A 57,671-nucleotide genomic window follows, 5' to 3' on the forward strand; every position below is an offset into this window, starting at 1 on the left:
CGATAGGGTGGTTAGCATGCTGCTCCATTGACGCAGCGACAGCCAAACACGTATCTACGTCAAGTTGACCATGAATTTTTACGTCTGTAATCGCGATATTGCCCTCGGTCAACGTGCCGGTTTTGTCGATAACGAGGTGGTTTACCTTGCATAAGGTCTCAAATACATGACCTTTACGTAGTAATATACCGAGATTTCCAAGTCTCGAAGTCGCACATGTGATCGCGGTCGGCGTTGCCAGAGATAAAGCACATGGGCACGTAGCAACTAATACTGCGAGCATTATCCAAAACGCATCTTCTGGTTTAGATTGATGCCAATAGAACCAGGTTCCAGCGGCGATTATCAGGATTACAGCGACGAAGTAGCGAGCAACAACATCTGCGATTTCGGCAATTTTTGGCTTAGACATTTGAGCTTCATCTTGCAAACGCACAATGTGAGAAATCATGGAGTCGGCTTTTTTTGTCGTTACTTCCAATTCAAACGATTCATCACCATTAAGTGTGCCAGCAAATACGCTATCGCCTTGTTGCTTAACAACAGGAACGGATTCACCAGTAAGCATGGCTTCGTTAATGTGTATTCGACCTTTTAATACCATGCCATCAGCCGGAATGTGGTCTCCTGGTAATACTCGGATTTGATCGCCGACGATAAGCGATTTTACTGGTGTTTGACTGCCATCCAGTTTCGTTGCGATAGCAGGAACGAGCTTAAGGAGATTGGCGCTCGCTGCTGCTGCTTGTCTTCTTGCTCGCATTTCGAGAAAACGCCCCAAAAGCAAAAAGAAAGTGAACATTGAGATCGACTCAAAGAATACTTCGCCATTTTCCGTGACAGTTGCCACTAGGCTGGCTGCGTAAGCAAAAATTAGTGCTACCGAAACCGGAACATCCATCCCCAAAGTTCGGCCTTTAAGGCTCCGCCATGCGTTTAAGTAAAAAGGAAGCGCTGAATAGAGCAATACAGGAGTGGCGAAAATAAGGCTGACAACACGAAAATACTGTTTAAATTGGGGATCAAGGTCTCCAAACACTTCTAAATACAAAGCGACGGCAAGCATCATCACTTGCATCGTCGCTATGCCCGCAATACCGAGACGGTAGAGGTATTGCTTCATTTGGCGGTGGTAAGCAGCTTCTTGATTATCGGCTTCGAAAGGGGCAGCTTTATAACCTAACTGGTGTATTGCCGCTAGCAGTTCACTCAATTTGGCTTCTGATTTAGACCAACTCAATAATGCACGATTGGTAGTCGTGTTGACGCGAATGGAAACAACGCCTTTATGATGAACAAGTTGTTTCTCGATTAACCAAGCACATGCAGCGCACGATACCCCCTCAAGAGATAAGGTAACTTCTGAATACTCGTCTGTTTGTCGAACAAACTCGCCTTGAACTTCTTCATTGTCGTAATGAATCAAGTTTCGGAGTTGTTCGGGAACAAGATCGGCCTTTTCAGCTGGGGCTGTTCGGTACTGATAATAAGAGACTAAGCCGCTCTCAACGATTGTTTTTGCTACCGACTCGCAACCAGGGCAACACATGTCTCGGTCTTGCCCCAATATTTCGACGATAAAATCGGTGTTTGCTGGGACTTCTTCACCACAGTGATAACACGCTTTATCCATGATCTATTTCATTAATGCTGTTGGAGATTCAGAAGGGAATTCGACCTTTCCTTGTATTAGCCATTGCTGGTTATGAGGTTCAAGCTCAACAAACCAAGGGCCCGAGATCTCTTTTGGTAACGAGAATTGGTAGTTTCCTTGGCCATCAGCAGATAGCGTTTTCTGAAAATCACGGTCAGGTAACGTACGGTGAGTAAAATAAACGATCAAAGCAGGGAAGTGTGGTAGCTCGCCTTTGTCGAATTGGACAATAACGGAGTTTTGTTTCGAAAGCACCATCGCACCAAGATCTAGCTCTTTGGCTGCATTGATTTTGGAAAGATCAATATTGATGCCTTTACCTTTTTTATAATAATCCTCTGCGACAAGTGAAACCGCATTTTTAGAAAACAAACCAAGCGTAACAAAACTGCCAATGACGACAGATGCTGGTAATGCGATTAGGAACCACGGCCAAAACTGTTTATACCAAGGGGTTATCATAAAAAAAATCTCAACTACAAAACATAGATTTAACTTAAAGAAAAGACAGCCCCTTGAACAGGGGCTGTAGTGAAATGTTACGATTTATTTGTTACTTAGGCTCCAAACATAGGCCGATACGAGCTGAACTTTGTCTTCACCCATAATATCTTTCCATGCCGGCATCACGCCTTGACGTCCGTAAGCCACAGTTTGAGTGATGGCTTCACGAGTGTCGCCAAATAACCAGTCTTGGTCTGTTAGGTCAGGAGCACCAAATGCTGGGTTTCCTTTACCATCCGTACCATGACAAGCAGCACACGCAGCAAAACGAGCTTTACCGGCTTCGGCTTCACGCGCATTGACTTTACGACCTGCTAGGCTAAGAGTGTAGGTAACCACCTCTTTCACGCCTTGCTCACCAAACGCATCACCCCATGCTGGCATTGCGCCAATACGACCATGCAGGACAGTATTCACGATTGCCTGAGGTTCACCGCCATATAGCCAAGCGTCATCAGTCAAGTTAGGGAAACCAATTTGACCACGAGCATCAGAGCCGTGACACTGCGAACAGTTTTGCAAGAACAGACGTTGACCCACTTTAAGCGCTTCTTCATCACCCGCTATCTCAGGGATAGGGCGTAACTCACCAGTACTTGTGAAAGCCAGCTTTTTATATGCTTCACCAAAGTTGGTTTGGGCATCATCTAGCTCCATCGCGTACTGATCAATACGTTTCTCACTGTGAGAACGTGCAACCGATGCGCGAGACTCTTCTAGGCTACGTACTTCTTGGTCGGAACTTGTCCAACCTAATACGCCTGCAAAGTTACCAAGTCCTGGGTACAGAACCAAATAAACTGCAGAGAAGATGAACGTGCTGATGAACAAATAAGTCCACCATTTTGGAAGCGGGTTATTTAGCTCACGAATACCATCGTATTCATGACCCATGTCTTCGCCTTCCTCAACGCCCATTTTGTCTTTTACACACCAATAAAGCAGTGCTGCACAGCCAACAAGAGTGCCGATGGTAATTACGCTTATCCAGATACTCCAGAATGTACTCATTACTTAGTCACTCCCTTATCTGCTTCTTGGGCTTCTTGGGCTTCTTTGTTTTGCGGTTCGTCTGCAAAAACTAAGTTAGCGGCTTCATCAAAGCGAGATTTACGGCTTTTACCATATGCCCACCATACGACTCCTACGAAGCTAATGAAAAGCAATAGAGTCCATATACTATGAATAGTACCGATATCCATATCTGCTCCTTATTTCATCGCGTGGCCAAGAGACTGAAGGTAAGCGATGATGGCGTCCATCTCGGTTTTACCTGCAACATCTTGTTTCGCGTTGGCTATTTGTTCATCCGTGTAAGGGACACCAAACTGGTTTCGGAATACTTCCAGCTTACGTTGTGTCAACTCACCGTCTAAGACGTTTTCTTCTAACCAAGGGAAACCTGGCATATTCGATTCAGGAACCAATTGGCGAGGGTTGATTAGGTGAACACGATGCCACTCATCAGAGTAACGTTCGCCAACACGAGCCAAATCAGGACCTGTACGCTTAGAACCCCACAAGAATGGGTGTTCCCATACACTTTCGCCCGCTACAGAGTAGTGGCCGTAGCGCTCGGTTTCTGAACGGAAAGGGCGGATCATTTGGCTGTGACATACGTTACAACCTTCACGAATGTAAATATCGCGACCTTCCATTTCCAATGCAGTATAAGCACGTAGGTTTTCTACAGGTTCTGTGGTTTGCTTTTGAAAAATCAGCGGTGTGATTTCTACTAAAGCACCAAAACTAATAGCCACAACAATCAGTATCGCAAGTAACCCAACGTTCTTTTCGACTATTTCATGGCGATTTTTTGAATTAGAACTCATCTCGTCATCTCCTTAAGCCGAATGAACGACAGCTTTTAGGCTATCTTTAGGTGCGCTCACGGTCTTATAAGTGTTATAAGCCATTAGGAACATGCCAGATAGGAAGATGAAACCTCCTACAAAGCGTACGAAGTAGAACGGGTAAGACGCTTGTACTGATTCTACAAAGCTATATGTTAACGTACCGTCAGCATTTACTGCGCGCCACATCAGACCTTGCATTACTCCTGAGATCCACATTGCTACGATGTAGAGAACGGTACCGATAGTTGCTAACCAGAAGTGTACATTGATTAGGCTAACAGAATACATACGTTCTTGACCGAACAAGCGTGGTACTAGGTGGTAAACAGAACCGATAGAAACCATTGCAACCCAGCCTAATGCACCAGAGTGAACGTGTCCGATAGTCCAGTCAGTGTAGTGAGACAATGCGTTAACCGTCTTAATTGCCATCATCGGGCCTTCAAAGGTAGACATACCATAGAAAGACAATGAAACAACCAGGAAGCGCAAGATAGGATCATGACGAAGTTTATGCCATGCGCCAGATAGCGTCATAATACCGTTAATCATGCCACCCCAAGAAGGAGCGAATAGAACTAACGACATAACCATACCTAGAGACTGAGTCCAATCTGGTAATGCTGTGTAATGAAGGTGGTGAGGACCAGCCCAAATATACAACGAAACCAAGGCCCAAAAGTGAACGATAGACAAACGGTAAGAGTAAACTGGTCGTTCAGCTTGTTTAGGTACAAAGTAGTACATCATTCCGAGGAAGCCAGCAGTCAGTAGGAAGCCTACTGCGTTGTGACCATACCACCACTGAACCATGGCATCGACCGCACCAGAGTAAATCGAATATGATTTACCTAATGAAACCGGAACAGCCAAACTGTTCACTATATGCAAGACGGCTACGGTGATGATGAAGGCACCAAAGAACCAGTTTGCCACATAGATGTGTGAAGTATTCCTCTTTATTAATGTTCCGAAGAACACTACCGCATACGCCACCCAAACGAGTGTGATAGCGATATCAATCGGCCATTCTAATTCTGCGTACTCTTTACCAGACGTAAGTCCTAACGGTAAAGTGATTGCAGCGGATAAAATTATGGCTTGCCAACCCCAAAAGGTGAAGGCGACCAAAGGACCACCAAATAGACGTGTTTGACAAGTACGCTGAACAACATAATAAGATGTTGCAAACAGTGCACTGGTACCAAACGCAAAAATTACCGCATTAGTATGCAGAGGACGTAAGCGACTATACGTCAACCACGGCGTATCAAAGTTGAGCTGTGGCCAGACTAATTGAGCGGCGATTAAAACACCAACTGCCATCCCGACAATTCCCCAAAGTACGGTGACTAAGGTAAATTGACGTACTACGGTATAGTTGTAGTTGTGTTCCAGCTGCTTTTCTTGGCTCATTTGCATGCTTCCAATTTTTAATTAACTACACTTTTACTTTCAATTCGACATAATGTCGTAATGCTACCCAATCCAAACTAGGAATTTTCGATTTATCATAATGTTAATTCCGTTTACGATTTAAAAAATAAAGCGGCATTTTCGCTTAACACTATACTTGAATTAACATATCAATGACAGGGCGTTAACCTCACATATACTTGGGTTATAGCAACTTATTGCTAAAAGTTTGAAGCTTGTTACAAAGGAGAATAGAGATAATGGCTGCAGAGAAGTTGACGAGGGCTAGGCTTGCTCAAATTATCGTCATGTTGTTGATTTTAGTCGCAGCTTTTACATGGCGAACATTTCGGCACAAGGTGTATACATTTAGTAAATGCAATGTAAACAAATGTGAGTTTTTGTTTAATGCGGAAAAGATCAGCATTATCGAAATTGATGGAGGCTATTTATTAAAAGGCCAACTGGAAGACGTAGATATAAAATTATCAAGTACAGATGGAATGGTGAGTAATTCTTCCAATAGATGGCAAGTACAAACAGATGATAACAACATAAACATATTATTAACAAATCAAGATAACTCTGAAATAGTACGGCTTAATCTACAAAAATAACAATAATGCTTGTTATATATCTCAAACGAAATGGAATAGTTTTGACTTTTATCTCTCGAGTGTATAATTCGCAATGTAAACGTGTAGATTATAAATAATAAGAACATAATGAAATTAGTATCAGCGTACTCACATAGTGTGTCAGTAAACACAGCTATCGACGACATGAGACGACAGATACCACAAGATATCCAGCCGTCTCTCATTTTATGTTATTACACCGAGGAGTACTGCCCTCAAGAGCTATCACTTAAACTGACGAGTCAGTTTCCCCAGTCTGTCACTATGGGAGCTTCTTCATGCAGAGGTATTATGACGGACAAAGGGTTTCATCAAGGCCCTGTCGTAGGGATTTTGGCAATAACAGATAATACGTCCAGTGCTTATGCCAGTGCCATCACTTCTTTGGATGAATGCTCTGATGTAGGCTTAGCTACGCAAAGAGCTCTTAATGCGGCTCTAGCCAAATGCAAGCGGACTGGAGAGCAACCGGAACTCATCATTTTGCATACCAGCACGGGTGCAGAAGAACTTGCTATAGATCAGATAAATAGTGAGTTTGGCGGGTATGTTCCCTTACTAGGAGGAACAGCCGCAGATCACAAAATGACAGGCGAATGGAGTTTATTCAGCCAATCAGATGCACATAAATCTGCAGTGTCCATTACGGTTCTTTTTCCGTCTCAGCCTGTTACAGCTGGCTTCCAAGCTGGCTATTCCGCGACAGAATACTTTGGTACTGTGACTAAAGTTAAAGGTAGAGAACTTATCGAGATTGACCATAAACCGTCTCTTAATGTTTATCGGGACTGGATAGATATGAGTGACAATGTCACACTGCAAGATAATCAAACATTATTTGAAAATACCAATTCATTTCCTCTTGGGCGTGTAAGTTACGGAGTCGATGGCCAACCATTATATAATTTGGCTCACCCTACACAAATAGGGCCTAATGGCGGTATCGAGACCTTTACCTCTATTCAAGAGGGGGAAACAATCCACCTGATGTTGGGATCTAAACAACGCCTAATTTCTCGAGCAGAGAGAGTGATCGAGACTGCAAAGCAATCGCATTTAGTCGATTCATCTTCTATTGGTAGTATCAGTATTTTTTGTGCTGGTTCGATGCTTAATATAGAGACAGCAATGGATCAGGTGAGTAAACAAATTCACAACGCATTAGACAAGAAATCATATATATGTCCGTTTACTTTCGGAGAGCAAGGTGGGTTCAATACGGGCGTTAACTCTCATGGAAATCTTATGATTTCTTCTGCAGTGTTTCATACATAAAGAATTACGGATGAATACGTTAGAAAAAGAGCAACTTGAAGAGGCCAAATTAGCATTACAAACAAGTAAGGCTAATGAACAGCGTCTTATGAATGAAAATCGGGCGATTCTGGATGCGTTATCATCCATGAGTGGAACCCACAGTAAGCAGCAAACATTCAACGTATTACTTCCGGTCTTAAAGCAGTACATCAACTTTGAAGATGCTGTAATACTATCGCGTTCGGAAGCCGAAGAATCTTTTAATACTTTACTATCCACTAATCAGGCATTGGCATCCGATTCATGGGTCTATGACGAAAAATTCGAGCGTGGATTAGAAGGTGACTGCATTGTTTTATATAAGCCAAATGTACTGACGCAGTTTGATAAGTTTAACTCAATAGTGAAAGATCAAATTGGCTCTGTTTTACTTACTGGGGTAAAAACTGAAGCTAATCAGTATATTATTCTTTTTCTCGGTAAGCATCGTTCTCAATTTGGTTCTGAAAGTAAAGCGGCACTGATGCGTTTTTTACCGCTTATTGAAAGGGCACTCGTCGACATAACCTATAAAGAAAAGCTGCAATCGATCGTTATGTCTCGCACCGCTCAGTTAAGGCGAAGTAGGGAACGTTTCCACGATTTTGCCAATAGCGTAGGTGATTGGCTGTGGGAAACCGATAAACGGCTTAACTTCACCTATATATCGGAGTTGAATTCGTTAAGCTTCGACCTGTCGAACAAAGATCTCTTAAGCCAGATAAATAATGTAAATTTAGCGGATCAAATTCGAGATTCGTTCGATAAGAGACAGCCCTTTAAAAAACTTGAATGGTGCAATAATGAATCTAAAGGTGAATGGCTCAGCGTGAGTGGGGCACCTTACTATGATCAACACGGTAACTTTCTTGGCTATAGAGGCATAGTTAAAGATGTAACGTTGAGACGAAGACGTTTTCTTGAGGTTAAAAAAGCTCGGTTGGAAGCTGAAAAAGCGAACCGAGCCAAATCTGAATTTCTAGCAATGATGAGCCATGAAATAAGAACGCCTCTAAATGCTATATTAGGCTTAATTGACGTTTTGTTGGGATCTACGCCACGCGAAAAAGACCAAGACAGACTAGAGCTAATGGCATCATCCGCAGAGCTACTGCTTGCTATTATTTCAGATGTATTGGATTTGTCTAAAGTAGAATCTGCAAGCTTTAAGCTTGAAAAACAAGTCGTTAACCTACGAGACACTGTAACTAATAGCTTGACTCAATACCATCCAATTGCTGAGTCAAAGGGCTTATCTTTCATTACTTCACTTGACGAAGAACTACCGATTTACATCAACACCGATCCGACCAGGCTATCTCAAATCCTATTTAATTTGGTAGGAAATGCGATCAAGTTTACGTCGGTCGGATGCATAAAAATCTCAATTTCATTAAGCGAGAACAAGTATTTAAATTTAGAAGTTGAAGATACCGGGATTGGCATGGAGCAAAATGCGATTGATAAATTGTTCAGTCCTTTCGTTCAGGCAGACAGTTCGATCACTCGCAAATTTGGAGGAACAGGTTTAGGGCTAACGATCACAAAACATCTCGTTCATTCGTTCAATGGCTCAATCTGTGTTACCAGTGATATTGGCCAGGGAAGCCGGTTTCTAGTTTCGATACCTGTTACCACGTCACACGTCAGAAACGATGACTTCAACAATACGACGACGTCCGGCAATAACGAAGAAGTAATTATAAAGCGTCAGTCTCTGAATATTCTCGTAGCGGAAGATAGCCCCGCGAACCAGATGGTTATCCAGTTATTACTCAATAATTTGGGGCACAATGTCACGATTGCCAATAATGGTTTGGAAGCAATAGAGATTGCCAAAGAAAACGAAAACAACTTAGATTTAATCTTCATGGACATCTCTATGCCAGAGATGGACGGCATCACAGCGACACGTGAGCTAAGGAAGCTAAACATCTCTTTGCCAATTCTAGCGCTTACTGCACACGCGATGCCGGATGACAAAGCTCAATGCCTAAGCTCGGGAATGGATGATTTCATTACCAAACCGGTAAGAAGTAAGGATCTACAACGAGCACTTAGCCGTTTTCTCTAAAGCTATCAGCTAATAGTCAGGACTTAATCTTTGATTAAAGTAATGATTATTAGCTATTTTATGGTAAATACCGGTTATGGTTAAATAGCCTCACGTAAGTAGCTTGTTGGGTTATAGGGGGATAGTGATTGGGGGTCCAGTCGATTACTACAATACCTTATTTAACATAAGATATATAATGCGCACTGAGATTGTAGGCATTAAGTTCTAATTATCATTAGTAAACGGCACTAAAAAACCTCGCCACTGTATATATAAACAGCCACCAATAAATCTGTCACTTTATTCTTGTACGACCTGAATTCGGATAAACTTTTCCGGCTTTTTATAGCGAAATCTCATTCCTTTTTTAATGGATCTTTTACCAAGCTTACAAAGTTTATGATCTCCGCTGGTTCGTGTGCTTTTTACGTAGGTAAATTTGCCTTTGTGTTCCATTTCAATCGTAAAATCACAATAGCCAGATAATGGTTTCTTGTACTTATTAACAGCTCGTTCAATTTTCGTTTTGAGTTTCTTAGCCACTGGATTAATTTGTGCATCGTCAGCTATCGACAACGTGCTGACAGATATAAGACCAATGAACATCATTCGTAAGATTCTGGCACCCATGAATGCTCCTGTTTAAATACCGTTGTTTAGGCATAAAAAAACCGTCACTTGAAACCGTGACGGCTTTAGGTATCACCAATGTAATCAAACTCACGCTGTATCTATACAATGCGATGACACGAATTCGAGCTATCCGTTAATAATATATGTCAGCGAGTGGTTGTTGCATCGTTTGCGTTGGATGACTTGGCTAAATCACGCACTTTTCTTGCTACTGTCGCTTTTGAAGCCTTGGTGAGGAAAAACGTTTCGAATACGCTGTTGGATTTTATTTGGGATAGTTTTAGAGAACGTCAACTTTGCGCCACTTCGAGTACTGTAAACCTTAATAACACCAGAAAATGGCTGACGATGAGCGATATCTAAGCAATTGTGCTTAAAAGTTGCAGGTAAGTGCCCTTTTACTTTCAGCAACTCTCCATCCTTGAACTCCATTTTTAGTCGAGGTCTATCGACGCCAACAAGCCAAAAAATCAAGACTGCGGCCACAACCAATACCCATAACATAGACTAGCTCCTCAGTCTGATAGTAACTTACTCAAATCTTCTTTTAGGCTGTCGACTTTCTGGCTTGCTTTTTCACTACGCGAAGCCTCGCCCAATAAATACTCAATAGCATCGGAAAGTGTGCAGCCTAACTCACCCGCTCGATTAGAGAGCTTTTCCCAAACGCGGTAATCAAGATCAATCGATTTTTTCTTGGTGTGAATCTGTTCTGCATTAAAATGGCGCTTTCTTTTTGCCCTGATGGCTTGCTTCATTTTATTATCAAGCTCAGGCGACATATGTTGGCTTATCCATTCCAACACTTTGGTAGGTTCATGCTCTAATCGTTTGAGTTGCTCAACCGCAGCGGTATCTTCACTAGTATCGATATAGTGCGTAACAGTTTCTCCGTCTTTCCATTTTTTGACGAGATATTGCCATTTCCAACCACATTCCAGATTTTCTAGCTGCTGATATTTCATGAACCTGTTCCATTACTATTTATGTGTGACAGCGTAACCCAAAGTAACATCAAAATCAAATTGATCAGGATTACTGATTGCTTCATCCAATTGCAAGATAACACTATAACGTATCACTAATTTTCTATATACTTTGGCTCTTTTAACATGAGACATAGCGCCTAAGATGCTAGAAAATTGGCAATCAGTAACACCTCAGTACGATTCATTTACGCAAGTGATTTCGCAATATCACGAGCTAGTACCCTTAACGTTTTTGGATGTTCAGCCGCGCCTTGCATCAGCCATATCTCGATTCGACCGTCTCAATAGTTTAACTCGAGTTTTATTAGTTAACGCACCAGACAATGCTATCTATCGCCAAATAATTGTTGATGGCTTTAAGCAGCTTCAAGAAGCAGGCGTGATTTCAACAGGCAAACCGGTCGTTCGTATAGAATCTTTGGATTCAGATGCCCTATTCGGTTTGTATCAAGCAAAAGACGGTGAAATTGTTGAGCATACTAAGGGCTACCTAGAACAAGCTGATGGTGGCTATCTGATGGTTTCTGCCAATCTGATTTTGGCTAACCCTGTGATGTGGACTAAACTCAAATCCGCTCTGCTCGGAGATGCGATTTCTCCGATTAATGCAGACAGCAAAAATCTAGCGCACACAGTACCGTCATCAAATTTTGATATTAAGCTCGTTGTCATTGGTGATAGAAACCAAATGGGCGATCTTGATTTCTTCGATACCGACATACAAACAGGCCTTTGTATGTTTAGTGAAGTAGAATTAGAAATAAGACTCAATGAAGAGTCACTATCTTTATACCTTGGCTACGTGAAAGGGCTACTTAACAGATTCCAACTGCCAGGTATCAACAGTGATTCGGTCACCGCCTTGCTAACTGCTGGCGCTAGACAATGTGAAGACCAAGACTTCGCTCCTTTAAGCCCAGTCTGGCACAACGCATTGTTATCTGAAGCGGCACTGGAATCAAAAGGTGACACTGTCGCGTTTTCAGATATTAAGGCGGCCATCGAACACAAGTATTATCGAGAGTCCTATCTAACCCTTCGCGCCGTAGACGATATTCTCGGCGGTCAAGTGATTATTGAAACCGAAGGTGATCAGGTTGGCCAAGTTAATGGCTTAACTGTGGTCGAAATACCGGGTCATCCGATTTCTTATGGCGAGCCCGCTCGTATTTCTTGTGTCGTACATTTTGGTGACGGCGACATCAACGATGTTGAACGAAAAGCTGAGCTTGGTGGTAACCTCCATGCTAAAGGCATGATGATCATGCAGGCGTTTGTCAGCAGTGCTCTCAATTTAGACGAACCATTGCCTTACTCTGCCTCAGTTGTATTTGAGCAATCTTATTGTGAGGTTGACGGCGACAGTGCTTCTTTAGCCGAACTGTGTTCATTGGTCAGTGCCCTATCAGAACAACCGATCAATCAACAAATAGCGATAACAGGTGCGGTTGATCAGTTCGGTCGAGTACAAGCAGTTGGCGGTTTAAACGAAAAAATAGAAGGCTTTTTTCACATCTGCCAGCATAAAGGTTTAACCGGTGGTCAAGGTGTCATTCTTCCTAAGACAAACCTCAAACATTTAGCATTACACGACGATGTCATTGATGCCATAAAGAACGAGCAGTTCCATATTTGGTCAGTAGAATCGGTAGATGAAGCGGTTCCGTTGCTAACTGGAAAAGCGCTTCGTGGTGATGATGAAGACACAATTTTAAATAAAATAGCACAACGGATTGATGATTTTGAACGGCACATCCCGGCTAATGGTTTGATTACGAGACTTAAACAGTGGTTTGACCATAACTGATCCGACTTGTTTAGCGTACAGCTGTTCACTAACATGCCCAATAAGTATTTTTGGAGTAATAAAATAATGCAAAATAAACGTGATTCATATACTCGTGAAGACCTTTTAGCTTCTAGCCAAGGCGAATTATTCGGTCCTACTGGCCCACAGTTACCAGCACCAAATATGCTGATGATGGATCGAATTACAAAGATGTCTGAAACTGAAGGCGATTTCGGTAAAGGTTTGATCTTGGCTGAACTGGATATTACTCCTGATCTTTGGTTCTTTGACTGTCACTTCCCTGGCGACCCTGTAATGCCTGGTTGCCTAGGCCTCGATGCAATGTGGCAACTAGTTGGTTTCTACCTTGGCTGGGTTGGCGGTGAAGGCAAAGGTCGTGCTCTAGGTGTGGGTGAAGTGAAATTTACTGGTCAAATCCTGCCAACAGCGAAAAAAGTGACTTACGAAATTCACATGAAACGTGTTGTGAATCGTCGCCTTGTTATGGGCCTTGCTGATGGCCGAGTTTTAGTTGATGGTAAAGAGATTTACGTCGCGAAAGATTTGAAAGTTGGTTTGTTCCAAGACACATCTAACTTCTAAGCTAATTTAGGCAGCTGAAAAAGCTGTCTTTTTTGTTATCAATTATTTAGTTATAGTGCGTTATGTGGACATCTAAACTCATGAACACATAACGCAAAAGGCCCCATATTAAGGGGCCTTTTCCTATTCTGAAGGTTGTAAGTTATTTATAGAGACCAGCTTGTTTGTCATCTCTGGCGTCCCGCCAACCACCTAACCAATTCGATCTCGCTTCCATTTGTTGATATGGGCACTCCTCTTGAGACCTCCCATTCACTCCTGCTTTGTAACCTTGAGATTGAGCTCGTTCTTGGCGGTCACGTTTCTGTCTCTTCATAGTACAGTCCTCACAAAATCAATAATTCGTAATTTACTACTATTAATGTTCTATGGAGTTTTCGTTACTCCATGATTAAGAATTGTACAGAATGAGTAGATACACAAGACACAAAAAAGGCATGGTTTCATTTTTGTGAAACCATGCCTATTATTACAATTATATTATTTACGACGGAAACCAAATAGTGTTAGACCAGCTAAGAACATCCAACCTAGGCCAGCACCTTTTCTGGTGACAGGGTTAGAATCTGTTGACCTTACCTGAATATTGGCAGACGTTGCGCCATTTATAGGAATCAGTTTTATCGCAACTTTCTTTTCTGGTTCGCCACACTCAGAGTTATGAGATGTGGTTTTGTAACCAATAGAACAGTAAACCGCTGTAGCTGCAATAATACCGGCATCGTTAATGTCGTTAGCGTCTAGAATTCGATACTTATTGGCATTTCCACTTTGGCTACCGTCGTTGGTTAAGTCATCTAACCACCAAGCTTTAGAGTTGAACGTGTCTTTTCTATCTGCATCCGCTCCGTATGGAAGAATGAAGCCACGTTCACGACGGACTTTACCTTGAACTTCACGTGAAGTTTCAGCATGAACACGCCCGACAATCTCGTTATGATTGTTAATCGCTCCCATTTCACCGCCAGCGCCATCAAAGAAGATGCCCCCACTTAAGTAGTCTGCAGTCGGGCTTCCAGTTGACGCATCTGCGACCCACAAACGATTGTTCAATGAACCGTTTTGAACTGGGATATCGGTGTTACCTGTGCTACTGCTACCACGAATGTAGTCGAAGCTGCCACGTTTACTTGTACCAATGACAATTAGCTTGTTATTGATGTCTGTCGCGGTTGAATTACTGTAAAGCCAGTCACTGCCGCTCTTGAGTTCTGTTCCCGCAACAGTTTTAGATGTCCATTGATCTGTGGCAACCGTAAACCCAGTCGTGTTAGGCAAAAATACCGCAGCTTGCAGCATAGACCGACTATCGCCATTTGTTGCGTTGTAACCGGCTAATACGGGCAAAGCATCGTAGGTACCGCCTGCAGCAATCGCGGCACCACGAATGCTAGAGTTGATGGAATTCGAGTTGCCCGGACTTGTACCGCTAAAACCATTCCAATTTGCTACCTGAATCGGTGCCGGTGTATTCAACTCCCAAACCGACGCTTTGCTATTATAAATGGTATTTTGGCAAGATGAGCTCTCTTCCGGGTTCGTTGTATTAGAACAACTGCGCGAATTAAATACATCACTTGCAGCCGAACCAACAGCATAATTCTTACCGTCATATTCGAATTCATCAAACGCACGTGTTGGTGCTAAAAGAGCGCCAATACCAGAAGTCAAAAATGAAGGAAGCTCTGTTACAGCGCCACTTTTAGATACAATAGCTCGGCTTTTATAATTTCGGCCACTATTGCCAGAGTTAGTCGCTACATATCCACTACTGATATTCGCAATTAAATCACCATTATCAGCAATAGAGTTGACCACAACCTCTTGAGTACCCGTTATGGTAGACGTTTTTGCCGTACCGACCGTGGTAGGAATATCCAAACGAGTGCCATCGACATAACCTTTAGTATTGTTATTATCTGCATTGAACGTTTGGCCCCAAGAATTAATAATCTTGTTTGCACCGCCAGAACCACCGTTGCCCCAAGTGTAGCGATCAGCCCAGTTGGTACAGGTTTCGTATTTGTAGTTCCACTCACAGTACTTTAGGTACTGATAGCGAATATCACTTTCTAAAACCATGTTTAGGCGGTTATCAAACTGTAGATCGACCTCATGATTAATAAACTGTCCTGCCTCGCCCAAACGGCCGCGTGTAGCTACTTTGGTACTATCAGCAGTACAATCCTCTCTGAAACAATTGTTTACATTTGACGTTTCTTGAATCGCTGTCGAATAGTGTTCATTATCAAAGTTTGAGTTTGGATTTTTTGAGTCATTAATCGGCTCTGAAACCAAATCAATGGTATAAAGTGCAGCATTTGCGCTTGTTGCTGCCATCACCATGGCAGCTAAAGTAGACAGTTTAAATGTTTTACTACTCATTATTACATCTTGTCCTATTACATTGCATCCAGCTCTTCCCAGCGTACGAATGCAATTTCTAATTCCTGTTCTGTAGCGGATAACTTATCCAATACAGCTTGAGTCTCGTCGATAGATTTATTAAAGAAGCTAGGATCGTTCACTTGACCCTGCAAATCTTCAATCTCTTGCTCTAAATCTTCTAGGCGTTGAGGCAACAATTCCAACTCTCGTTGTAGCTTATACGATAACTTCTTTGCCTTAACAACTGGCTGAGAAGTTTTGGGAGTTTCCTCAACTTGTTTTTTACTTTTTGCTGGTTTTTCAGGCGCTCGTGTTTGCAATACTTGAGAGCGTTGCTGTTGGGCATCGTGATAGCCACCAACAAATTCTTCAATTTTGCCATTACCTTCAAAAATCCAGCTGCTCATCACGGTGTTATCAACAAACTGACGATCGTGACTCACTAAAAGCAAAGTACCCTGATAGTTGGCAAGCAAATCCTCTAAAAGTTCCAAAGTTTCGATGTCTAGATCATTGGTTGGCTCATCGAGAATCAATAGATTGTTTGATTTGAGGAAGATTTTAGCCAGTAATAGACGGTTCTTTTCACCACCAGAAAGCGCTTTAACTGGTGTTCTTGCTCGCTTAGGTGCAAACAAGAAATCTTGCAAATAGCTAAGAGCATGGCGCTCACGACCACCAACGGTCACTTCTTGTTTACCGTCTGCCAAATTGTCGATTACTGTCTTCTCAGGATCGAGCTTTTCACGGTACTGGTCAAAATACGCGACCTCAAGCTTGGTACCGCAATGTAAACGGCCTGAATCTGGTTGAAGGTTACCTAGTAGTAATTGAAGTAACGTACTCTTACCGCAACCATTCGGACCAATCAGTGCTATTCGATCGCCACGCATGATGTTAAAGCTAAAGTCATCAACAATTTTATTGCCTTCAAACTGGAAGCAAAGGTTTTCAGCTTCAAATACGATTTTACCTGAACGGGCTGAGGTATCGATTTGAATGTTCGCTTTACCCTGCACTTCTCTGCGCTCGCTACGTTCATTACGCAGAGCTTTAAGTGCTCTTACACGGCCTTCATTACGAGTACGACGGGCTTTGATGCCCTGACGAATCCACACTTCTTCTTGCGCCAGTTTCTTATCAAATTCGGCGTTTTGCATCTCTTCAACACGAAGCATCTCTTCTTTTTCAAGTAGGTAATTTTCGTAATTTCCAGGAAAGCTGCTCAATTGGCCACGATCAAGGTCGACAATTCGAGTCGCCATGGATTGAATAAAGGCACGGTCATGGGAAATGAAGATAATTGAACCGCGGAAATCTTTCAAAAAGTTCTCAAGCCATTCAATGGTCGTTACATCTAAGTGGTTAGTCGGTTCATCCAGTAATAAGACATCAGGATCACAAACCAACGCGCGAGCCAAGGCCGCTTTACGCTGCCAACCACCGGAAAGGTCTGTTAACAGTGTGCTCCCATCTAACTTAAGAGAAGCCATTACGTTTTTAATGCGGTCTTCAAAACGCCATGCTCCGGCGTGCTCGAGTTGCTCTTGAACTCTTGCTAAATGATTAATGTTCTTATCGCTTGGGTCTGTAACCATAAGATCAAGAAGATCGTGATAGATCCGCAACTGCTCACCGACTTCAGCAAGCCCTCCGGAAACATAATCAAATACGGTGCCAGCTTCGTTTCTTGGTGGATCTTGCTCTAAACGAGAAACCACAACATCTTGAGTGACCTGCATTTTGCCGTCATCCATGATGATTTCGCCCGAAATGACTTTCATCAACGTTGATTTACCTGCGCCATTTCGGCCAACAAGACAAACACGTTCATTTTCTTGAAGTGCGAAATCAGATTTATCTAGTAACGGGTGGTCACCAAACGCGAGTTGACCATTATGTATGGTAATTAATGCCATGTTTTCCTAACCAAATTTGAAGTTCTTGTAAAGTGAAGGGCCAACCTAGCTCATCGCTGCCGTATTGAAGTACAGGTATCGTGACGCCGTAACGAGAAAACAATGCGTCATCAAAAGCAATATCGACGGTCTTCACAAGACCGTCGATTCCGAGCTGGCAAGTCAATTCAAATGCCATCTCACATAGATGGCACCCTTGTGAGCTGTAAAGCGTAATCAATCCGTAATCCTTTAACTTATGCTTTGTGCTTCAAAATCCAACAGTTGTGGATATGCTTATTCCTTGCAAAATCGAGTGGTAACGTTTTAGATGAGATGTTCTCGGCCTGCAGCTCTAATTCCGCGACTTGCTCCAAGTCCATCTTAAAGTGACGCTTGTTGTTTGAGAAGATGATCACCCCTTCTGGGCGCAACAAACGTTTCAGATCTTTCATTAACTGAATATGGTCACGTTGGATATCAAAAGATTGTTCCATACGCTTAGAGTTTGAGAATGTCGGCGGGTCGATAAAAATTAAGTCATATTGACCACCCGCTTGCTGTAACCACTGCAGACAGTCAGCATGGATAAACTGGTGTTGTTTACCCGATTGACCATTAATGTTTAAGTTCTCTTTCGCCCACTCTAAGTAGGTTTTAGACATATCAACGGTTGTCGTCGATTTAGCACCGGCACAAGCTGCATGTACTGTAGCAGAACCTGTATAAGCAAACAGATTCAAAAAGTCTTTATCTTGCGCCATTTGCGCGACTTTACGACGAGTTAACTTATGATCAAGGAATAGACCCGTATCTAAGTAATCATGCAGGTTAACCAACAGTTGAACACCGTATTCTTCTACTTGCATAAATTCTGAGTTTTGGCTCAACTTTTGATATTGAGAACTGCCTTTCTTTTTCTCACGAACTTTCAAAACAACGTGATTGGTGTTGACTCCAGTCACTTGAATAGTTGCGCGGATAACATCTGTTAAGCGACTTTTTGCCTTTTCTTCAGGCACGTCTTTTGGTGCTGCGTATTCTTGAATAACGACATGATCTTGATAAATGTCGATGGCAACGTTGTACTCCGGCAAGTCAGCATCGTACACACGGTAGCACTGTAGCTTTTCTCTTCTTGCCCACTTACCGATTTTCGATAGGTTTTTCTTTAGACGGTTAGAGAAGTCTGGTGCAATGAGCTGCTGCTCACCATTTTCTTGTTTTTTAGCGGCACTGTTCGCACTGATACCGTAGTTCTTTTGGTGACACGGTAACGCACCATTGTTTAATTTGAACTGCTTGTCTGCACGCATGCGTAAACAACTCAATAAGTCGTCCGATGAAGAGAAGATAGAAGCCTGACAGCCACCAAATTCAGCTTTAAGCTGCGCACCAAACGCCGTATATAACGCAATAAGGCCTGGCTCAGTTCCTAAACGCTCACCATATGGCGGGTTACAGACAATATGGCCTTGATCAAACCCTTCAGGTTTGCGTATTTGCGCTGCATCACCCATTTCGAAATCAATTAAAGAAGCAACACCTGCACGACGAGCATTGTCTTTCGCTAACTTCAATACACGAGCGTCGTTATCAAAGCCAAAGAAACGACAGGTGGTTTTGTTTACACCACGGCGGCCTTGAACATTGGCTTCCGCTTTGACTTCCGTCCAAAGTTCTGGCTCAAAATCATTCAAAGATTCAAAGCACCAGCTCTGACGGTTGATACCAGGCGCGATATTAGCCGCTTTCATTGCCGCTTCTATCAGCAAAGTACCTGAACCACACATAGGATCCAATAACGATTTTGAACTGTCCCAACCGGTACGAGTAATGATCGCCGCGGCCAGAGTTTCACGCAGTGGCGCACGACCTGCTTCAGTACGGTATCCACGGTGATGTAAGCCCGCACCGACCATATCAATGCCCAATATGGCTTTATCACGGTGTAAACGCACATGAATGCGTACGTCCGGCTGCTCTTTATCGATGGATGGGCGTTCGAAATTCTTTTTAGTAAAGCAGTCGACAATGGCATCTTTTACCTTAAGCGCTCCGTACTGGCTGTTACGGATCTCTTGGTTAGTACCATTAAAATCAACCACAAAGCGTTTTTTGCAATCGAAGTATGAAGGCCAGTTAACCGCAGTAGCTGATAGATATAAATCCATATCATCTTGGCAAGTGAATTCCGCAAGCACACGCACAAATCTTGAAGCCAAACGGCTCCATAAGCAGCAACGATAAATCTGTTCATTTGTCGCCTTGAATTTAACCCCCGCTTGTACAGGCTTTGGGTTATCAATGCCAAGTTGCTTAAGTTCGTCTGCTAGGAGGTTTTCCATCCCATTCGATGTGATTGCTAAATACTGATTCATACTGGTCTTTTAATAACAAAAATGGCCTCGATTATACCTGACAATTCCTTGATTACAGAACCGTTCTTTCTACTTTTATCAAAACCTCTTCTTAGCTGCCCAAATAACCATCAAAAACGCATCAACTTTGACAAAACCAACCACAAAAAAAGTAAGTACTCAGCAACTGATTCTCTGTACGTATTTAAAGGGATAACAAGTAAGTGCATACTTATTCATACCAAAATTGGACTATACCAGATTGAATTTTGGATTCGATTTTACCCTTTTTTTGAGAGTAAACGAGGAATATATGGCTCAATTTACCTCCAATGTGACGAAATAAACGTATAAAAAAAATACGATATAGAGGTAAATTGAGGGCAATGTCTCATTATTGAACGGGGTGATTGAGCACCAAGTACACACGATTAGAACTTAGCAGCAAGTTTTGGTCTGGTCGTTTGACCTACTGGCCATTTCGATAAGCTAAAAGCTCAGTATTTGGGCGCGAAAAAAAAGCCGATAATGAGAATTATCGGCTTAAGGAACGATCTATAAAGGGTCGGTAGCGTTAGCCTACCAGCGCCACGGGCGCGAAAGAGTCCACCAATTCAGCCCGAGCAAGGCGGTCATGCATTACTTTTATCGGGTGGCAGAAAGGAAGTAATTTAGAACTGCTCAGTGAAAAGCCCTCTAAATCAACAGAAATACAAACACTTGCGTTTTCACCAGATTCAACCACAACAAACAAGCCTTGGTTGAGGCCGTTCTTCAAATAAACAAGCTCACCTTCTTCTGGAGCATACCCTGCCCCCTGAAAGTCGAAGAACCAGCTCTTAGGCTGTACAGGCTTATGGAAACGGCGAATCGCCACGCATGCTAGGATAAGTTCATCTTGACGGACTTGGCTAAGAGGTAAGCCATTGGTTGATTCTTTAAACGACTGGAAATTCGCTGCATCATCAACAGTAAATTCATTGATGCATAGCGCGCAATCCACCAGCAGTTTGGTTGGAATATTCGACTGATAAGCCATACCATCAGCAAGACCAGACAAGAAAAGAGCATTCTCTTTCTTGTCAAAGCACCATTTCCAATGATTAGTTGGCTTTAGCATTTTGGCGATCTCTTCCATGATGGTGAATCTCAAATAGTGATGATGTTCAGCATGTTAGCGTTACCTAATGGATAACGATAAATGTGTGTATCAACTTATTCTACAAAGCGATCGACAAAAAAAAAGGGGAAAACTCCCCTTTTCTATTTTATGAAATGACTTGAAATGTGGCCGTTTGAAGCGAGGTAATTAAAGATTTTTAACGATATCTCTAACTAGACCAGGACCTTTATAAATAAACCCTGAATAAACTTGAACAAGCTTGGCGCCTGCCATCATTTTTTCTTTTGCTGAAACATAAGAGTCAATACCACCTACACCAATAATTGGAAGTTTATCTCCAAGCTCTTGGTGAAGTTTGCGTACTACTTCAGTACTGCGTGATTGAACAGGACGCCCGCTCAAGCCACCCATTTCATTGGCGTGTTTCATACCTTCTACAACACTACGATCTAATGTTGTATTGGTTGCGATAACACCATCAATGCCATGACGGATTAACGATTCACAAATCTGGCTGATTTCATCGTCACTTAGGTCAGGAGCAATTTTCAAAGCTAACGGTACATACTTACCGTGTAACTTTTCCAATTCCGCTTGTTTGGCTTTTAATTCTGCGAGTAACTCGTCTAGTGCTTCGCCATATTGAAGGCTACGCAATCCAGGAGTATTTGGCGAAGAAATGTTGACCGCAATGTAACCCGCGTACTGATATACTTTCTCCATGCAGATCAAGTAATCTTCAGCGCCCTTTTCAATCGGGGTATCTTTATTCTTACCGATGTTGATGCCAAGTACACCGTCGTAATTACTTTTCTTCACGTTCTCAACTAAGTTGTCGACGCCAAGATTATTGAAGCCCATGCGGTTGATGATGCCTTCCGCTTCAATAAGGCGGAACAAACGAGGTTTGTCGTTGCCATCTTGAGGACGAGGAGTCACCGTTCCAACTTCAACGAACCCAAAACCCATTGCGCCAAATGCATCGATGCATTCGCCGTTTTTATCTAAACCGGCTGCAAGGCCGACAGGGTTTTTGAATGTAATACCCATGCACTCTACTGGGCGCTGAGGTAAATGTTGACGATAGAAGAGATCGATAGGTGTGCCGGTGAAACGTTTGAAATTCTCGATAGCTAAGTCATGTGCTTTCTCAGCGTCGAGTTTAAAAATGCCAGTTCTGGCAAGACGGTAGAGCATTGTGCCTCCGATAGAAAAAAGCCCCGTTAAACGGGGCTGTATTATTTACTCATTTGCAGCACAATTCAAATTTAAAAGCGCTAATTCGCGCAATGCGACTGAAAATTTAGCAAATTCATGCACGGAACCCACTTTGAATTCATTCAATATGTTATCCCAACGTGCTAACGATAATTGGTTTTGCTTAATCCATTCATCCAGAGCATTTTCAGTATCGAACGAATCGTTAGAGCAATTGCAACTCATAACCTGTCCGGTTAACAACCTTTGCTGCCAATCGAGATCCTCTCGGAACGTTGCTCTAGCCAAGGCTTGCCAGTTATTATCCACCGCTTGATTATTGATTTGCTTCAAGAACCAATGCAGTGATAAACGGTCTCCTAAAGTAAAGTACAATTTCGCAGCTTGAGTGACTGATTTACCTTGTTCACGAGCCACTGAGGATATATCCAGTGCTGAGTACAAACTAGACAATCTCGCAACGTAATTGGCAACCGAGCGATCGATGCCCTTTTCAATCCAACGGTCAGCGAGATCGTTATGCTCTTTCACTTCACTATCCACTAATAAAGTATCAAGCCCGTTCATCGTTTCTTGTACATCATCATGGTACAGGTCAATCAATTGCTGCACTGTATACTTACTTGAACGGTTTCTCAGTAACCAGCGAGACAAGCGTCTTAGTGTTCGACGTATATTGAAAATCAGATCATATTGCGCGTCAGTCGTTGCTTTGTTATCAGCGTTTCGGATCTTAGCCAGAATGTCACCAAGGTCGAAAATTTCTCTTGCTGCCGAATAGGCGTTTGCTATGTCTACAACCGTCGCTCCCGTTTCTTCTTGCATACGAGTAACAAAGTTACAGCCCATTTCATTAACCATTTGGTTAGCCAAACACGTTGAAATGATTTCCGCTCGCAGTGGATGGTTTGCCATATGGTCCAAATAGTTACGACGTAACTCATCCGGGAAGTAATTCACAATTTGCTTGCCGTGAAATTCATCATTTGAAATCTCATCACACACTAACTGCTCTTTAAGCACCATTTTCCCATAAGCGACAAGAACAGAGATTTCAGGGCGAGTTAACGCTTTACCCATTTTTTCTCTTTCTAGTAGGGTTTCATCATCAGGAATATACTCAAGCGCCCTATCTAGGTAACCGGCTTTTTCCATTGTATGAATAAAGCGAATTTGCTCTTTAACCAACGCCGCACCTTGGCGCTCACTAACCGAGATAGATTCTGATTGGCAATATGCATCGTGTAATACGATCTCACCCACGTCATCTTCCATCTTATTAAGGATTTGATTTCTTTGCTTAACGGTTAAGTCGCCATTCACTACCAACGCATTAAGGAAGATCTTAATGTTAACTTCGTTATCCGAGCAATCTACACCACCAACGTTATCAACAAAGTCGGTATTAACGCGGCCACCGGTTAATGCATATTCGATACGACCTAACTGAGTCATACCCAAGTTACCGCCTTCACCAACAACTTTCGCTCTTAAATCTCCGCCATCAATACGAAGACCATCGTTAGCTCGGTCACCAACATCGGTATGGGTTTCGCTTGAACATTTAACGTAAGTTCCAATTCCGCCATTCCAAAGAAGATCCACTTCCATCTTCAAAATCGCTTTGATCAAATCGTTCGGCGTCATTGATGCCTTACGAGTCCCCAGCATTTTTTGAATTTCAGGAGTTAAGTCGATGGATTTAGCTCGACGAGAAAAAATGCCGCCGCCTTTCGAGATCAGCTTCTTGTTGTAGTCTTCCCAGCTTGATCTTGGCAAGTTAAACAAACGCTCACGTTCAGGCCATGTTTTCGCCGAATTTGGCGTCGGATCGATAAAGATATGTAAGTGGTTAAACGCCGCTTGTAATTGTATGTGTTTAGAAAGCAACATACCGTTACCAAACACATCCCCCGCCATATCACCAACCGCAACACAGGTGAAATCTGTCGTTTGGCAGTCGATGTTCATTTCGCGGAAGTGTCGCTTAACCGACTCCCAGCCACCTTTTGCCGTGATCCCCATTGCTTTATGATCGTAGCCATTAGAGCCACCGGACGCAAAAGCATCGCCTAGCCAGAAGTTATAGTCTTCCGATACAGAGTTAGCCAAATCTGAGAACGTCGCCGTACCTTTATCCGCAGCGACAACCAAATATGGATCATCTTCATCGTGACGAACGACATTTTTAGGAGGCGCTATTTCACCCTCAATAATGTTATCCGATACGTCTAACAAGGCTCGAATAAAGCGCTTGTAACAACGCTGCCCCTCAGCAAAGATTTCATCTCGCCCAGTGAAGTTGTGCTGACGCTTACAAATGAAACCGCCTTTCGCGCCTACTGGCACAATTACCGTATTTTTTACTTGCTGGGCTTTAACCAGGCCCAAAATTTCCGTTCGGAAGTCTTCTTGACGGTCTGACCAACGTAGCCCGCCACGAGCAACCTTACCACCACGTAAGTGCACACCTTCAATATCAGGTGCATACACGAATATTTCATAAGCCGGCACAGGTTGTGGAATTTCCGGGATCTCGGTTGGCTTAAGTTTCAGCGCTAACCAAGGTTTTGGCTGACCAGTTTCGTCTTTTTGATAGTAGTTAGTTCGCAGCGTTGCCATGATCATTTCCATGTAACGGCGAATAATACGATCGTCATCCAAGCTTTCTACGTCGTCTAATTCACTGGTGATCCTGTTGATCAACTCAGTTTGATTTTTCTTACTGCCTTTATATTTAGGATCGAACCGCTTCACAAATAGATCAACAAGCCCTCTGGCAAGATCCGTGTGATGAGTTAGCGTATCTTCAATATAGCTTTGACTGAATGGGAAGCCTACTTGTCGCATATAACGAGCGTAACTACGTAGAATCGTTACTTCTCGGCCTGTTAGACCAGCGCCGAGTACTAAGCGGTTAAAACCATCGCTTTCTAATTCCCCAGCCCAAATTGCCGCGAAAGCTTGTTGGAACTTATCTCTTGCTTCACGCAAGTCCAGATCATTCACACTGGTGTGGAGCATGGAGAAATCTAAGATCCAATAAACCGTTCCATTTGATTTCGTCACTTCATAAGGAGACTCACCGATTACCCTTAAACCAAGATTCTCAAGCATAGGGAGTACATCGGATAGATGAATAGGTTCATCACTATGGTACAACTTAAGGTGTACTGCTTTCGAATCCGATGGTTCTTCCTGAGGACGATAGAACAACATGCCCAGCTTATTGTCATCGTTAAGCGACTCTAGCCTTTCGATATCAGCAACCGCCGTGCCTGGCATCATCGCTTCTTTATAAGAACGTGGGAACGCTTTTAGATATTCCTTGGAAAGTGGCAGCCCTGTGCTCTCTCCCAAATTGGCAATGATCGCGTCTTGTAATCGGTCATCCCAAGACGAAGACACTTCCACTAAATTCTGTTCTATTTCTTTCACGTTCACCGTCATATTGTTATTTTTAACATGTACAATGTAATGCGTGCGAGCAAGCGGGCTTTCAGAGAAGAATGTAGTGAATTCAACTTCTTGATCAGAATCGAAATAGTCACCAATGATTCTCTGTGTTTGCCTGCGTAACTCAGTGTTATACCTTTCTTTGGTCACATAGACCATGCAGCTAAAGAAACGACCAAATGGATCACGCCTTACAAACAAACGCAGCATGTCTCGATCTTGCATTTGTACAACACCGGATCCGACTTCAAGTAGCTCTTGCTCACTGGCTTGTAATAGTTCATCGCGAGGGAAGTTTTCTAGAATGTTGTTCAGAGCTTTAAACGAATACGATCCCGTTTGATAACCGCTCGAATCCAAGATCCTTTCGACTTTTTCGTTGATCAGCGGGATATTAGACACACTTTGGTTATACACAGCAGACGTGTACAAGCCGGTAAAGCGATGCTCACCCACCACTTTGCCATTTTTGCCAAATTTCTTGATGCCTATGTAATCAGTATAAGCCGGACGATGAATATGAGATGCCGTATTGCCTTTCGTGACAATCAGTAAATACGGCTTTTTGGCTTCAATTCTAGCGGAATCAGCAAGGTTCGATAATTTGATACTGCGAACACGCTCGCTCACAGAAAGAATACCCATCCCCTTTTCATCGGTTGGACGCAATTCATGATCACCCTCAACCGCCACGAGATCGTATTCTTTGTACCCCATAAAGGTGAAGTTGTGATCACCAAGCCAGCGCAAAAAGGCGATGGTCTCATTAATTCGTTCATTCTCTATTGGCAGAGAATTTTGTTGTTGTTCGATTTCTTCAATGACGTAATTGAGTCTTGCGGCCATTGGTTTCCAACCAGAAACAACCAAGCCTGCATCCACCAAAATGGATTTAAGTTCATTTTTCAGATCAGTCATTAAGGCTTTGTCAGTCAACATGTCGACTTCAATGTGAAACAGTGACAGGCTTTTTCCTTTCGGGTGATTCACTTCTGTTACGGCGTTTGTTTTATCTCGAGAGATTTTAGTTGGGCCATGTAACATTAAGTGGCTAGATAGATCCAAACGCACCAACGCCATTTTAACCGAGTCCACCAAGAACGGACCATCTGGTACGACGATTTCGACAATCGTATGAGTTGACTGCCAGCCATGACGGCTTACGGTCGGATTAAAAACGCGGACGGATATGTCATTAGGTTTCTTTTCACAGATATGATGCCAAAGGCTGATAACAGCACCATAGAGATCCGACTCATTCCTTTGGACCAGGTCGTCTTGTGAAATATTACTGAACAAATGCTTCGCAAGTTGAGTAACAAGGGGCTGATGGGTAAGCTCTAGTTTGTCTTGAATTAGTCGGTAAACTTTTTCAAGCAGTACCGGCACAACGTTTTCTCGTGCGGCCATAAAACGCTCCAATCTTAGAATAGTAGTGGTTGCCAATAAATCGCGATCATTCGCTTCGATTATCAATTCATCGTATCTATCAATAATCATAATAGAGTCTTGCAGTTACGCAATGTGGTATCTCTACCTATTATTGTAAAAGTAATATTGATAAAAGGTTACAAGAAAACTAAGGAGTGGAAAGGAAATGTTGAATAGTGTGATTTAGATGCTTATTTAACTCTCTGAAATTCAGTAAATTTACAGAGCTTCTAACTTAACAAACTTATTATTATGGTCAGTTGTGAGCCTAAATCGACCTTTCACGCCAATTTGTGTTAAGAAAGGTCTGAACCTAGTAGCAGGTAATTGAAGCTTTAATCTTTGATCGGTAAACACAACCACACTAGCCGCACTGCCCGAATAATGTTGCAGAAACTCATGATAAGAGATACTGATTGAAAAAAGGTACTGGTTCATGCCGTGTTTATTTCTTCTTCGTTGGCGAGATCAGCTTTTGGTTAAAGCGATCAGATAAAAAAAGGCGCTAATTCATTTTATAACTATCACGAATTAACGCCTACTACTACAGTCTTGAACGGAGCGAGAGCTAGTTCAAGCTAACAGCCAATCACTGATGAGTCAGCGATTACTGCTCTAGTGCTTTTGTTACTTTCTCAAACAAGTCTTTTGCTAGCTTATCTAACTTAGCGATTTTTTCCAGCTCTGCTCGCATTAACTGCTGACGTGATTCGTCATAGTTGCGGTACTTCAGAAGTGGATCAATCAAACGCGAAGCAACTTGTGGGTTGCTCTGATTCAACTTAGCTAAGATCTCACCAGCAAACACATAACCACTGCCATCTTTAGCGTGGAAATGAACCGGGTTGTTAGCAAAAAAGCTGCCGACTAAGTTTCGTGTACGGTTCGGGTTTTTAAAATCAAATGCCTTATGAGACATGGTTTCTTTAATAACCGCTAGCGCATCTTGTGCAGGGTTTGTCCCCTGTAGCATGAACCATTTATCCATAACCAAACCATCATGCTGCCATTCATCGCTGAACGATTGCATCATCTTAGCGCGGCTAGGTAATTTCGCCTGATTCGCACTCGCCAGTGCTGCCATGGTATCCGTCATGTTTGTAGCGTCTGCAAATTGCGCCGCAACCGTTTTGTCACCAATGTCGGTTAATGCAAGATAGCTCAGGCATTTGTTACGTAATGCACGTTGGCCAATTGAATCATGATCAATGCTATAGCCAACTTGTTTTAATGAATGATACGTCGCAGAAAGCTCTTCGAACATTTGGGTTGCGAATGTTTGTTTAATAGCATGCAGCACAGAGTTAATGGCATCCACGTCTACTGGCTTAAACCAACCAGCGACTTCGTTTTCACTCGGTAGTGTTAGGATTTCTGCAATGAACGCTTGCTCTAAAGAGGCATCAAGCAATACACCACGGAAAGCATCCACCACACTGCTTGGCAATTCAAATTCTTTGCCAGCTTGTTCACGTGCTACATTCAACTTAATGTATTTGGCCAATAACATCTGCCCCGCATCCCAGCGAGCAAAATCGTTCTGAGCATTCACCATCAAGAACATGAGATCTTCATCTTGATAACTGTACTCTAATTTTACCGGAGCCGAGAACTCACGCAACAAAGACACAACCGGCTCGCTGTCGATACCTTCAAACACAAACGTTTGTTGTTGTTCAGTAAAGTCTAGAATGTTATTAATTATTTCACCGTTACGGCGTAACTCTAGTGCATCACCCGACTTCGCGTACAACTCCACATTCATAGGAATATGCAAAGGCTGCTTGTCACTTTGATCGAGTGTTGCTGGCGTAGATTGGCTTAACGTTAACGAGAACGTTTTATCACTAGAGTTGTACTCACTTGTCGCTTTGACCAGCGGAGTACCTGATTGGCTATACCACAAACGGAACTGCTTAAGGTCAACACCGGAAGCTTCTTCCATTGCTAACACAAAATCTTCACAAGTCGCCGCCGTGCCATCATGACGCTCAAAGTACAGCTTCATGCCTTGCTGAAATTTGTCTTCGCCAAGCAAAGTGTGCATCATGCGAATCACTTCACTGCCCTTTTCGTACACTGTTAACGTATAGAAGTTATTCATTTCTATTACTTTTTCAGGACGAATTGGGTGGGACATCGGGCTTGCGTCTTCAGCAAACTGCGGCCCACGGATCGTACGCACATTGCTGATACGGTTAACAGAACGAGAGCCCAGATCCGAAGAGAATTCTTGATCTCGGAAAACCGTTAGGCCCTCTTTTAAGCTCAGTTGAAACCAGTCACGACAAGTCACACGGTTGCCAGTCCAGTTATGAAAATACTCGTGGCCTATCACCGCTTCAATACCTAGGTAGTCGGCATCTGTTGCGGTTTTTTCATTCGCTAGTACAAACTTAGAGTTGAAGACATTTAAGCCCTTGTTCTCCATTGCGCCCATGTTGAAGAAATCAACCGCGACGATCATGTAGATATCAAGATCGTATTCCAGGCCAAAACGCTCTTCGTCCCATTTCATTGAATTAATGAGTGAAGTCATTGCATGTGGTGTTCTATCTAGATTGCCTTTATCAACAAAAATCTCTAACGCCACGTTTCGGCCAGAGCTTGTTGTGTAGCTATCCGATAACACGTCAAAATCACCCGCAACTAACGCAAACAAATACGCAGGTTTTGGGTGTGGGTCATTCCACTTAACCCAATGGCGGCCATTGTCAGCTTCGCCCTCATCAACACGGTTACCATTACTTAACAAGAATGGGTTCTCACTCTTATCAGCGATAACCGTGGTAGTAAAGATAGCCAAAACATCAGGACGATCTAGGTAGTAAGTAATTCGACGGAACCCTTCCGCTTCACACTGAGTACAGAACGCACCACCCGACTTATATAACCCCTCTAATGCTGTATTTGCCGTTGGGTCGATTTGAGTTTCAATCGTCAGTTCAAATTCATCTGGAAGATTGTTGATTTCAAGCTGGCTCGTTTGCTCTTGGTAATCCGTCCACAGTTCGCCGTTTACCTTAACCGCTTTAAGAACAAGATCGTCGCCATCTAGCAATAGCGTACTGCTTTGTTTCAATTTTTTAACGTTAGAGGTCGCAGTGACGATCGTTTCGGTATCATAAAGATCAAAGGTAAGATCAAGGTGAGAGATAGTGAACTCTGGGGACTGATAATCTTTACGGTATTTGGCTTGAGGATTCTGAGCCATGTTATATTCCTTTTGTTTCCCTAACAGGATTTATTAAAATTATTGTGTTTTTTTATCCGTAAATAACGAATAACTGCAATTGATAATAGACCAAATTATAATCAATTCGGCCTTTAACGCTAATTAATTAAAGTAAACCAGCCGATAACACTAACTGCAACATACGGTTCAAACACGTGTAACCATCATAAACAATCAACACTCAGAATACCAACCTAGCCATCGGTTCAAGTACTATCAATCTAGGTTTTGGGCCATATTTTCAACAAAAAAATCGAGGCATCAGCCCCGATCTCTATTAGGTGTCGCATATTTTCTATTTCTAACTATTTAAGTGTAGCGTCCCACACTATTTCACTCTATTGAGCACAGCATACATATCTGACGATTCACTCGCCAAGGTCAACTTATCTTCTACTAGGGTGTAACGAGAATCTTGTTCTCCATCGCGATACATTAATACAATATGGTCATCTTCGATGATATAGATCCCATCATGCACCGCTTCTATTCCTTCATTTGAAATCACGCGAAACTGAAACACAAAGTCCGGCTGTAAAATGAGATCCATCTGTCTTACATCACTGGCGAGTATGTCGTCCCCCGCCAATTGTTCACTCGTCCACTGCCCGACTAACGCATCCGGCAACCCTTTATGGAACAACACTCCATTTAAGTTCAGTTGATTGTGATTATTGTTATAGACATACACTTGCGGAGATGGAGAGTCGAGGCCTAACACTAACGTGGTTTCATCTGCTTCGTAACGCCCCTGCCAGTAATCAACACTGCTGTCTTTTTTCTGAATTTCGATAGTAAAGACGTAGTTTGATTCTAACGTGAGCCGAATAGCCAAGAAATTTTCGGGGCTGTCTAACGGCTCTGGATTAAACATATACCAGTCGCCAATCAGAAAAGGATAGTTGAACTGAGTCAGGTCAGTCTTGCTTGGTACAGCCACTTGGGTTGTACCCATGGTCAAACACGCGAGCAGTGCAATTAACAATCTCATAACAATCCCTCACTTTTCTTTAAGCGTAGGCATAGAAATGAAATAAACCCAGAAAATTGATCTATATCACATTAATTTTTGACACAAAAAAAAGCGAGCTATTAAGCTCGCTTCTTTGTTTTTGTGACCAGACTTACTGACAACTAAGATTTTTTCTCAATTAAATCAACAGTTATCGCAACTGCTTCATCGAGGTACGCATCCGGCGCTTCGTAATCTTTTGGCACATCGTCTAACGTTTTAAATTCAGGCTTATCGTCTGCTTTTTGGCGTTGGTTGATGCGAGAAAGACGTAACGCTTCTGCTTCATCTTGCTCTTGTTCTCTTGCTTTTTCATTAAGAGAAATAGAGTTATCTTCTTTTTCTTGCTGATACTTGACGATGTCTTGCTGAATAAAGCCGTATTCCATATCCGATGCAATACGTTTATCGTGCAATGTCGATAAGTAAGCTATGGTATCGGTTCTATCGTTTAGCATCGAATAGTTAGCCGGTTTGATTTTATCCCAAGGAAGCGCGTTATCTTCAACACTCTCGCCGGTTTCCTCTGGCACAATAGCCGTTGGGAATGGGATATCTGGGATCACACCTTTATGCTGGGTACTGCCACCATTGATTCGGTAGAATTTTTGGATAGTATACTGAACATAACCAAGCTCTTTATCAAAAAGATCGTAGATATGATTCAAAGAACGGTGTTGTTGCACGGTTCCTTTACCAAACGAGTTCTCACCTAATACAATAGCGCGGCCATAATCTTGCAGAGCCGCCGCAAAAATTTCTGATGCAGAAGCACTATATCGATTAACCAAAACTGTTAATGGACCTTGGTAGCTGATCTGACCGTCGGTATCACTATTTTGTTCAATACGACCATAACTATCACGAACTTGAACAACTGGACCACTTTCAATAAATAGGCCCGTCAATGCCGTCGCTTCACTTAACGCGCCACCACCATTGTTACGTAAATCAACCACTATGCCGTCTACGCTTTGCTCGTTCAGCTCGGTGATCAGTTTATCGGTATCTTTAGACAAGCCGACATAAAAGCTAGGTACTTCTAACACACCGATTTTTTTGCCGCCTAGTTCAACAACTTCTGACTTGACCGCTCTATCTTCTAGGCGGATCTTGTCTCGAACAATAGTGACATCGTAACTTTTAGCACCTTTCGCTTCAGGAAGAATTTCAAGGCGAACTTTAGTGCCCTTTGGCCCTTTGATTAATTGAACGACGTCATCAAGACGCCAGCCAATCACGTCGACCATCTCTTCTTTGTCTTGAGCAACACCGATAATCCGATCGCCATCACCTAGCTGCTTGGTTTTAGCCGCAGGGCCGCCAGCAACGGTTGAGCGAATGACGGTATAGTCGTCGATCATTTGTAATACAGCGCCAATGCCTTCCAAAGACAAATTCATTTCTGATTGGAATTGTTCCGCATTACGAGGAGAAAGGTAACTGGTGTGAGGATCCACTTCACGGGCAAACGCGTTCATATACAATTGGAACACATCTTCACTTTTGGTTTGTGAGATTCGTTTCATTGCATTGTTATAGCGTTTTTCCAATGTCTCTTTGATTTCAGACCAATCTTTACCGGTCGTCTTCAAATTAAGTGCATCGTACTTAACTCGTTTACGCCACAGTTCGTCTACTTCAGCCTGGTTTTTAGGCCAGCTTGCTTCACTGCGGTCAAGTTGCATGCTTTCTTCTGCTTCAAAAGTGATTTCTTTATCGAGAAGTGTCAGTGCGTACGCAAATTGATCGAAACGTCGTTCATTTGCCAGATTATAGACATCAAACGCGACGGCATTATTTCCAGACTTAAGTTGGTCGTCTAATAGCACGGACCAATCTTGGAAAGAATCGATATCGGCTTGAGTAAAAATGTTCTTATTGTAATCAAGCATTTCTATGTAACGATTGAAGATCGCTTCAGAGAATGCATCATTAAGACTGAAATGCTTATAGTGAGAGCGGGTTAAACGCGATGTTATGCGTTTGCTCGCGGTGGCATGTTGAGTTTCAGGAACAAGCTTCGTTAAATCGGCTTTTGAGAGTTTGGCTTCGAGAGCCTGCGCTGACGCTGCCAAGCAAAAGCTGGCAGCGATCAGTGTCAGTTTAGAACGACATTTCATGCGTAGGATTATCTCCTTTATGCGCGCAAGTGCTCCGATTTTACAACCATTTGCAGGCCGTTATTCAGTTGCACACGCACATCATCCTTATTAATTTCTACGATAGTAGCAGCCATATTTCCTGTACCCATGTTCACGTTTACTAAGTTACCAACGATCATATCGCTAGACTCAAGAGGACGTGTAGGTGCTGCTACCTTTTCTTGTTTAGGTTGTGCTTTTGGCTTCGCGCGACGCGGTTGTTGAGGTTTAGCGGCTTTCTTCGCTTTGCCTTCTTCGCGAGCTTTCTCAGCTTTTTCTTTACGACGAGCTTGTACGCGAGCTTTACTTTCTGCTAATGCAGTTTTCGCGTGTTCTACGTGTTCTTCTTCTAGAACGCCACAATCGTTACCATCTAGGTCAACACGAACTGCGTTAAGTTTTACACCGTGAAGATAGCGCCACGAAGACGTGTATTGTCTAAGTGCAGCACGAAGCTGAGTTTTACTTACTTTTTCATCTTCGCTTAAACGTTCAGCGAGATCTTGAAAAATGCCAATTTTTAGTGGCTTAGCTTCACCTTCTAAAGTAAAGCATTTAGGGAAACATTCAGCAATGTATGCGATAACTTCTTTGCTGTTTTTTAACTTTTCAGTGTTTTCCATGTGGATTCCTGGTTGTTGCGAGCCTTCTCGCAGGGTGTTCATATAAATATTTGGCTATTATAGTGAGATGACTAGGAAAAACCACAACCAAGTAACAATTTAATCCTTGTTCGCATGGGAATTGAGCATCTTTTCAACTTCCAGCATCATTTTTGTCAGCCCAAGCTCGTCAAGTTCGCTAAATCGGCCAATTTTAGGGCTGTCAATATCTAAAACCCCAACAATTTCATTATTGATGCTAAACGGGATCACTATCTCAGCGTTACTTTCGGCGTCACAAGCGATATGCCCTTCGAATTCGTGTACATCGTGTATTCTCTGTACTGAGTTCGTCGCAACAGCCGTCCCGCAAACCCCACGCCCGACCGGTATGCGATTACACGCAGGTTTTCCCTGAAATGGACCGAGAACTAATCCCCCATCACGCATTAAGTAGAACCCAACCCAATTAAGATCGGCAAGTTCCATGTTAAGTAACGCACTGATGTTCGACAAATTAGCTATCAGATCCGTTTCATCTTCTATGATCGCGATGGCTTGTTTTGTCAGTGTTTGGTAGTTCACTTCTGTCATTTCCGTTTTATCCTTAAATTTCAAGTCTCGCCGTTGCATTTATCCACTCAATGAGGGGTTCACTAAATAGACGCTTTGCTATTCGTTGCTTGGCTAACATCAACTTTCATTAGTGTTCGCTCTCCAGCCAACTTATGTTCCACTATTAGCGATTATTGGTGATTAACTCAAGGAAAATTATGTGCTTTCCTGCTATCGGGCCTTAATAAAGCACTAATTGTACATTTAGCCATCATTTATCATGTTCATTATCAAAGAATGGTCAGAGCACTTAAATTAGAGAAGTCGCGACAAGTCATGATAAAATAGCCTTTGAGTTACAAGTACATATACAGTATTAACTGTTTTCAGGCATAATATCTTGCTTCCTTATAATTAAGGACGCAAACCCCGTCACTGTCCAGCAGCAGGCAATAAGGCCTCGCTATTGCTAGAATAGTGATAATCGTCATTAAGTGTAATGTCGTAATTACGACAACAGGTAGCGGTAGATGGTTCAAAAGAACAGTCACTATATAAAGAAGCAGATTCCCTAAATGGGTGCTTTAGTCGATCACGCACAATCTCCTAGTAAGATTCGCCTATGCCAAGGGTGCGAGTTGCCTATTGACCAAATTAAGGTTCCAAAAGGGTCGAGCGCCTACTGCCCGCGTTGTAATACTCAATTGTACCGAGGCGGAGACAGAACGCTCAACGGCGATCTTGCTGTTGCTATTGCATGTTTACTGCTGTTTGTGCCTTCTCATTTCTTCCCATACATTAGTATTCGCCTATTTGGTGTTATGATCCCAGCAACCCTACCGAGCGGTGCCTTTGATCTGATGCGTGACGGATTCGGCTCACTCGGCTTATTAGTGCTGTTTTGTACGTCCATCGCGCCCTTTATTGTGTGTTCGGCGGTTTTGTTGTCTCATTTGTCCTTACGCTTTCGTTGGTTCAAACCGCTCCGGTACTCCTTAGTAACCATTCACTACTTTAAACACTGGATGATGCTCGATGTATTCCTGGTCAGTATCGCTATTTCCTGTTTCAAACTGCAAGAATACGCAGATATCGTAGTTGGATGGGGCTTAACTGGCTTGATCTTACTTCAATTGACCACCATCATTTTATTGTCCCGTATCAGCGTCAGACGCTACTGGGAAGCATGGAAACCTGAAGACAGTTATGTATGTGACAGCAAAGAAGTACATTGTCACAATTGCCACCTATCTCAGCCCAATGGTACGCAGTGCCACCGCTGTCATCACAAGCTATACCACCGTAAACCAAATTCTATTCAAAAAACGTGGGCTTATTTGATCGCCGCATCTATTGCGATTATTCCCGCGAATGTGCTTCCTATTTCAATATTACTGACCAACGGCAAGCGACTTGAAGACACCATTTTCTCTGGGGTCGCGTCGTTGGTAAAAAACGATATGCTCGGCATTGCGGCCATAATCTTTATTGCCAGTATCGTGGTACCAGTGGCTAAAATTCTCGGGCTTGGCTATATCATGCTCGCAATACAATTTAAAAGGCGTTGTTTTCATAAACAACGAATGACCATCTTTTTTGCAGTGAAATGGATCGGCAAATGGTCTGTTATGGACTTGTTTGTTATTTCCATCATGATGACATTATTAGACCGGGGTCAAATTCTTGATTTTACCCCGGGCTACGGCGCTATTGCTTTTGCTATTGTGGTGGTTCTCACCATGTTAGCGGCAGATAGCCTAGACCCTCGACTGATCTGGGATAATTACCCCAACTCAAAACGGACTTCAAACAATAATGAGTAGTAACGAAATCCAACAAGGCTCATTTTCTCCTAAAGTGAAAAAAGAGTCTGGCTTATCCCCTTTGTGGTTATTGCCTATCGTCACCATCATCTTAGCGGGATGGCTGGTTGTAGGTGCCATCAATGATGCCGGTGAACGCATTCAAATTCACTTCTCGGATGCGCAAGGGCTCATCGCAGGCAGAACCACCATTCGCTATCAAGGGCTTGAGGTGGGTATGGTGAAAGACATCAAATTAGCTGACGATCTTGAAAGTATCTTTGTCGACGCCGACGTCTACCCTGAGGCCACCAAGTTACTCAGTGATGAAACACGTTTCTGGTTAGTCAAACCCACCGCCAGTTTGTCTGGCATTTCGGGGTTAGATGCTTTGGTGTCAGGTAATTATATTTCAATCCACCCCGGAGGAGAGATATCAGACAGCGCTAATAACGGCAAAACCGTCTTTCAAGGTTTAGATCATGCACCTAGCGACTTACTAGCCAGCGAAGGAACCAACATTATCTTGCGTTCTACTGAGCTAGGTTCCATTTCGATTGGATCGCAGATCGTATACAAGAAAATTCCTATTGGGGAAGTATACGGATACCAATTAGATGAAGATGCTAAATCAGTCGAAATCAGAGCCTTCATTGAAGATGAATATAAGTCACTAATTTCAACCAAAAGTCGTTTTTGGAATGTCAGTGGCATCGGTGCTCATATTGGTTTTGGCGGCGTAGATGTCCAGATTGAAAGCTTAAGTGCTATGTTAGGAGGCGCGATAGCCGTAGATTCGCCAGATGAAGGCGAACCATTACAAGAAGGTGACGAATACAAACTGTATCCAGATCTCAACACTGCGGGCCGCGGCATACGAATTAAAGTCATGCTACCTAATGATAACAAGATCAACACCAACGGCGCGCCAGTCATGTACAAAGGCATAGAAGTTGGCCAAGTAACCGACGTTCAGCTCTCAGAAGACAAGCAGCACATCATCGCCTTTGCTTCGGTGCAACCAAGCTTTGTGGATACCCTAAATACAGGCACGCGATTTTTGCTAGAAGAGGCCAAACTGTCTTTAACCGGCGTAGAAAACCTCGGGAACTTGGTGACAGGTAACTTCCTAACGTTAGTTCCTGGCGAGGGAGAGAAAGCCCGTACATTCACGGCCATTCGTAAAGACGCCTTACTACGCGAACAAAATGGTTCTTTGCCCATTCAGCTGATTGCCGACAGTTCATATGGTTTGGAAGCCGGTTCTAACATCCATTATCGCGGTTTGCCTGTTGGTTCTATTTCCGACATAAACTTGGTTGATGAACAAGTGGTCATCGATGCCTTGATAGATAAAGCTTATGCGCGGCTGATCAAAAGCAAAAACCGATTCTACATATCTGGCAACATCACCGCAGATTTAACAGACTCAGGCATTAGCGTACATGTGCCACCGGCTAAGCAAATTTTGTCTGGTGCGATCAGCTTTACTAGTGACGGGGTCACTAAACCAAGCGATTCTTACCAACTTTTCCCAAGCCAAGCACTTGCGGAATTGGCCAACTTTAATCAGTCTGGTTCGCACACCTTAACTATTTTTAGCCAAAGCTTGCCGTCTGTCGCCGAGGGCAGTCCGCTACTCTATCGAAACCTGCAAGTTGGTAAGGTTTCAAGCTACGCACTGAGTAAAAATGGTGTGTTGATTAAACTTAAGATCAACAACCAATACAAGCACCTACTGTCCAACAATACCGTATTCTGGAATTACTCAGGCATTAAGGTAAAAGCAGACTTAAATGGCGTAGACATTACTGCAGCGCCTCTACTTAATATGATCAAAGGTGGCATTGCATTTGATTCTTTAGAAGGCATCGAGAATAAAGAACGTAACCATTGGAAACTGTACAACAGCTACGATGAAGCAAAAAAATACGGCAAGTTGATCACATTAACCAGTGATCATAATGCATCGATAACTACAGGAATGAAGTTGAAATTCCAAGGGGTTCCCGTAGGTGAAGTCACTGCGGTCACGCCAAATTTCCATCAAGAGAATGTGTCTATCTCTGCTCGAATTCTTCCTCAGTACGTTAGCCACGTTGCAAAAAATGACAGCCACTTTTGGATCGTTCAACCACAGGTTGGTATCCGCGGTGTTAAAAACATTGAATCTTTGCTTGGCCAGTATATCCAAGTTGAGCCTGCTGGGACAAAAGCAAAATACACCTTTGAACTTGAAAATAAGAGCAAAGCAACCAAAGGCAAGGTCTTCTTTTTACAAAGCCCGAGCCGCTCGTCTTTAGCTGAGGGAACGCCTATCCTGTTTAGAGACATCGAAGTGGGCCAAGTGACTAACGTGACTCTAGGCGACCTATCGGACCGCATCATCACGACTATTGAAGTCGCGCCAGAATACGCTTACCTCGTTCGTGAAAATACGTTGTTCTGGAACGTATCCGGCGTTGATGTTTCTATAGGTTTAACCGGCGCAAAAATTAAAGCAGGCACCGTAGACAGCATCGTCCGCGGCGGCATTGAGTTTGCAACGCCAGACACAAACCCACTCAAACCGATTGCTGATGCAAACCAAGCTTTCTTACTTCACGAAGCAAGACAACCTGAATGGAAAGAGTGGCGCACGATTATTCCAAAGCCTAGATAAGCGGAAGGCGCGAGGCAGAAGGCTCAAATTAAACAACCGACTAGTCACCTCAGTCAATAAGCCTTAAAATATCTAATAGAATGCAGCCAGCTAGGCTGCATTTTTTTTTGTATCAGTTAGAATTAGCGCCAAATATACCTTTTCGAGTACCGTCACTTTGCACCAGAATATTAAATTGCCAGACGAATTCCTCCGTCAGATCGAAGAAACCATGCCTAGCCACCTCGACATGGATGAGTTCATCGCGTCTTGCAAACAGCCGCTTCGCCGCAGCATTCGTGTGAATACACTTAAAATATCGGTAGAACATTTCTTAGTGCGTGCAAAAGACAAACAGTGGACACTGAAACCAGTGCCGTGGTGTGATACCGGATTTTGGATTGAGCGTAGCGAGGCTGATAGCGTTCCGCTAGGCAATACGGCCGAGCACATGGCTGGATTGTTTTACATCCAAGAGGCCAGCTCTATGATGCCCGTTACGGCTCTGCTGTTAGGTAATGAAGCAAAGTTAGACCGTGTATTAGACGTGGCCGCTGCACCTGGCTCGAAAACAACCCAAATTGCCGCCATTTTGAATAACCACGGCACCTTAGTCGCCAATGAGTATTCCGCCAGCCGAGTAAAAGTACTGCACTCAAACATTCAACGCTGTGGCGTGAGAAACGTTGCCCTAACCAATTTTGACGGTCGCGTATTTGGTGGATGGCTACCTGAACAATTTGATGCCGTTTTATTAGATGCCCCCTGCTCTGGTGAAGGTGCAATACGCAAAGACGCCGACGCCATGGTCAATTGGAGCCGTGAATCGGTTTTTGACATCGCAGCGACGCAAAAAGACTTAATAGAAAGTGCCTTCCAAGCACTAAAGCCTGGTGGCATCATGGTGTATTCAACCTGTACCTTGAACCTTGAAGAAAACCAGCAAGTGTGTGAACACCTAAAAGAAACGTTCGGTGACTCGGTAGAGTTCGAACCCCTCACCGATTTATTCGAAAACGCTAGCGCCGCTGCCACTGCTGAAGGTTACTTACACGTCTACCCACAAGTATTCGATAGTGAAGGCTTCTTCGTTGCGCGTATCCGAAAACACACTAGCGTTGAAACACCTAAAGTGAAAAAGCGCCTAGGCAAATTCCCATTTGAAAAAGCCAATAAGAAAGTAAGTCTAGAAGTCGCTGAAAGCCTGTTCAAAACACTTGATATTGCCATGCCAGAACAAAGCCAAGTCTGGCTGCGCGACAAAGAAGTGTGGTTGTTCCCAGAAACACTGGAAGAACTGATTGGTGAAATTCGTTTTTCTCGAATGGGCGTTAAACTGGCAGAAACTCACAAGCATGGTTATCGCTGGCAACACGAAGCCGTTATGGCGCTGGCAACCGGCCTGGAGGCAAACTGCGTCTCTTTATCTATTGATGATGCGAGAGAATGGTACATGGGCCGAGATGTACGCCCAGAAAACCTTTCAGGCAAAGGCGAAGTCATTGTAAAACTGGCTGATGACGTGATCGGACTTGGTAAATGGGTAGGTAACCGAATTAAAAATGGCCTGCCAAGAGAACAAGTTAGAGACGTCAACCTATTTTAGAAGCCCTCGTTCTGCTTTGTAGATACGAAAAGGCACTAGATATGGTGGTAAATGAGTCTGGCTATACTATGCTTAATTATAAATGCACTTTGTTGTAAGTGAATTTTATAAATTTAACAGCAATTAGCGCAGACTCTTAATTAAGAGTCTTTCCCCTAGCCCGGAACAGGTATCGTTCTGGGCTTTTTTTATCAGGGGGTTGGCAAACGCAACTTAAACGAGGCGTATGCCCTCTTTATCAATAACGATCTTACCTTGCTTGTACAAACCACCAATGGTTTTCTTGAACGTACCTTTACTTGTACGGAATACAGAGAAAATCGCGTCTGGGCTAGACTTGTCGTTTAGAGGTAAGAACCCGTCTTTCTTAGCGAGTACGTCTAATACACGCTCACTAAGATCGTCCATTTTCGCTGTACCAATTTTTTGCAAAGACAAATCAATCTTGTCGTCTTCACGTACTTGGCGGATATACCCTTTCAAGCGTTTACCAATGAACAGCTTACCAAACACATCCGAGCTGAAAATCATGCCCCAATGTTCACCGTTAACGACCGCTTTATAACCCAGATCACTGCGCTCAGCGATGATCAAGTCAACTTGTTGGTTTTGCTCGTAGTTAACAGGCGTATTATCCAACCATTTGTTGAACTTAGTAGTACCCACAATACGGCCTGATGCGGTATCTGTGTATACGTAAACCAAGATCTCTTGGCCTTCTACAAAGCGAGTGCGTTGCTCACTGAATGGAACCAATAGATCTTTCTTATCGATACCCCAGTTAACAAAGACACCCGTACTGTTGACGCCAACCACTTGCATTAATCCCCATTGGCCAACTTCGGCAATAGGCTTTTCCGTTGTGGCACACAGCTGGTGATCAGAATCGAAATATAAGAAGACATCGAGTGGCTTGCCAACTTCTGCCTCACTCGGCACAAACTTGTTCGGCAGTAAAACAGTGCCATAGTCATCTGCATCTAGAAACACACCGAAATCCGCTTTACGGACTACCTCAAGGGTATTAGTTTGACCAATTTTAATCATGCTTTTGTTACTCATCACAAATTTGGAAGAGATTATACGTTAACTCTGGTATTCTTGCTGAGGAAAATCGACTTATTATTCACTGTAGAAGGTAATATCTTACTTGCTGTTCCCGAGACTCAATTCCCATCTGTACTTTCTCACCACTAATTACAAAGCAAAGGTGATGTCGTGATCAACGTTGAAAAACAAGATGCGCTTACATTAAAGATAACGCATGTAATGCCTGCTTCGAAAAAATTGGATTTTGAGTTTGCGCTGTTTGTTCCCGGAGACATCCCTTTAAGCCCTATCGTGTTATCAGAAAAGGACTTTTATTATGGCGCGATGAGTGAAAAGCGGGCCTACTACAGTGACGAAACACTATTGCCTTTAGTGCATGCTCGTTTAGCAAAACGTGGCCTACTCTCTAACAACCAATATCGTGTCAGTTTGAGCTTATTCGCCTACCAGTATGTTATTGCGTTAGACAAAGCCGTCGACGAGCTAAATCAAGAAAAACGCGACACTGTAACGGAAGAAGAAATAGACGAGGTGCTTGAATTATCATTGGATATTCTGAAGCGTCTTCGTCGTGCTATACCTTACGACGAAACATTAAAACGCTATTATGCCAACATTGATAACTATTTGTCGTGGTATACCGAACAGCACTTTTTGTCATTGGTTGCGCACCTACCTCGTGGTGGTGACTATGGTACCGTAAAGCAACGCTTAATCGTCTTGTGCGAGAAAGAAAAAGCACACCGAGAGCTAAACAAATACAACTCCAAAAAAGCACGTGAAGACATCACTCGAATGTCGAACAAAATGCGCTTATTGCGCCGCCTTATCGAATACCCAATCTTATTACGTAAAAAAAGCGCGACCATGGGTAACAACATGATTAGGGCAGTCAAAGGCATTGCCACGGGTATCGTGATGTTGTTTGTAACCACCACCATGTTAATGGCACGAGATTACTTGGGCGAGATCACCGCTTCATTTATTTTAGCCATGTCGGTTGTGTACGCGTTTCGTGAAGTGTTTAAAGATGACTTAAGAGAATTAATGCTTCGTTGGATACGCAAAGGCAAACCAAAATGGCGCGCTCGCTATTTTGACCCGAGCACGAATAAAGTCGTTGGGAAAAAAATTGAATGGTTAGATTACACTAAGTTTAGCAACCTACCCTATCAAATGCAGGCAATCAGAAAGCACCGCGTGTCTCAGCGTGAAGAGCAAATATTGCATTATCGTTGTCAAACCGAAATGACAACAACCCTATTTATGAGTGGCTATGAGCAGACGCGTGAAACCTTAAACATCAGCTTAGCGCAAATTGTCCGTCTGATGGAAAAAGGTTCAAACCGAATCTACCAACTCAAAGATGGGCAAGTAAGTAAAGAGTCGGTTGAAAAACGACATCTGCTTAACTTAATCATTAAAGAAGACAATCATCTAGGCGAAGAAACTTATTATCGCTGGAAAATTGTCGTCAATCGTTCAAAAATTGTCGATATTGAGAAAATAACCATTAAGTAACGCTATTAGCAGACTCAGTTGCTTTGTTGACGCCCACAGCTTTCAAGGACAGAACCAAATCGAATTCAGCCATTGGTTCTTCCCCGTGAATACTTGGGCAAGTCGCTACGATCCTAACCGCTTCATTGACTCGTTCGCCGCTTGCAAACGTATCATCCAACATCTTGTCGATTTTACCACCATCGACGCAGGTAAAAATAACGTCAGCTTCCGGGCGCTTTAGAAACTCCGCACTCACGCCTTTAAACGCAAGCGAAACCTTGCCACCACGTTGATCCGCTTTGTGCATGGCCATAAATCCACCCGCTACATCTGCACCCACAGCCAATGTGCCAAAATACATACTATTAAGGTGGTTCTTAGTGCGACGACGCAACGGAATTTTCACGATGACTTTCTCATCATCCAATTGAAGGATCTTCGGCCTACATAGCCAAATGAGGGGAACCTTAAAGAATCCGAACAGATTCAGGTACAAATTTGATTTTTGAAGAGAAGAAAGCATAAGTCACCTACCTAGACATGTCAGACCAGTTAAATTGATATGCAACCTCAAGTCAACACTTCATTAACAAATAAACGCGACAATGTGAACCTCTACAGGGTTCACACGGTCGCGCTATTGGAATAAAGTCGAATTATAAAGAATTAACCTATTACATTGTAATGAAACAAGATATTTGTTTCTCAGCCAATTTTTCTTGCAATTTTGGGTAGTTAACTAGCTCATCACAGATCGCCAATACTGGCTTATTCAGTGTTTTGGCGTTTTTTGTCACCAGACTAATAAGCTCGATAACAGAATCATTTTGCGGATCAAACAATTGGCCCACTTCTTCATTCTTGCGGTCGACACCCAAGGTGAACTCCGTTAGCGTATCGATGTTGATTGCGACACCATCAAAGTATTGCAACAAACGCTCAGAAAGCAGTGCGGACGACGGCAAATCACAACCGTAAATCACCTTAAGCTTGTTCAAACCACGTGGTAGACCTTGCTCTGCCAAACGATCGATCACTTTAGCAGCGTCACTCAGTGAACGAACGAACGGGACGATGATTTGAATATCGTGGTCTTTAGCACGTAACTGCTTAATGACTTCACACTCCAGTGCAAAAGCCGACTTATAAGCACTGCTCGCAAATCGAGATACGCCTCTTAGCCCCATGGCCGGATTTAGTTCAGATAGCTCAAACCCACCGCCTAGTAATGCACCAAAACTGTGGCTATCTGCATCACTTAAACAAACACGAATCGTTTTGTGGTGAGGAAGAATAGAACCCTCAATGGCACCAACTAATGTCTCAACAAAGTGGCTATTGAGTTCCGCCCCCGCCAATACACCCTCTAAGGTCATTTGATCGCGTTCAGACAGCTGGGTTTGGTCATCAACCAAGCTTGGATGATAAAAGATGATCTCTTGAATCAAGCCAGATAAAAACACTGTCAGTTCATCAGACTGATGAGGTTGAGAATAAGCAGGTAGAACATCACCTAAAACGAGATCGGTGTGCATCGTTCCTTGACTTGCTGTAGACATGATTTCTCCATTAATCGATTGATATTGTTTCTTTTCATCGAAAGTAACACAACCTTTTGCAAATTCGAATCATAATCTGATACTAATCCCGCTATATTCTGACTAAATTATTAATCGATTTAACTAAGATTTAAGCCTGATCAGATAATCATGGTTTATTCCACGGCCCATTTCCGTTATCTTAACGCCTTTGCAGTAATAAGCAGGCGCGAAAATGCCATTAAAAACAGATGAATTAAGAACCCAGCCTCTAGGCCCAATGCCAACTCCCGCTGAATTGGTTCAAGCTCACCCTATCACGGACGATGTTGCAGAAAGAATTGCTCAATCTCGCCGCCAAATTGAAGCTATTCTAACTGGCGACGATCACCGTCTTCTCGTTATCGTTGGCCCATGCTCGGTGCACGATACAGAAGCCGCACTTGATTATGCTCGTCGCTTAAGCAACATCCAAGACCAATACAAAGACGAACTCTTCATTGTTATGCGCACATACTTTGAAAAGCCTCGTACCATTGTTGGCTGGAAAGGGCTAATTACCGATCCAAATCTAGATGGTTCTTACGCATTGGAAACTGGTCTAAACAAAGCACGTAAGTTACTGCTTGATATCAACAAGCTTGGTTTAGCCACCGCGACTGAGTTTCTAGATATGATCACAGGCCAATACATTGCGGATTTGATTACTTGGGGTGCCATTGGTGCACGTACCACTGAATCACAGATTCACCGTGAAATGGCCTCTGCTCTTTCATGCCCAGTGGGTTTCAAAAATGGCACTAACGGCAACGTGAAAATCGCCATCGATGCGATTCGTGCAGCCAAAGCGCAGCATTACTTCTACTCGCCAGACAAACACGGCCGCATGACCGTTTACCGCACCGCAGGTAATCCGTTTGGTCATGTTATTCTTCGTGGTGGCGATACAGGCCCGAACTTTGATAGCCAGTCTGTCGCGAATGCTTGTGAGCAACTTGCGGCTGTCGGCCTGCCAGAACGTTTGGTTGTCGACTTCAGCCACGCGAATTGCCAAAAGCAGCACCGTAAACAGCTTGAAGTCGCACAAGACATTTGTGACCAAATCCGCGGCGGTTCTCATCAGGTTGCAGGCATCATGGCAGAAAGCTTTATCGAGGAAGGCAATCAGCCAATGAACGACCTTGATAACCTTAAATATGGTTGTTCGGTAACCGATCCATGTTTGAGCTGGGACCATACCGAAGAGATGCTAGATATGTTAGCATCTGCAATCAAATTTAGAACTCAAGCATAAGGACAACTTCATGCCTTCTTTTGATATTGTTTCAGAGATCGATACGGTCGAACTGCGTCACGCTGTTGATAACGCAAACCGTGAAATTACTACTCGTTTTGATTTTCGCAACGTGAAAGCAACGTTCGAATTAAAAGACGAAGTCGTAAAATTATCTGCTGAAGCTGATTTCCAACTTAAACAAATGCGCGATATCTTACGTGGCAATTTGACTAAGCGTGGCATTGACGTTAATTCAATGGAATCTCAAAAATCGGATGCGTCTGGCAAGCTTTGGAACCAAGACATTCAGTTTAAGCAAGGCATCGATGCCCCAATGTCTAAAAAGATCGTCAAAGCGATCAAAGATGCGAAACTGAAAGTACAAGTTTCGATTCAAGGTGAAAAAGTACGCGTTACCGGTAAAAAGCGTGACGACCTGCAAGGCGCTATTGCTCTGCTTAAGCAAAGCGAATTAGGCCAACCGTTCCAATACGAGAACTTCCGCGATTAATCGTGTAAGCCAGCTCAAAATATTAAAGGAGATCATATGATCTCCTTTTTTCTTTCCACAATGGCCAAATCACCGCTGTTTACTTTATTAACCTGCTTTGTTAACCAAGCCTATTGACCTGCGCTCGAAGGAACCGCTCGCTCAAAAGACGCCAATGATAAACAGTTTTGTTCAATCTCACTCAGCCTCGGAAAGTGCGTCATATCCAAGTTAAAACGATGAGCATTATACAATTGTGGGATCAAACAACAATCCACAATAGTGACAGCGTCACCCAAGCAGTACTTACCTTCATAGCGAGATAACCGTTCCTCAAGCGGTATAAACCCTTCGATTAACCATTTGGTATACCATTGCAGCTTTTGCTTTTCATTGGTTTCAAACTGACTATTTAACTGTTTCAATACCCGTAAATTATTGAGTGGATGGATGTCGCAACAAATATCCAGTGCCAACGATTTAGCTTCAAAACGCAATGCTCCATCTTGTGGGATTAACCGCACAGAGTTGGGCGAAGCTAATTCATCTAAGTATTCAATCATCGCCAATGACTGGTGCAATTTCAGATCGCCATGTTCTAGGCAAGGCACTAATTTACTCGGGTTCAGATTGGCATATTCAGGCGTAAGCTGTTCATCCGCCCCTGGTGCTATGTTCACCGCTATCTTTTGGTATTCGAGCCCTTTCACCTCCAGCGCAATACGCACCCGGTAACTCGCAGAGGAACGCCAGTAATCATAAAGGGTCAGCACCTACCACCTCCTGCTCTATTCGGCCAAAAATAGAGTCGCCGTTTTCATCCAGCATCTCAATCGCGACAGTGTCACCTATTTTCATGAATGCCGTCGAGGGAGAGCCTGCTGAAATGGTTTCTATCATGCGTAATTCCGCAATACACGAATAACCAACGCCGCCTTGATCAATGCTTGAACCATAGTCGGTATCTTGCTTATTTGAGACAGTGCCCGAACCAATAATGGTGCCCGTACACAAACCACGAGATTTCGCGGCGTGCCCCACGAGTGTTGCGAAATCGAACGTCATGTCTTGCCCTGCATTCGGGTAACCAAACAACGCCTGGTTATAGTAACTTCGAAGTGGCAAATGCACCTTATTACCGTGCCATGCCAGCCCTAACTCATCCGGCGTTACGGCTACGGGAGAAAAGGCACTAGAAGGTTTAGACTGATAAAACCCAAACCCTTTCGCTAATTCATTAGGAATCAAATTACGTAAAGAGACATCATTAACCAACATCATTAAGCAAATCGACTCTTGTGCTTGACGGTGAGATGCACCAGCATGAAGATCTTTGGTGATAACCGCCACTTCTGCCTCAAAGTCTAAGCCCCAATTACTGTCCGCTAATGGAATGTTTTGCCTTGGGGCTAAAAATGTATCAGAACCGCCTTGGTACATCAGTGGGTCTGTCCAAAACGACTCGGGTATTTCAGCTCCCCTTGCTCGTCGTACTAACTCTACGTGGTTCACATAGGCTGAACCATCAGCCCAGTGGTAGGCTCGCGGCAGCGGAGACAAGCATTTGGTTTGTTCAAATAACGAATAGTCATCAGCATTGCCCGTCTCACACGCTTGATTCATGGTGACGTACATGGCTTGCAGTTGAAAAGCGTGTTTGTCCCATTCATCCAGTAAAGCCTGCATTGTCGGGACAAGATTAGACACGTTCAAACAACGCGACAAATCGCGAGATACAACCATCAGTTGACCATCTCGTGTACCATTATCGTAAGTGGCTAGTTTCATGTTATCTCCCTTGTTAAGTCAAACACGCGTTTTCCAACTGTTTACATACTCAAGATTCTCGACCTTTTTAAACGCCTCAGTCACCGTTAATGACTGACGGGTGTCTATCATGACCGCCACTTCGTCAGTAAATTTCTTGGTGTATTGTTGCCCCGCGGCGAATGCTTTAGGGTGAGGCCCGTGAGGAAAACCCAGAGGGTGCAAGGTCACGCTGCCCGGTTCTATTCCATCTCGGCTGAAGAAATCCCCTTGATGATAAAAGAGCACTTCATCGTAATCGTCGTTACTGTGATAAAACGGCACTTTAAGTGCGCCAGGGTCGCTTTCTATAGGCCGTGGTACAAAGGTACAAATAACGAAGCCGTTGGCGACAAAGGTCGTGTGGGCTGAGGGCGGTAAATGATATCGGTGAGACATTAAAGGACGTATGTCTCGCCAATTGAGCCGAACCACACTCAAGTCACCATGCCAGCCAATGGCATCCAACGGATTAAATGGGTAACTCACCGTGGTAACACGACCAAAACGTTTAATGAGAACCTTAGTGGGCTGCTCACTATATTGCGCCTTAAACGTGTCGTTAATTTGCGGCACATCCAAAACTGCCGGGTCAAATACCGCATGTTGGCCGACGGAGCCTCTATCGGGTAAGCCATAACTGCCCTCGGTGGCTTCTATCATGAGCACAAACAACGGCTCTACGACTTCCAAGCGCCAACTGGTAGAGCGAGGAATCACCACATAATCGCCCTCTTGGACGCTCATGTGACCATAATCACTAAACAGTTCCGCTTTCCCTTGATGGATAAACAACACATCGTCGCCATCGGCATTTCTTACTAAATCAGACATCGACTCAGTTAATGTCCAAATACGAATTTTGCAGTCGCTATTTTCTAACACATTTGGCACGTTCCATGGGCAGACGCTATCACTGGCTTCAAGCTTGGTACAGTCAAAGCTGTGTGGGCGTAAATCCCCTTCCCAGTCGTGCCAACCCGTAGGAGCGTGTTGATGATGGAAATGACTCGCCGCACCAAAAAAACCACTGCGTCCAGCTTCACGTTCATACAATGCCTGCTCTGGAAAATCCGCATGGGCTTGGCGCGAACAGGTGCCTTGCCGGATAGGGAACTGAAAAGGTTTATGCATCGTCCAGTACCCCTCGGCGTATTTGATCTTCCTCGATCGATTCAAACAAAGCTTTAAAGTTACCCTCTCCAAAACCCTCGTTGCCTTTGCGTTGAATTATTTCGAAAAAGACCGGGCCAATTACGGTTTGAGTAAAGATTTGTAGCAAAATACCGTCTTTCATTGGCGCCCCGTCTATCAGTACTCTTAAGCGTTTCAGTTGTTCAAGATCTTCACTGTGTCCCTCTACGCGTTCATTCACTTTTTCATAATAGGTATCTGGTGTCGGCATAAAGTCCATACCACGGCTGCGTAGCGTCGAGACGGTTTGATAAATGTCGTCAGTTGTCATCGCGATGTGTTGGATGCCCTCGCCGTTATATTCACGAATAAACTCTTCAATTTGCGATTTATCATCGGAAGATTCATTGATGGGAATTCGAATCTTGCCACAAGGTGCGGTCATGGCGCGGCTAACCAACCCTGTGAGTTTGCCCTCTATGTCGAAATAGCGGATCTCTCTAAAGTTACCGATACGCTCGTAAAATCCAGACCATACGTCCATCTGCCCTTGCCTGACGTTATGGGTAAGGTGGTCTATTTCATACAAACCCACACTGTGTTCGGCCACTTTTTGCTTGTAGTCACGATAGAAAACAAAATCCACATCGTAAATTTCATGGTCACCATAACGGTCAACAAAATAGAGCAAGCTTTCCCCCACGCCATAAATAGCAGGAATGCTGAGTTCCATCGGCCCGATTTCTGTTCGATATTCGGTACCTCCGTTGTTTAACGCCTGCGCCATTGCCACATTGGCATCTTTAACACGAAATGCCATACCACAAACTGACGGGCCGTGAAGCTCGGCAAATTTCTCGGCTTGACTGTGCGGCTGCGCATTGACAATAAAATTGACGTCACCTTGTCGATACAACCACGCTTGCTTTGATCGATGTTTGGCGACTTCCGTAAAACCAAGCTGAAAGAAAAGAGTTTTAAGCGCTTCAATCCCTTGTGGATCCGCGGCGGTATACTCTACAAACTCAAAACCGTCTGTGCCTAAAGGGTTCAATCCATCCATTATTATCTTTCCTTTTATCAATGTTGAAAGCGGAGTTCTAAGGGCTAAGTTCTAAAAGCTAGGTAGAGCTATGAGCGAGAAGCTTTGGGCTTAGTATTTAATACTTAGCTTTTAGCACTTCGCTTTTAGTACTTAACTCTTACTACTTTGCTTTTAAAAAAATGGACGGCAGCAGGCAAAAAGAAAAGTTTCGATCGTCAATTGAGAAAGATGAGCATTACGCATCTAGATGTAAATAAAATGTTACAAAAAAGGAAGGGCGAGATAAAAGGCTGGTTTAAAAGATATTTATTAAGGCAGCATGATATGAAAATTGATACTTGCTGTAAAAAGCAGCCAATGAATTCGGCTGCTTATATTAATGTTTTTAGTAAAATGGGCGTTACACAGAATCTGTCACAGCGCCTATTGTGAAAAGACTTCTTTCGTTTCGGTATCAAGATAGATTTTGTCGTCTCTTTCCAACCCTCCACAATAGGTGTAATACACACTTCGTTCTGAGAATACCGTAGACACGAGCCAGCCTTTGGTTTGGGCGAAATCATCATCAGTACATTGCCCGGTATCGATTAACTTTTGCGATACACTCATAAACACATCGCGGTGATCCATAAAATCGTCGGAATGTTTGATTTTTATTTCTAATCGACCAGAACGTACCTGCGCCATATTACTTGGAACTTCATCGGCCAAGAAATCGGTGGAAACCCACTGAGCCAATTCGCCATCCACAAACTCAATATACTCACTGATTCGTGCCCAGCCCTCTTTCACCTCTAGCACATCAACCTTGGTACCAATGTCTAACACGGTGGAAATACGGCCTTGGCTATTGGGTTCTCGTCTTACGTTTAAGCTGCTCGAGGTAACGTAATATTCCCCCGGTTTCATTGTTTCTTCTTTTTGCATAATGGCACCGAGGTCAATCCCGCCCTCTGTTATGGGCGCGTCCATCTCTTTTACTGGTTCTTCGACCACCTCTTCCGCCATCATAATGAAGAAATAATAGTACGCGCCGCCACCTGCTAGCGCTAAGATCACAATTAATATCAATAACTTCTTCATCGCTTCGCCTCTAAACCCTTTCCTCTTAACACTAGCACAGTGCAAGCTAAATTTGCTGAGAACTGCCACTCACATCAACATGCTTAATATCTTAGCCATACAAACATTCAAGCTGGTAATGTTTATTGGGATATCTGGCTACCAAGTCTAACTTGTCTAGCGTTAAGTTTTATAATTTATTGATCTAAACAGCCTTAAATCACATTTTGATCGCGTAAAGTAGAGTCAAATTAAGTGAGAGAGATAAGAAATGACCACCATTAATCAAGATAGACTGATCCAACACTTTATTGATCTAGTAAAAATCGACAGCGAATCACGTAACGAAAAAGCCATGTCGATTGAAATTGCTGAGCAACTTGGCCAATTAGGCTTTGAAGTTAAAAAGCTTGACGTTCCTGCCGACATTTCAAATGGTTTCAATGTTTACGGTAAATTAGCTGGCACACTTCCGGGTAGCGTTTTAGTAAGCGCGCACATGGATACTGTATCGCCGGGCAACAGCATCGAACCTATCATCGAAGATGGCATCATAAGTTCTAAAGGCGACACCATTCTAGGCGGTGACGACAAGTCGGGTATTTCTGCATTAATTGAAGCCGTTCGCTGTATTCAAGAAGAGTCTCTCCCACATCAAACTGTTGAGGTTGCTTTCACTGTTCATGAAGAAGGTGGATTACACGGCTCTAAGAACTTTGAAATGCAGCACATCGAATCTGACTGCGCTATCGTACTTGATTCAGGCGGCCCTATCGGTACCATCATTACTTCTGCTCCTGGCCAGCAAAACCTGAAAGTCACCATCAAAGGTCGCCCAGCGCATGCTGGCTTAGCGCCTGAAGAAGGCATTAATGCGCTCTATGTTGCCGCTGATGCAATCAATGGTATGAACCTAGCTCGTATCGACGAAGAAACCACGGCAAACATCGGTGTGGTAAAAGGCGGTCAAGCAACCAACATCGTTATGCCTGAGTTGTACATTGAAGCAGAAGCACGCTCGTTAAATGACGAAAAGTTAGCAAAGCAAGTTGAGCATATGGAAGCGACCTTCCGCGCAGCAGCAGACAAGCACGGTGCAGAAGTGGAAATTGTATCTACTCGCGCATACAACGCCTACAAAATTGCCGATGAAGACGCCCATGTAGCAAACGTTAAACAAAGCTTTGCGGCTATTGGCATCGATGCCATGACCAAATCAACAGGTGGCGGCAGTGATGCAAACATCTTCAATAGCAAAGGCTTAAAAACGGTCAACCTGTCTACTGGTATGTCTAAAGTACACACCACGAACGAATTTATTGCGATTCAAGATATGGTAGACATTACTCGCTTCATGAAACAGCATTTAAGTACTGCAAGTTAGGGAGTTTATGGGCGGAAGGCTAGAGGCGGAAAGAAAAAGCCTAGAGCCCAACGCCTTTAGCCTTAACTCTAATATTAAGCTACTTCGATTTTGAAGCGGCTTTTTTTTGCTCGCATTGTGGTTTTATAATAACCAACCTAGATTTTGTCGTGAACATTACTGCATAAGATAACGAATTATACTGAGTTTTTGCATCCAAAATTCAAAGCAATATTTACATCTCAAACACAAGCCCCTTATAAGTCGGTAACTTTCCTTCGCTATAGCGTGACTGGCTTCTGATATAATAAATGTCGAATTTATTCCCATATTAAATGTGAGGAGAACTAGATAATTATTTGCTTTTAAGGAGGAAAATACAACTATCGTAAATTAATAAGGATATACAGATGTTGTATTTTGAGTTCCTGTTCCTACTCGTCATGCTCTATATCGGTTCTCGATATGGTGGCATAGGCCTTGGTGTGGTTTCTGGTATTGGTTTAGTAGTAGAGGTGTTCATCTTTAAGATGCCGCCAACTTCCCCGCCAATCACAGTTATGTTGATCATTCTTGCCGTTGTAACTTGTGCGTCCATTTTAGAGGCCGCTGGTGGCCTTAAATACATGTTGCAGGTCGCAGAAAGATTGCTTCGCGCTAACCCGAAGCGAGTCACTTTAATTGCCCCGTTTGTGACCTACTCCATGACGTTTTTATTGGGTACAGGCCACGCCGTATACTCAATTATGCCAATCATTGGTGATGTAGCACTTAAGAACGGCATACGACCAGAAAGGCCAATGGCGGCAGCGTCCGTTGCTTCTCAAATTGCGATCACCGCATCGCCAATTTCCGCTGCCGTGGTGTATTACCTAGCACAACTAACCGATATCCAACATGAGATCACATTACTATCCATTTTAATGGTTACAGTGCCAGCGACGTTATTCGGTACCCTTCTTATGTCTCTTTACAGCCTAAAACGCGGCAAAGAGTTAGAAGATGATGAAGAATACCAAGCGCGTTTAAAAGATCCGGTTTGGAAAGAAAAGATCCTAAATACAACGTCTACTTCGTTAGATGAAGAATTGCCAACCACCGCACGTAATGCTGTTCTTATTTTCCTTGGCGCTATCCTCACCATTGTTGTTATTGCTATGGTGCCGGAGATCAGAACCATCGTGGACGGCGACAAACCTATTAAGATGTCTGTCATCATTCAAATGATGATGTTGGCGTTTGGTGGTGTCATCCTGCTTGCTACTAAAACTGACCCAAGAGACGTGCCTAACGGCGTGGTGTTTAAGTCTGGTATGGTGGCGGCCATTGCCATCTTCGGTATCGCTTGGATGTCTGATACTTACTTCAAGTATGCCATGCCTCAGTTCCGTTCAGGTATTGTTGAAATGGTCACCAACTACCCATGGACATTCGCACTCGCGCTATTCATTGTGTCTGTTGTGGTGAACTCTCAAGCTGCAACCGCACGTATGATGTTACCAGTTGGTCTTGGCTTGGGGCTAGATCCTGCCTTGCTGATTGGCTTGATGCCTGCAGTATACGGGTACTTCTTCATTCCGAATTACCCGTCAGACATTGCAACGGTGAACTTTGATACCTCCGGAACCACAAAAATTGGTAAGTGGTACTTTAACCACTCATTCATGTCGGTAGGTTTAATTGGCGTGATCGGGGCATGTTGCCTTGGCTATGTATTAGGACAAATTGTCATTGGCTAAGCAGTAATAACTTAGTGTGGAACCGTTTTGTTAGGGCCCTTAACAGGCAACCGACAAAACGGTTTTTTATGCCTGCCAGCGCTTGCGCATGTTCTCGATGGTAGACAACGGCACATCATGGACGCTGCTATAATTGCCTGTACAAATACTCACGACCACTTTTGCTCGGTATTTTCTAGCCAGCACCAAGTAAGCTTTCATTTCCCAATGCTGCACAAATGTATTAGACACAACCACATCATGATGTTGCTTGAGCTGCTGCTCTGTTTCTTGTTGGCACCATTCATGCGCTTGCGACAGCACACTAGCGTCAAATCGATAGTTGCCTTGCTTATCCACAAAGAACATATCCGTTTCTAAATGCACCGCACCCAACGTTTTGGCGTAGGTCGACTTCCCTGAACCGGGTAAACCGCGTACTAAATAAAGAGTTAAAGCCATACCTGTTCCTATAGAGTCACCAGCCCATGCTAACCGAGCCGCTAATGCTTATCAAATACTGGCGCTTATCGCATGATAAAATACAATGTCACAAACACTATGGATAACAGTGAAATCATAACGTATGATAACTAAAAGCAATAAATAACAACATTATAGACAAGGAAAGTTAGCTTATGAGTAACAAACGGACATTGTTATCTTCTGCTGTAGCGCTCTCTACTCTTGCATTATCAACCGGCATTTTTGCCACCAGCAGTGTTGCGGGTGAGTTTCATGTTTCTGCTGGCGGGTTATTCTCTCAAGCGAATACTCAAATTGGTGTTTACTCCACTGATTTATCTCAAGAGTTTAAACTGGATTTAGAAGACGACTTAGCGTTAAAAGACCGAGAGATCTCACCGTATCTATATTTCGCATACGATTTTAACGACACTCACACCGTCTTTTTTGACTGGCGTCGCTTACATAGAAACGCGACGATAGAAGGAATATCTAAAGCTTTTGTCATTCCTATTGATGGCAAAGATTATGAAGTACAAGTTGGCGCTCGCCTAAACTCGACACTCAACATCGACGTTGCCCGAGCGGGTTACGCGTACACATTTTTCGATGAGGGTGATTGGGAGATAGATGCCACAGCAGGTTTGCACATCATGCGCATTGAAGTCGGGCTAGGTGGAGAATTAGGTTATAGAGCAAATGACACCGGGAATGTTATTCCTGTCGAGCGTTCTGTCTTTGAAACCGTTACCGCACCGCTTCCCAACTTTGGCTTAATCGGCGCTTACGACATTAATAAAGATTGGAGCTTGGTCTCTCACGCGCAGTTTTTCTATATTAAATACCAAGCCATCAGAGGGCTTCTAATAGACACGGCACTTGGTGTTCAATACAGTTTTACCGACAATCTAGACGTTGTAGGGTCTTACAGTTACTACGAGGTCGGCTTAGACTACGGTGACGATACTGGCGACTTAAGTGTCAATTTCCAGTTCTATGGCCCAATGATTGCAATGAACTATCGCTTTTAGTGCTAAGCTCAGTCGTTCACTTAAAAATACGCCTAAACCAGAGGCGCATTTTTTTGAACAACTGATTTTTCTATCTAAGCTTTAACCGCGCCCCCAACATCAAACCTCTTGCTTGATGCATTCCGCCTAAAGCCATCTGTTTTTTTGCCTAGAGCCTTTTTCCTCTAAGCCGTCCGTAAAAACTGGTTTAGGAAAAACTCTTCAACATACGCGGCTAACTCATTTAACTGAGCACCCTTAACCATGAAAGTTTCAAATTCATAGTCCACGTAGCTGCTGCCCTTTTCCGTCAACTTAAAATCCACCAAAGATTTCGATTCACGGGACTGAATTTGCTCCAAAATACCGGCAAAGATTAAGTTTTCGTATTTGAAGCCAAAATCTAAACAAAAATCAAAAAGTCGCACTGCTCCATTTTGTGCTTGTTGAGCCAACCATTCATCCCTTTGGTCGAAGAAGTTGTTATCAAGACACATGTCTTTGCTCCGAATGTTACTTATAAGCGCTAGAATAATTCTAAATAGCTGTTAACTATTAATATGGCACGAAAGGTACTACATAAAACATAGTAGAACAACCGTCAAACCCATTAACAGGCCAAATATATTATGAATCAGATAGTACTTTATCATATGGATTATATTTTTTATTATTTAGCTCAACATCGTATTGAACAACCTAATATCATACAATAAAAAAGGTTCAAAGCATTTAGGCCAGACACCTTAGCTTTGAACCTTACCGCTCTAGCATACCCATTTAACACGTGTTCTAATTCGAATAATGGACTATTTAATTGCAACCCCTACATCAAGCTTATCTAACCAATCCAAGAATCGCTTTACATCGTCCCCTTTAAATATGCCACCATGCTGAGGACACATCATGTCGATATCCAGCTTGCTCACCCTATCAATCCAACGCGACTTCGCTTTGTTAGACGGCATCCATCGTTGGTGGAAGTATTCCATTTTAGGAATATGCTCATCAAAATTGGTTACGAACATCGGCGCATCCGCCGCATCTAGCGCGGCTCCAATGTCACCCGACATCATGATTTTGGCTACGGGATCGTAAACAGAAAAATTACCCGATGAATGCATGTAATGCGCTGGAACAAACTGCACTTCAAGCCCAGAGATAATAATGCTTCGGCCCTCATCAGGAATAGGCTCAAACTGGATCTTTTCCATCCCATAGTGACGGATAAACCCTTCCCATAACCAAGGGGAATGCAATTTGGCTGACTCTAGCGCTTGATCCCACAAACCAAGAGAAGAAATGA

General features: G+C 43.3%; 48 protein-coding genes (2 of these 48 cut by a window edge). 14 read left to right on the forward strand and 34 right to left on the reverse strand.

The genetic code is table 11. The features are described 5' to 3' along the window. The 6 genes from QWZ04_RS02410 to ccoN form a co-directional block, all read right to left on the reverse strand. On the reverse strand, positions 1-1,633 hold the 5' portion of the coding sequence (locus QWZ04_RS02410) for a heavy metal translocating P-type ATPase (protein ID WP_290324601.1). The gene continues 737 nt to the left of window position 1, outside the view; only the first 1,633 of its 2,370 coding nucleotides appear in the window; its start codon is at positions 1,631-1,633; its stop codon lies beyond the left edge, outside the window. Positions 1,634-1,636: 3 nt separating this feature from the next. Next, on the reverse strand, positions 1,637-2,116 hold the full coding sequence (locus QWZ04_RS02415) for a FixH family protein (protein WP_290324603.1): 480 nt from the start codon (positions 2,114-2,116) through the stop codon (positions 1,637-1,639). A gap of 84 nt (positions 2,117-2,200) precedes the next feature. Further along, complete coding sequence (gene ccoP / locus QWZ04_RS02420) at positions 2,201-3,169, reverse strand: cytochrome-c oxidase, cbb3-type subunit III (protein WP_290324605.1); 969 nt, start codon at positions 3,167-3,169, stop codon at positions 2,201-2,203. Further along, positions 3,169-3,360: a cbb3-type cytochrome oxidase subunit 3 gene (locus QWZ04_RS02425; RefSeq protein ID WP_290324607.1), complete on the reverse strand. Its 192-nt coding sequence runs from the start codon at positions 3,358-3,360 to the stop codon at positions 3,169-3,171. The genes ccoP and QWZ04_RS02425 overlap by 1 nt, the downstream gene beginning before the upstream one ends. 9 nt (positions 3,361-3,369) lie before the next feature. Further along, complete coding sequence (gene ccoO, locus QWZ04_RS02430) at positions 3,370-3,990, reverse strand: cytochrome-c oxidase, cbb3-type subunit II (RefSeq protein ID WP_290324609.1); 621 nt, start codon at positions 3,988-3,990, stop codon at positions 3,370-3,372. Between the two features lie 12 nt (positions 3,991-4,002). Continuing rightward, positions 4,003-5,430: a cytochrome-c oxidase, cbb3-type subunit I gene (gene ccoN / locus QWZ04_RS02435; protein WP_290324610.1), complete on the reverse strand. Its 1,428-nt coding sequence runs from the start codon at positions 5,428-5,430 to the stop codon at positions 4,003-4,005. A gap of 260 nt (positions 5,431-5,690) precedes the next feature. On the opposite strand from ccoN, the gene QWZ04_RS02440 reads away from it, so the two are divergent. The 3 genes from QWZ04_RS02440 (at position 5,691) to QWZ04_RS02450 (ending at position 9,438) form a co-directional block, all read left to right on the forward strand. Then, a complete protein-coding gene (locus tag QWZ04_RS02440; protein WP_290324612.1) occupies positions 5,691-6,047 on the forward strand; it encodes a hypothetical protein in 357 nt (118 codons plus the stop codon). Positions 6,048-6,155: 108 nt separating this feature from the next. Beyond that, positions 6,156-7,343: an FIST signal transduction protein gene (locus tag QWZ04_RS02445; protein WP_290324614.1), complete on the forward strand. Its 1,188-nt coding sequence runs from the start codon at positions 6,156-6,158 to the stop codon at positions 7,341-7,343. 10 nt (positions 7,344-7,353) lie between these two features. Further along, positions 7,354-9,438, forward strand: coding sequence for a response regulator (locus QWZ04_RS02450; protein ID WP_290324616.1), 2,085 nt, complete (start codon positions 7,354-7,356; stop codon positions 9,436-9,438). A 282-nt stretch (positions 9,439-9,720) separates the two neighbouring features. On the opposite strand, the gene QWZ04_RS02455 is transcribed toward QWZ04_RS02450, so the two are convergent. From QWZ04_RS02455 to matP, 3 genes are all read right to left on the reverse strand, one after another. Beyond that, the gene (locus tag QWZ04_RS02455; RefSeq protein ID WP_290324618.1) at positions 9,721-10,050 is read right to left on the reverse strand and encodes a hypothetical protein; all 330 of its coding nucleotides are present in this window, start codon (positions 10,048-10,050) and stop codon (positions 9,721-9,723) included. 195 nt (positions 10,051-10,245) lie between these two features. Continuing rightward, on the reverse strand, positions 10,246-10,557 hold the full coding sequence (locus QWZ04_RS02460; RefSeq protein WP_290324620.1) for a DUF3634 family protein: 312 nt from the start codon (positions 10,555-10,557) through the stop codon (positions 10,246-10,248). Between the two features lie 11 nt (positions 10,558-10,568). Beyond that, positions 10,569-11,018: a macrodomain Ter protein MatP gene (gene matP / locus QWZ04_RS02465; RefSeq protein WP_290324622.1), complete on the reverse strand. Its 450-nt coding sequence runs from the start codon at positions 11,016-11,018 to the stop codon at positions 10,569-10,571. Between the two features lie 166 nt (positions 11,019-11,184). Here matP and QWZ04_RS02470 point away from each other — a divergent pair, with 166 nt between their 5' ends. Next, entirely contained in the window at positions 11,185-12,849 is a 1,665-nt protein-coding gene (locus QWZ04_RS02470; RefSeq protein ID WP_290324624.1) for a S16 family serine protease, read from the forward strand. 66 nt (positions 12,850-12,915) lie between these two features. Continuing rightward, positions 12,916-13,434, forward strand: coding sequence for a bifunctional 3-hydroxydecanoyl-ACP dehydratase/trans-2-decenoyl-ACP isomerase (gene fabA, locus QWZ04_RS02475; RefSeq protein ID WP_102521419.1), 519 nt, complete (start codon positions 12,916-12,918; stop codon positions 13,432-13,434). 142 nt (positions 13,435-13,576) lie between these two features. Here fabA and rmf read toward each other — a convergent pair whose 3' ends face one another. The 14 genes from rmf to QWZ04_RS02545 all read right to left on the reverse strand — a co-directional run bounded on the left by rmf (position 13,577) and on the right by QWZ04_RS02545 (position 34,895). Further along, positions 13,577-13,750, reverse strand: coding sequence for a ribosome modulation factor (gene rmf / locus QWZ04_RS02480; protein WP_102521418.1), 174 nt, complete (start codon positions 13,748-13,750; stop codon positions 13,577-13,579). Positions 13,751-13,914: 164 nt separating this feature from the next. Beyond that, the gene (locus QWZ04_RS02485; RefSeq protein WP_290324628.1) at positions 13,915-15,819 is read right to left on the reverse strand and encodes a DUF3466 family protein; all 1,905 of its coding nucleotides are present in this window, start codon (positions 15,817-15,819) and stop codon (positions 13,915-13,917) included. 17 nt (positions 15,820-15,836) lie between these two features. After that, positions 15,837-17,741, reverse strand: a complete 1,905-nt coding sequence (locus QWZ04_RS02490) for an ABC transporter ATP-binding protein (RefSeq protein WP_290324630.1) — start codon at positions 17,739-17,741, stop codon at positions 15,837-15,839. Next, a complete protein-coding gene (locus QWZ04_RS02495) occupies positions 17,719-17,961 on the reverse strand; it encodes a glutaredoxin family protein (RefSeq protein ID WP_290324632.1) in 243 nt (80 codons plus the stop codon). Before QWZ04_RS02495 ends, QWZ04_RS02490 begins: the two co-directional genes overlap by 23 nt. A 16-nt stretch (positions 17,962-17,977) precedes the next feature. Continuing rightward, positions 17,978-20,101, reverse strand: coding sequence for a bifunctional 23S rRNA (guanine(2069)-N(7))-methyltransferase RlmK/23S rRNA (guanine(2445)-N(2))-methyltransferase RlmL (gene rlmKL, locus QWZ04_RS02500; RefSeq protein ID WP_290324633.1), 2,124 nt, complete (start codon positions 20,099-20,101; stop codon positions 17,978-17,980). 553 nt (positions 20,102-20,654) lie between these two features. Continuing rightward, positions 20,655-21,200, reverse strand: coding sequence for a cell division protein ZapC (locus QWZ04_RS02505; protein ID WP_290324771.1), 546 nt, complete (start codon positions 21,198-21,200; stop codon positions 20,655-20,657). A 189-nt stretch (positions 21,201-21,389) separates the two neighbouring features. Next, positions 21,390-22,400: a quinone-dependent dihydroorotate dehydrogenase gene (gene pyrD, locus QWZ04_RS02510; protein ID WP_290324634.1), complete on the reverse strand. Its 1,011-nt coding sequence runs from the start codon at positions 22,398-22,400 to the stop codon at positions 21,390-21,392. 45 nt (positions 22,401-22,445) lie between these two features. Then, positions 22,446-27,287: an NAD-glutamate dehydrogenase gene (locus tag QWZ04_RS02515; RefSeq protein WP_290324773.1), complete on the reverse strand. Its 4,842-nt coding sequence runs from the start codon at positions 27,285-27,287 to the stop codon at positions 22,446-22,448. 240 nt (positions 27,288-27,527) lie between these two features. Then, on the reverse strand, positions 27,528-27,746 hold the full coding sequence (locus QWZ04_RS02520) for a DUF2835 domain-containing protein (RefSeq protein ID WP_290324635.1): 219 nt from the start codon (positions 27,744-27,746) through the stop codon (positions 27,528-27,530). 169 nt (positions 27,747-27,915) lie between these two features. Then, on the reverse strand, positions 27,916-30,522 hold the full coding sequence (gene pepN, locus QWZ04_RS02525) for an aminopeptidase N (protein ID WP_290324636.1): 2,607 nt from the start codon (positions 30,520-30,522) through the stop codon (positions 27,916-27,918). A 349-nt stretch (positions 30,523-30,871) separates the two neighbouring features. Continuing rightward, positions 30,872-31,534: a hypothetical protein gene (locus QWZ04_RS02530; protein WP_290324637.1), complete on the reverse strand. Its 663-nt coding sequence runs from the start codon at positions 31,532-31,534 to the stop codon at positions 30,872-30,874. A gap of 143 nt (positions 31,535-31,677) precedes the next feature. Then, positions 31,678-33,678: a carboxy terminal-processing peptidase gene (prc, locus tag QWZ04_RS02535; protein WP_290324638.1), complete on the reverse strand. Its 2,001-nt coding sequence runs from the start codon at positions 33,676-33,678 to the stop codon at positions 31,678-31,680. Positions 33,679-33,695: 17 nt separating this feature from the next. Continuing rightward, on the reverse strand, positions 33,696-34,322 hold the full coding sequence (gene proQ / locus QWZ04_RS02540; protein WP_290324639.1) for an RNA chaperone ProQ: 627 nt from the start codon (positions 34,320-34,322) through the stop codon (positions 33,696-33,698). Positions 34,323-34,421: 99 nt separating this feature from the next. After that, on the reverse strand, positions 34,422-34,895 hold the full coding sequence (locus QWZ04_RS02545; RefSeq protein WP_290324640.1) for a GAF domain-containing protein: 474 nt from the start codon (positions 34,893-34,895) through the stop codon (positions 34,422-34,424). A 536-nt stretch (positions 34,896-35,431) separates the two neighbouring features. Here QWZ04_RS02545 and QWZ04_RS02550 point away from each other — a divergent pair. From QWZ04_RS02550 to rsmF, 3 genes are all read left to right on the forward strand, one after another. Beyond that, positions 35,432-36,679: a paraquat-inducible protein A gene (locus QWZ04_RS02550; RefSeq protein WP_290324641.1), complete on the forward strand. Its 1,248-nt coding sequence runs from the start codon at positions 35,432-35,434 to the stop codon at positions 36,677-36,679. Then, positions 36,672-39,320, forward strand: coding sequence for an MlaD family protein (locus QWZ04_RS02555; protein WP_290324642.1), 2,649 nt, complete (start codon positions 36,672-36,674; stop codon positions 39,318-39,320). Before QWZ04_RS02550 ends, QWZ04_RS02555 begins: the two co-directional genes overlap by 8 nt. A 211-nt stretch (positions 39,321-39,531) precedes the next feature. Then, positions 39,532-40,905 carry a 16S rRNA (cytosine(1407)-C(5))-methyltransferase RsmF gene (gene rsmF, locus QWZ04_RS02560; RefSeq protein ID WP_435433580.1) on the forward strand — a complete coding sequence of 458 codons (1,374 nt, stop codon included), beginning with the start codon at positions 39,532-39,534 and terminating at the stop codon, positions 40,903-40,905. A 213-nt stretch (positions 40,906-41,118) separates the two neighbouring features. Here the strand turns inward: rsmF and QWZ04_RS02565 are convergent, their stop codons facing one another. Then, positions 41,119-41,952 (reverse strand): CvfB family protein, encoded by an 834-nt coding sequence (locus QWZ04_RS02565; RefSeq protein WP_290324644.1) that lies wholly within the window; start codon positions 41,950-41,952, stop codon positions 41,119-41,121. 171 nt (positions 41,953-42,123) lie between these two features. Here QWZ04_RS02565 and QWZ04_RS02570 point away from each other — a divergent pair, with 171 nt between their 5' ends. Then, complete coding sequence (locus QWZ04_RS02570; protein ID WP_290324645.1) at positions 42,124-43,476, forward strand: hypothetical protein; 1,353 nt, start codon at positions 42,124-42,126, stop codon at positions 43,474-43,476. On the opposite strand, the gene QWZ04_RS02575 is transcribed toward QWZ04_RS02570, so the two are convergent. Further along, positions 43,469-43,981, reverse strand: coding sequence for a PaaI family thioesterase (locus QWZ04_RS02575; protein ID WP_290324646.1), 513 nt, complete (start codon positions 43,979-43,981; stop codon positions 43,469-43,471). The genes QWZ04_RS02570 and QWZ04_RS02575 overlap by 8 nt on opposite strands. 151 nt (positions 43,982-44,132) lie before the next feature. Further along, positions 44,133-45,017, reverse strand: coding sequence for a putative PEP-binding protein (locus QWZ04_RS02580; protein WP_290324647.1), 885 nt, complete (start codon positions 45,015-45,017; stop codon positions 44,133-44,135). Positions 45,018-45,231: 214 nt separating this feature from the next. Here QWZ04_RS02580 and QWZ04_RS02585 point away from each other — a divergent pair, with 214 nt between their 5' ends. Both QWZ04_RS02585 and QWZ04_RS02590 read left to right on the forward strand, forming a co-directional pair. After that, complete coding sequence (locus tag QWZ04_RS02585; RefSeq protein ID WP_290324648.1) at positions 45,232-46,290, forward strand: 3-deoxy-7-phosphoheptulonate synthase; 1,059 nt, start codon at positions 45,232-45,234, stop codon at positions 46,288-46,290. A gap of 10 nt (positions 46,291-46,300) precedes the next feature. Beyond that, positions 46,301-46,783 carry a YajQ family cyclic di-GMP-binding protein gene (locus QWZ04_RS02590; RefSeq protein ID WP_102521398.1) on the forward strand — a complete coding sequence of 161 codons (483 nt, stop codon included), beginning with the start codon at positions 46,301-46,303 and terminating at the stop codon, positions 46,781-46,783. 110 nt (positions 46,784-46,893) lie between these two features. Here the strand turns inward: QWZ04_RS02590 and maiA are convergent, their stop codons facing one another. From maiA to QWZ04_RS02615, 5 genes are all read right to left on the reverse strand, one after another. Next, a complete protein-coding gene (gene maiA, locus QWZ04_RS02595; protein ID WP_290324649.1) occupies positions 46,894-47,535 on the reverse strand; it encodes a maleylacetoacetate isomerase in 642 nt (213 codons plus the stop codon). After that, the gene (locus QWZ04_RS02600; RefSeq protein ID WP_290324650.1) at positions 47,519-48,550 is read right to left on the reverse strand and encodes a fumarylacetoacetate hydrolase family protein; all 1,032 of its coding nucleotides are present in this window, start codon (positions 48,548-48,550) and stop codon (positions 47,519-47,521) included. Before QWZ04_RS02600 ends, maiA begins: the two co-directional genes overlap by 17 nt. An 18-nt stretch (positions 48,551-48,568) precedes the next feature. Next, complete coding sequence (locus tag QWZ04_RS02605; RefSeq protein WP_290324651.1) at positions 48,569-49,702, reverse strand: homogentisate 1,2-dioxygenase; 1,134 nt, start codon at positions 49,700-49,702, stop codon at positions 48,569-48,571. Continuing rightward, positions 49,695-50,768: a 4-hydroxyphenylpyruvate dioxygenase gene (gene hppD / locus QWZ04_RS02610; protein WP_290324775.1), complete on the reverse strand. Its 1,074-nt coding sequence runs from the start codon at positions 50,766-50,768 to the stop codon at positions 49,695-49,697. The genes QWZ04_RS02605 and hppD overlap by 8 nt, the downstream gene beginning before the upstream one ends. 402 nt (positions 50,769-51,170) lie before the next feature. Then, the gene (locus QWZ04_RS02615) at positions 51,171-51,830 is read right to left on the reverse strand and encodes an SH3 domain-containing protein (protein WP_290324652.1); all 660 of its coding nucleotides are present in this window, start codon (positions 51,828-51,830) and stop codon (positions 51,171-51,173) included. 250 nt (positions 51,831-52,080) lie between these two features. Here QWZ04_RS02615 and QWZ04_RS02620 point away from each other — a divergent pair, with 250 nt between their 5' ends. Next, positions 52,081-53,193 (forward strand): M20/M25/M40 family metallo-hydrolase, encoded by a 1,113-nt coding sequence (locus tag QWZ04_RS02620; RefSeq protein ID WP_290324653.1) that lies wholly within the window; start codon positions 52,081-52,083, stop codon positions 53,191-53,193. A 389-nt stretch (positions 53,194-53,582) separates the two neighbouring features. Beyond that, on the forward strand, positions 53,583-54,911 hold the full coding sequence (locus tag QWZ04_RS02625; RefSeq protein ID WP_290324654.1) for an anaerobic C4-dicarboxylate transporter: 1,329 nt from the start codon (positions 53,583-53,585) through the stop codon (positions 54,909-54,911). Between the two features lie 66 nt (positions 54,912-54,977). On the opposite strand, the gene QWZ04_RS02630 is transcribed toward QWZ04_RS02625, so the two are convergent. Continuing rightward, positions 54,978-55,352 carry an ATP-binding protein gene (locus QWZ04_RS02630; RefSeq protein WP_290324655.1) on the reverse strand — a complete coding sequence of 125 codons (375 nt, stop codon included), beginning with the start codon at positions 55,350-55,352 and terminating at the stop codon, positions 54,978-54,980. Between the two features lie 176 nt (positions 55,353-55,528). On the opposite strand from QWZ04_RS02630, the gene QWZ04_RS02635 reads away from it, so the two are divergent. Continuing rightward, positions 55,529-56,386, forward strand: a complete 858-nt coding sequence (locus QWZ04_RS02635) for a hypothetical protein (RefSeq protein ID WP_290324656.1) — start codon at positions 55,529-55,531, stop codon at positions 56,384-56,386. Positions 56,387-56,550: 164 nt separating this feature from the next. On the opposite strand, the gene QWZ04_RS02640 is transcribed toward QWZ04_RS02635, so the two are convergent. Further along, entirely contained in the window at positions 56,551-56,862 is a 312-nt protein-coding gene (locus tag QWZ04_RS02640; protein WP_290324658.1) for a hypothetical protein, read from the reverse strand. Positions 56,863-57,174: 312 nt separating this feature from the next. After that, a protein-coding gene (locus QWZ04_RS02645) for an oxygen-binding di-iron domain-containing protein (protein ID WP_290324660.1) crosses the window boundary here: on the reverse strand, positions 57,175-57,671 show its 3' portion. It continues 238 nt past the right edge of the window; only the last 497 of its 735 coding nucleotides appear in the window; its start codon lies off the right edge, out of view; the stop codon is at positions 57,175-57,177.

The organism is Vibrio tapetis subsp. quintayensis (assembly GCF_030409945.1).
Taxonomy (GTDB): domain Bacteria; phylum Pseudomonadota; class Gammaproteobacteria; order Enterobacterales; family Vibrionaceae; genus Vibrio; species Vibrio quintayensis.

Coding starts and splice junctions, on each gene's coding strand:
- QWZ04_RS02415 (WP_290324603.1), bottom strand. CDS start 2,116: ATGATAACCCCTTGGTATAAACAGTTTTGGCCGTGGTTCCTAATCGCA.
- ccoP (WP_290324605.1), bottom strand. CDS start 3,169: ATGAGTACATTCTGGAGTATCTGGATAAGCGTAATTACCATCGGCACT.
- QWZ04_RS02425 (WP_290324607.1), bottom strand. CDS start 3,360: ATGGATATCGGTACTATTCATAGTATATGGACTCTATTGCTTTTCATT.
- ccoO (WP_290324609.1), bottom strand. CDS start 3,990: ATGAGTTCTAATTCAAAAAATCGCCATGAAATAGTCGAAAAGAACGTT.
- ccoN (WP_290324610.1), bottom strand. CDS start 5,430: ATGAGCCAAGAAAAGCAGCTGGAACACAACTACAACTATACCGTAGTA.
- QWZ04_RS02440 (WP_290324612.1), top strand. CDS start 5,691: ATGGCTGCAGAGAAGTTGACGAGGGCTAGGCTTGCTCAAATTATCGTC.
- QWZ04_RS02445 (WP_290324614.1), top strand. CDS start 6,156: ATGAAATTAGTATCAGCGTACTCACATAGTGTGTCAGTAAACACAGCT.
- QWZ04_RS02450 (WP_290324616.1), top strand. CDS start 7,354: ATGAATACGTTAGAAAAAGAGCAACTTGAAGAGGCCAAATTAGCATTA.
- QWZ04_RS02455 (WP_290324618.1), bottom strand. CDS start 10,050: ATGGGTGCCAGAATCTTACGAATGATGTTCATTGGTCTTATATCTGTC.
- QWZ04_RS02460 (WP_290324620.1), bottom strand. CDS start 10,557: ATGTTATGGGTATTGGTTGTGGCCGCAGTCTTGATTTTTTGGCTTGTT.
- matP (WP_290324622.1), bottom strand. CDS start 11,018: ATGAAATATCAGCAGCTAGAAAATCTGGAATGTGGTTGGAAATGGCAA.
- QWZ04_RS02470 (WP_290324624.1), top strand. CDS start 11,185: ATGCTAGAAAATTGGCAATCAGTAACACCTCAGTACGATTCATTTACG.
- fabA (WP_102521419.1), top strand. CDS start 12,916: ATGCAAAATAAACGTGATTCATATACTCGTGAAGACCTTTTAGCTTCT.
- rmf (WP_102521418.1), bottom strand. CDS start 13,750: ATGAAGAGACAGAAACGTGACCGCCAAGAACGAGCTCAATCTCAAGGT.
- QWZ04_RS02485 (WP_290324628.1), bottom strand. CDS start 15,819: ATGAGTAGTAAAACATTTAAACTGTCTACTTTAGCTGCCATGGTGATG.
- QWZ04_RS02490 (WP_290324630.1), bottom strand. CDS start 17,741: ATGGCATTAATTACCATACATAATGGTCAACTCGCGTTTGGTGACCAC.
- rlmKL (WP_290324633.1), bottom strand. CDS start 20,101: ATGAATCAGTATTTAGCAATCACATCGAATGGGATGGAAAACCTCCTA.
- QWZ04_RS02505 (WP_290324771.1), bottom strand. CDS start 21,200: ATGCTAAAGCCAACTAATCATTGGAAATGGTGCTTTGACAAGAAAGAG.
- pyrD (WP_290324634.1), bottom strand. CDS start 22,400: ATGCTCTACCGTCTTGCCAGAACTGGCATTTTTAAACTCGACGCTGAG.
- QWZ04_RS02515 (WP_290324773.1), bottom strand. CDS start 27,287: ATGGCCGCACGAGAAAACGTTGTGCCGGTACTGCTTGAAAAAGTTTAC.
- QWZ04_RS02520 (WP_290324635.1), bottom strand. CDS start 27,746: ATGAACCAGTACCTTTTTTCAATCAGTATCTCTTATCATGAGTTTCTG.
- pepN (WP_290324636.1), bottom strand. CDS start 30,522: ATGGCTCAGAATCCTCAAGCCAAATACCGTAAAGATTATCAGTCCCCA.
- QWZ04_RS02530 (WP_290324637.1), bottom strand. CDS start 31,534: ATGAGATTGTTAATTGCACTGCTCGCGTGTTTGACCATGGGTACAACC.
- prc (WP_290324638.1), bottom strand. CDS start 33,678: ATGAAATGTCGTTCTAAACTGACACTGATCGCTGCCAGCTTTTGCTTG.
- proQ (WP_290324639.1), bottom strand. CDS start 34,322: ATGGAAAACACTGAAAAGTTAAAAAACAGCAAAGAAGTTATCGCATAC.
- QWZ04_RS02545 (WP_290324640.1), bottom strand. CDS start 34,895: ATGACAGAAGTGAACTACCAAACACTGACAAAACAAGCCATCGCGATC.
- QWZ04_RS02550 (WP_290324641.1), top strand. CDS start 35,432: ATGGGTGCTTTAGTCGATCACGCACAATCTCCTAGTAAGATTCGCCTA.
- QWZ04_RS02555 (WP_290324642.1), top strand. CDS start 36,672: ATGAGTAGTAACGAAATCCAACAAGGCTCATTTTCTCCTAAAGTGAAA.
- rsmF (WP_435433580.1), top strand. CDS start 39,532: ATGCCTAGCCACCTCGACATGGATGAGTTCATCGCGTCTTGCAAACAG.
- QWZ04_RS02565 (WP_290324644.1), bottom strand. CDS start 41,952: ATGATTAAAATTGGTCAAACTAATACCCTTGAGGTAGTCCGTAAAGCG.
- QWZ04_RS02575 (WP_290324646.1), bottom strand. CDS start 43,981: ATGCTTTCTTCTCTTCAAAAATCAAATTTGTACCTGAATCTGTTCGGA.
- QWZ04_RS02580 (WP_290324647.1), bottom strand. CDS start 45,017: ATGTCTACAGCAAGTCAAGGAACGATGCACACCGATCTCGTTTTAGGT.
- QWZ04_RS02585 (WP_290324648.1), top strand. CDS start 45,232: ATGCCATTAAAAACAGATGAATTAAGAACCCAGCCTCTAGGCCCAATG.
- QWZ04_RS02590 (WP_102521398.1), top strand. CDS start 46,301: ATGCCTTCTTTTGATATTGTTTCAGAGATCGATACGGTCGAACTGCGT.
- QWZ04_RS02600 (WP_290324650.1), bottom strand. CDS start 48,550: ATGAAACTAGCCACTTACGATAATGGTACACGAGATGGTCAACTGATG.
- QWZ04_RS02605 (WP_290324651.1), bottom strand. CDS start 49,702: ATGCATAAACCTTTTCAGTTCCCTATCCGGCAAGGCACCTGTTCGCGC.
- QWZ04_RS02615 (WP_290324652.1), bottom strand. CDS start 51,830: ATGAAGAAGTTATTGATATTAATTGTGATCTTAGCGCTAGCAGGTGGC.
- QWZ04_RS02620 (WP_290324653.1), top strand. CDS start 52,081: ATGACCACCATTAATCAAGATAGACTGATCCAACACTTTATTGATCTA.
- QWZ04_RS02625 (WP_290324654.1), top strand. CDS start 53,583: ATGTTGTATTTTGAGTTCCTGTTCCTACTCGTCATGCTCTATATCGGT.
- QWZ04_RS02630 (WP_290324655.1), bottom strand. CDS start 55,352: ATGGCTTTAACTCTTTATTTAGTACGCGGTTTACCCGGTTCAGGGAAG.
- QWZ04_RS02635 (WP_290324656.1), top strand. CDS start 55,529: ATGAGTAACAAACGGACATTGTTATCTTCTGCTGTAGCGCTCTCTACT.
- QWZ04_RS02640 (WP_290324658.1), bottom strand. CDS start 56,862: ATGTGTCTTGATAACAACTTCTTCGACCAAAGGGATGAATGGTTGGCT.